At 32.5% G+C, this 52,874-nt stretch carries 56 protein-coding genes, 8 tRNA genes and 1 pseudogene; 41 read left to right on the top strand and 24 right to left on the bottom strand.

The window, feature by feature from the left end; all coding sequences use genetic code 11:
* Positions 1-12 precede the first annotated feature (12 nt).
* Complete coding sequence (locus tag AS157_RS09715) at positions 13-186, top strand: PD-(D/E)XK nuclease domain-containing protein (RefSeq protein ID WP_352039422.1); 174 nt, start codon at positions 13-15, stop codon at positions 184-186.
* 597 nt (positions 187-783) lie between these two features.
* Here AS157_RS09715 and AS157_RS04190 read toward each other — a convergent pair.
* Positions 784-1,050: a hypothetical protein gene (locus AS157_RS04190; RefSeq protein WP_077289149.1), complete on the bottom strand. Its 267-nt coding sequence runs from the start codon at positions 1,048-1,050 to the stop codon at positions 784-786.
* A 694-nt stretch (positions 1,051-1,744) separates the two neighbouring features.
* Between AS157_RS04190 and AS157_RS04185 the strand changes: the two are divergent.
* The 17 genes and pseudogenes from AS157_RS04185 to AS157_RS04105 form a co-directional block, all read left to right on the top strand.
* Positions 1,745-1,927: pseudogene (locus AS157_RS04185) on the top strand (acyltransferase); the annotation flags it as partial.
* A gap of 116 nt (positions 1,928-2,043) precedes the next feature.
* A complete protein-coding gene (locus AS157_RS09590; protein ID WP_197023183.1) occupies positions 2,044-4,203 on the top strand; it encodes a glycosyltransferase in 2,160 nt (719 codons plus the stop codon).
* A 301-nt stretch (positions 4,204-4,504) separates the two neighbouring features.
* Positions 4,505-6,034 carry a hypothetical protein gene (locus tag AS157_RS04175; RefSeq protein WP_077289146.1) on the top strand — a complete coding sequence of 510 codons (1,530 nt, stop codon included), beginning with the start codon at positions 4,505-4,507 and terminating at the stop codon, positions 6,032-6,034.
* 17 nt (positions 6,035-6,051) lie between these two features.
* Positions 6,052-8,808, top strand: coding sequence for a hypothetical protein (locus AS157_RS04170; protein ID WP_077289145.1), 2,757 nt, complete (start codon positions 6,052-6,054; stop codon positions 8,806-8,808).
* Positions 8,809-8,822: 14 nt separating this feature from the next.
* A complete protein-coding gene (locus AS157_RS04165; RefSeq protein WP_077289144.1) occupies positions 8,823-9,413 on the top strand; it encodes a hypothetical protein in 591 nt (196 codons plus the stop codon).
* Positions 9,414-9,658: 245 nt separating this feature from the next.
* Positions 9,659-9,802: a hypothetical protein gene (locus AS157_RS04160; RefSeq protein ID WP_172799329.1), complete on the top strand. Its 144-nt coding sequence runs from the start codon at positions 9,659-9,661 to the stop codon at positions 9,800-9,802.
* Positions 9,783-10,493: an ATP-binding cassette domain-containing protein gene (locus AS157_RS04155; RefSeq protein WP_231450307.1), complete on the top strand. Its 711-nt coding sequence runs from the start codon at positions 9,783-9,785 to the stop codon at positions 10,491-10,493. Before AS157_RS04160 ends, AS157_RS04155 begins: the two co-directional genes overlap by 20 nt.
* 5 nt (positions 10,494-10,498) lie before the next feature.
* The gene (locus tag AS157_RS04150; RefSeq protein WP_077289142.1) at positions 10,499-11,452 is read left to right on the top strand and encodes a 1-phosphofructokinase family hexose kinase; all 954 of its coding nucleotides are present in this window, start codon (positions 10,499-10,501) and stop codon (positions 11,450-11,452) included.
* A gap of 1 nt (position 11,453) precedes the next feature.
* The gene (locus AS157_RS04145) at positions 11,454-11,897 is read left to right on the top strand and encodes a CBS domain-containing protein (protein ID WP_075665729.1); all 444 of its coding nucleotides are present in this window, start codon (positions 11,454-11,456) and stop codon (positions 11,895-11,897) included.
* 1 nt (position 11,898) lies between these two features.
* A complete protein-coding gene (gene mtaB, locus AS157_RS04140) occupies positions 11,899-13,188 on the top strand; it encodes a tRNA (N(6)-L-threonylcarbamoyladenosine(37)-C(2))-methylthiotransferase MtaB (RefSeq protein ID WP_077289141.1) in 1,290 nt (429 codons plus the stop codon).
* Positions 13,163-13,906: an aminotransferase class IV gene (locus AS157_RS04135; protein ID WP_077289140.1), complete on the top strand. Its 744-nt coding sequence runs from the start codon at positions 13,163-13,165 to the stop codon at positions 13,904-13,906. Before mtaB ends, AS157_RS04135 begins: the two co-directional genes overlap by 26 nt.
* Entirely contained in the window at positions 13,881-14,168 is a 288-nt protein-coding gene (locus AS157_RS04130; RefSeq protein WP_077289139.1) for a DciA family protein, read from the top strand. The genes AS157_RS04135 and AS157_RS04130 overlap by 26 nt, the downstream gene beginning before the upstream one ends.
* Position 14,169: 1 nt before the next feature.
* Entirely contained in the window at positions 14,170-16,053 is a 1,884-nt protein-coding gene (gene gyrB / locus AS157_RS04125) for a DNA topoisomerase (ATP-hydrolyzing) subunit B (protein WP_214494972.1), read from the top strand.
* Between the two features lies 1 nt (position 16,054).
* Complete coding sequence (gene flgA, locus AS157_RS04120) at positions 16,055-16,987, top strand: flagellar basal body P-ring formation chaperone FlgA (RefSeq protein ID WP_077289137.1); 933 nt, start codon at positions 16,055-16,057, stop codon at positions 16,985-16,987.
* Positions 16,984-17,568: a flagellar basal body L-ring protein FlgH gene (locus tag AS157_RS04115; protein WP_077289136.1), complete on the top strand. Its 585-nt coding sequence runs from the start codon at positions 16,984-16,986 to the stop codon at positions 17,566-17,568. The genes flgA and AS157_RS04115 overlap by 4 nt, the downstream gene beginning before the upstream one ends.
* 10 nt (positions 17,569-17,578) lie before the next feature.
* Complete coding sequence (locus AS157_RS04110) at positions 17,579-18,568, top strand: flagellar basal body P-ring protein FlgI (protein WP_077289152.1); 990 nt, start codon at positions 17,579-17,581, stop codon at positions 18,566-18,568.
* Between the two features lie 9 nt (positions 18,569-18,577).
* Positions 18,578-18,844: a rod-binding protein gene (locus AS157_RS04105; protein ID WP_077198105.1), complete on the top strand. Its 267-nt coding sequence runs from the start codon at positions 18,578-18,580 to the stop codon at positions 18,842-18,844.
* A gap of 97 nt (positions 18,845-18,941) precedes the next feature.
* Here AS157_RS04105 and AS157_RS04100 read toward each other — a convergent pair whose 3' ends face one another.
* The 6 genes from AS157_RS04100 to AS157_RS04075 form a co-directional block, all read right to left on the bottom strand.
* On the bottom strand, positions 18,942-19,781 hold the full coding sequence (locus tag AS157_RS04100) for an MraY family glycosyltransferase (protein WP_077289135.1): 840 nt from the start codon (positions 19,779-19,781) through the stop codon (positions 18,942-18,944).
* A gap of 4 nt (positions 19,782-19,785) precedes the next feature.
* Complete coding sequence (mraY, locus tag AS157_RS04095; RefSeq protein ID WP_077289151.1) at positions 19,786-20,652, bottom strand: phospho-N-acetylmuramoyl-pentapeptide-transferase; 867 nt, start codon at positions 20,650-20,652, stop codon at positions 19,786-19,788.
* A gap of 5 nt (positions 20,653-20,657) precedes the next feature.
* Positions 20,658-21,005: a hypothetical protein gene (locus AS157_RS04090; RefSeq protein ID WP_075665719.1), complete on the bottom strand. Its 348-nt coding sequence runs from the start codon at positions 21,003-21,005 to the stop codon at positions 20,658-20,660.
* The gene (locus tag AS157_RS04085; RefSeq protein ID WP_077289134.1) at positions 21,002-22,477 is read right to left on the bottom strand and encodes a UDP-N-acetylmuramoyl-L-alanyl-D-glutamate--2,6-diaminopimelate ligase; all 1,476 of its coding nucleotides are present in this window, start codon (positions 22,475-22,477) and stop codon (positions 21,002-21,004) included. The genes AS157_RS04090 and AS157_RS04085 overlap by 4 nt, the downstream gene beginning before the upstream one ends.
* A gap of 66 nt (positions 22,478-22,543) precedes the next feature.
* Positions 22,544-23,347 carry a PHP domain-containing protein gene (locus tag AS157_RS04080; RefSeq protein WP_077289133.1) on the bottom strand — a complete coding sequence of 268 codons (804 nt, stop codon included), beginning with the start codon at positions 23,345-23,347 and terminating at the stop codon, positions 22,544-22,546.
* A gap of 3 nt (positions 23,348-23,350) precedes the next feature.
* Complete coding sequence (locus AS157_RS04075) at positions 23,351-24,223, bottom strand: DHH family phosphoesterase (RefSeq protein WP_143611755.1); 873 nt, start codon at positions 24,221-24,223, stop codon at positions 23,351-23,353.
* A gap of 75 nt (positions 24,224-24,298) precedes the next feature.
* Between AS157_RS04075 and AS157_RS04070 the strand changes: the two genes are divergently transcribed.
* From AS157_RS04070 to AS157_RS04030, 9 genes are all read left to right on the top strand, one after another.
* Positions 24,299-26,761 (top strand): polysaccharide biosynthesis/export family protein, encoded by a 2,463-nt coding sequence (locus tag AS157_RS04070; protein ID WP_077289131.1) that lies wholly within the window; start codon positions 24,299-24,301, stop codon positions 26,759-26,761.
* A gap of 13 nt (positions 26,762-26,774) precedes the next feature.
* On the top strand, positions 26,775-28,787 hold the full coding sequence (locus tag AS157_RS04065) for an exopolysaccharide transport family protein (protein WP_077289130.1): 2,013 nt from the start codon (positions 26,775-26,777) through the stop codon (positions 28,785-28,787).
* A 90-nt stretch (positions 28,788-28,877) separates the two neighbouring features.
* The gene (locus AS157_RS04060; protein ID WP_143611754.1) at positions 28,878-29,918 is read left to right on the top strand and encodes a mannose-1-phosphate guanylyltransferase; all 1,041 of its coding nucleotides are present in this window, start codon (positions 28,878-28,880) and stop codon (positions 29,916-29,918) included.
* 62 nt (positions 29,919-29,980) lie between these two features.
* Positions 29,981-30,862, top strand: a complete 882-nt coding sequence (locus AS157_RS04055; RefSeq protein WP_214494971.1) for an RnfABCDGE type electron transport complex subunit D — start codon at positions 29,981-29,983, stop codon at positions 30,860-30,862.
* The gene (locus AS157_RS04050) at positions 30,859-31,470 is read left to right on the top strand and encodes an FMN-binding protein (protein ID WP_077289127.1); all 612 of its coding nucleotides are present in this window, start codon (positions 30,859-30,861) and stop codon (positions 31,468-31,470) included. Before AS157_RS04055 ends, AS157_RS04050 begins: the two co-directional genes overlap by 4 nt.
* Positions 31,463-32,059: an NADH:ubiquinone reductase (Na(+)-transporting) subunit D gene (locus AS157_RS04045; RefSeq protein ID WP_077289126.1), complete on the top strand. Its 597-nt coding sequence runs from the start codon at positions 31,463-31,465 to the stop codon at positions 32,057-32,059. Before AS157_RS04050 ends, AS157_RS04045 begins: the two co-directional genes overlap by 8 nt.
* Positions 32,052-32,642 (top strand): Rnf-Nqr domain containing protein, encoded by a 591-nt coding sequence (locus AS157_RS04040; protein ID WP_214494970.1) that lies wholly within the window; start codon positions 32,052-32,054, stop codon positions 32,640-32,642. Before AS157_RS04045 ends, AS157_RS04040 begins: the two co-directional genes overlap by 8 nt.
* Positions 32,643-32,652: 10 nt before the next feature.
* A complete protein-coding gene (locus AS157_RS04035; RefSeq protein WP_077289124.1) occupies positions 32,653-33,750 on the top strand; it encodes an NADH:ubiquinone reductase (Na(+)-transporting) subunit F in 1,098 nt (365 codons plus the stop codon).
* A gap of 13 nt (positions 33,751-33,763) precedes the next feature.
* A complete protein-coding gene (locus AS157_RS04030; RefSeq protein ID WP_077289123.1) occupies positions 33,764-34,213 on the top strand; it encodes a hypothetical protein in 450 nt (149 codons plus the stop codon).
* On the opposite strand, the gene AS157_RS04025 is transcribed toward AS157_RS04030, so the two are convergent.
* Complete coding sequence (locus AS157_RS04025; protein ID WP_077289122.1) at positions 34,190-34,693, bottom strand: dihydrofolate reductase; 504 nt, start codon at positions 34,691-34,693, stop codon at positions 34,190-34,192. The two genes, AS157_RS04030 and AS157_RS04025, sit on opposite strands and share 24 nt — an antisense overlap.
* A gap of 52 nt (positions 34,694-34,745) precedes the next feature.
* Here AS157_RS04025 and AS157_RS04020 point away from each other — a divergent pair, with 52 nt between their 5' ends.
* The 5 genes from AS157_RS04020 (at position 34,746) to AS157_RS04000 (ending at position 36,601) form a co-directional block, all read left to right on the top strand.
* The gene (locus AS157_RS04020; protein ID WP_077289121.1) at positions 34,746-35,210 is read left to right on the top strand and encodes a GNAT family N-acetyltransferase; all 465 of its coding nucleotides are present in this window, start codon (positions 34,746-34,748) and stop codon (positions 35,208-35,210) included.
* Positions 35,211-35,222: 12 nt separating this feature from the next.
* A complete protein-coding gene (locus AS157_RS04015) occupies positions 35,223-36,272 on the top strand; it encodes a sensor domain-containing diguanylate cyclase (protein WP_077289120.1) in 1,050 nt (349 codons plus the stop codon).
* A gap of 77 nt (positions 36,273-36,349) precedes the next feature.
* Positions 36,350-36,425, top strand: a tRNA-Lys gene (locus AS157_RS04010).
* 5 nt (positions 36,426-36,430) lie between these two features.
* A tRNA-Leu gene (locus AS157_RS04005) sits at positions 36,431-36,516 on the top strand.
* Between the two features lie 10 nt (positions 36,517-36,526).
* Positions 36,527-36,601 (top strand) — tRNA-Gly (locus AS157_RS04000).
* A 166-nt stretch (positions 36,602-36,767) separates the two neighbouring features.
* Here the strand turns inward: AS157_RS04000 and rplA are convergent.
* The 13 genes from rplA to AS157_RS03935 all read right to left on the bottom strand — a co-directional run bounded on the left by rplA (position 36,768) and on the right by AS157_RS03935 (position 40,991).
* Positions 36,768-37,463: a 50S ribosomal protein L1 gene (gene rplA / locus AS157_RS03995; protein ID WP_077289119.1), complete on the bottom strand. Its 696-nt coding sequence runs from the start codon at positions 37,461-37,463 to the stop codon at positions 36,768-36,770.
* Positions 37,464-37,489: 26 nt separating this feature from the next.
* Positions 37,490-37,915 (bottom strand): 50S ribosomal protein L11, encoded by a 426-nt coding sequence (rplK, locus tag AS157_RS03990; protein ID WP_075665703.1) that lies wholly within the window; start codon positions 37,913-37,915, stop codon positions 37,490-37,492.
* Between the two features lie 46 nt (positions 37,916-37,961).
* Positions 37,962-39,032 (bottom strand): transcription termination/antitermination protein NusG, encoded by a 1,071-nt coding sequence (gene nusG, locus AS157_RS03985; RefSeq protein ID WP_214494969.1) that lies wholly within the window; start codon positions 39,030-39,032, stop codon positions 37,962-37,964.
* A gap of 17 nt (positions 39,033-39,049) precedes the next feature.
* Positions 39,050-39,238: a preprotein translocase subunit SecE gene (secE, locus tag AS157_RS03980; protein WP_075665701.1), complete on the bottom strand. Its 189-nt coding sequence runs from the start codon at positions 39,236-39,238 to the stop codon at positions 39,050-39,052.
* A 23-nt stretch (positions 39,239-39,261) separates the two neighbouring features.
* Positions 39,262-39,337, bottom strand: a tRNA-Trp gene (locus AS157_RS03975).
* A gap of 9 nt (positions 39,338-39,346) precedes the next feature.
* A complete protein-coding gene (gene rpmG / locus AS157_RS03970) occupies positions 39,347-39,496 on the bottom strand; it encodes a 50S ribosomal protein L33 (RefSeq protein WP_077289117.1) in 150 nt (49 codons plus the stop codon).
* A gap of 28 nt (positions 39,497-39,524) precedes the next feature.
* Positions 39,525-39,611: transfer RNA gene (locus AS157_RS03965), tRNA-Tyr, on the bottom strand.
* Between the two features lie 9 nt (positions 39,612-39,620).
* Positions 39,621-39,696, bottom strand: a tRNA-Thr gene (locus AS157_RS03960).
* A gap of 39 nt (positions 39,697-39,735) precedes the next feature.
* Positions 39,736-39,960 (bottom strand): 30S ribosomal protein S18, encoded by a 225-nt coding sequence (gene rpsR, locus AS157_RS03955; protein ID WP_077198092.1) that lies wholly within the window; start codon positions 39,958-39,960, stop codon positions 39,736-39,738.
* Between the two features lie 25 nt (positions 39,961-39,985).
* Positions 39,986-40,384 carry a single-stranded DNA-binding protein gene (locus AS157_RS03950; protein WP_077289116.1) on the bottom strand — a complete coding sequence of 133 codons (399 nt, stop codon included), beginning with the start codon at positions 40,382-40,384 and terminating at the stop codon, positions 39,986-39,988.
* On the bottom strand, positions 40,381-40,740 hold the full coding sequence (gene rpsF / locus AS157_RS03945) for a 30S ribosomal protein S6 (protein ID WP_077289115.1): 360 nt from the start codon (positions 40,738-40,740) through the stop codon (positions 40,381-40,383). The genes AS157_RS03950 and rpsF overlap by 4 nt, the downstream gene beginning before the upstream one ends.
* 89 nt (positions 40,741-40,829) lie before the next feature.
* Positions 40,830-40,905: transfer RNA gene (locus AS157_RS03940), tRNA-Met, on the bottom strand.
* Between the two features lie 9 nt (positions 40,906-40,914).
* Positions 40,915-40,991, bottom strand: a tRNA-Cys gene (locus AS157_RS03935).
* A 98-nt stretch (positions 40,992-41,089) separates the two neighbouring features.
* On the opposite strand from AS157_RS03935, the gene AS157_RS03930 reads away from it, so the two are divergent.
* The 8 genes from AS157_RS03930 to AS157_RS03895 are packed head-to-tail and all read left to right on the top strand — an operon-like array spanning position 41,090 to position 48,955.
* A complete protein-coding gene (locus AS157_RS03930) occupies positions 41,090-42,154 on the top strand; it encodes an FtsW/RodA/SpoVE family cell cycle protein (RefSeq protein WP_077289114.1) in 1,065 nt (354 codons plus the stop codon).
* On the top strand, positions 42,154-42,783 hold the full coding sequence (locus tag AS157_RS03925; RefSeq protein ID WP_077289113.1) for a hypothetical protein: 630 nt from the start codon (positions 42,154-42,156) through the stop codon (positions 42,781-42,783). Before AS157_RS03930 ends, AS157_RS03925 begins: the two co-directional genes overlap by 1 nt.
* A gap of 14 nt (positions 42,784-42,797) precedes the next feature.
* Positions 42,798-43,649: a glycine--tRNA ligase subunit alpha gene (locus AS157_RS03920; protein WP_077289112.1), complete on the top strand. Its 852-nt coding sequence runs from the start codon at positions 42,798-42,800 to the stop codon at positions 43,647-43,649.
* Positions 43,649-45,634, top strand: coding sequence for a glycine--tRNA ligase subunit beta (gene glyS, locus AS157_RS03915; protein ID WP_077289111.1), 1,986 nt, complete (start codon positions 43,649-43,651; stop codon positions 45,632-45,634). Before AS157_RS03920 ends, glyS begins: the two co-directional genes overlap by 1 nt.
* 26 nt (positions 45,635-45,660) lie before the next feature.
* Positions 45,661-46,167 carry a rubrerythrin family protein gene (locus tag AS157_RS03910; protein ID WP_075665692.1) on the top strand — a complete coding sequence of 169 codons (507 nt, stop codon included), beginning with the start codon at positions 45,661-45,663 and terminating at the stop codon, positions 46,165-46,167.
* Positions 46,168-46,209: 42 nt separating this feature from the next.
* Positions 46,210-47,139, top strand: coding sequence for an FtsH protease activity modulator HflK (hflK, locus tag AS157_RS03905; protein ID WP_077289110.1), 930 nt, complete (start codon positions 46,210-46,212; stop codon positions 47,137-47,139).
* Positions 47,136-47,987, top strand: coding sequence for a protease modulator HflC (hflC, locus tag AS157_RS03900; protein WP_075665690.1), 852 nt, complete (start codon positions 47,136-47,138; stop codon positions 47,985-47,987). Before hflK ends, hflC begins: the two co-directional genes overlap by 4 nt.
* A 44-nt stretch (positions 47,988-48,031) precedes the next feature.
* Positions 48,032-48,955, top strand: a complete 924-nt coding sequence (locus AS157_RS03895) for a CBS domain-containing protein (RefSeq protein WP_077289109.1) — start codon at positions 48,032-48,034, stop codon at positions 48,953-48,955.
* Here AS157_RS03895 and tsaD read toward each other — a convergent pair.
* The 3 genes from tsaD to AS157_RS03880 all read right to left on the bottom strand — a co-directional run bounded on the left by tsaD (position 48,945) and on the right by AS157_RS03880 (position 51,601).
* Positions 48,945-49,922 (bottom strand): tRNA (adenosine(37)-N6)-threonylcarbamoyltransferase complex transferase subunit TsaD, encoded by a 978-nt coding sequence (tsaD, locus tag AS157_RS03890; RefSeq protein WP_077289108.1) that lies wholly within the window; start codon positions 49,920-49,922, stop codon positions 48,945-48,947. The two genes, AS157_RS03895 and tsaD, sit on opposite strands and share 11 nt — an antisense overlap.
* Positions 49,923-51,146, bottom strand: coding sequence for an ATP-dependent Clp protease ATP-binding subunit ClpX (clpX, locus tag AS157_RS03885; RefSeq protein ID WP_077289107.1), 1,224 nt, complete (start codon positions 51,144-51,146; stop codon positions 49,923-49,925).
* Between the two features lie 98 nt (positions 51,147-51,244).
* Positions 51,245-51,601, bottom strand: a complete 357-nt coding sequence (locus AS157_RS03880) for a GIY-YIG nuclease family protein (protein ID WP_077198083.1) — start codon at positions 51,599-51,601, stop codon at positions 51,245-51,247.
* A 46-nt stretch (positions 51,602-51,647) separates the two neighbouring features.
* Between AS157_RS03880 and AS157_RS09455 the strand changes: the two genes are divergently transcribed.
* On the top strand, positions 51,648-52,769 hold the full coding sequence (locus tag AS157_RS09455) for an HAD-IA family hydrolase (protein WP_231450305.1): 1,122 nt from the start codon (positions 51,648-51,650) through the stop codon (positions 52,767-52,769).
* The last annotated feature ends 105 nt before the right edge of the window (positions 52,770-52,874 follow it).

Genomic DNA, 52,874 nt, shown 5'->3' with positions numbered 1-52,874 from the left:
TAAAAATGTTATATATTTGAATTTAAAGTAATAGAAGGGAAAGAGAAAAAGGGAGCACTAGAGCAGCTAAAAGAAAAAAGATATTATGAAAAGTACAAAGAAAGATGCAAAGAGATATACATAATAGGAGTGGAATTTGACAAGGAAGAAAGGAATATAGCATACTTTGAATGGGAAAGAGTATGATGGAGAGGGTTGGAGAGGTTAGTGTTTTTTTGTCATTCTGAGGAGCATAGCGACGTTTTTTTACTAACCTTCTAACCTATCCAACGCTATCTAATCTATCCAATCTCGCTAACACTATCCACCACTTGCTAATTAAGATCCTTCGACTCTGCTTACGCTTTGCTCAGGATGACATCCCCTTCGACTTCGTTCCTCAGAATGACATCCGCTTTGATTAAGCATGGGATAGCAGCAAGGCGTAAGTTTATTTTAAGAAGCAATGAGAAAAGAATATTGGTTTGAAAAAACTTCAAAACACAGCCTATTGTCGTAAAATGTGTTACTTTATTAGTGTCAAAAATAACCATGCAAGAAGACCAACTATATTCCTGTCTTTAAACGTTGTATTTTTGGTTATAATTATTCCCTTGCTAAAAACTTTGTTCATTCCTAGTCCGAATACCAATAGTAGGGCCCATTGTATAAGTTTAAACCGTTGGATACTATATTTGAATTGTTTAAATAGATGCTTGAGAACTATCATCTCTATATGTTGGAGAGGAGGTATTTTTTTACCACTTATATTTGAGATTATAGAAGTGATAATTTTTTAGGTTTCTAATATTTTTGTGAGGGATTTAATATATTTAGCAGCATTGCCAAATGTAAAGTCTCGGTATATATTTTTTGTAATTTTGCTAATTTTACCTTTTGAGCGTTTAAGAAGGTTCTAAACTTTAAAGGAAGATAAACTAAATCTTTGCTAACACCCTTTCTACCTGGTAACCTTTCATTTGAGATTTTTAAGTCATATAATCCTATTTTAATGAACTTTATTAGAAAGGTTGTTGAAAATAATATGTCTATTACTAAAGATTTCATCACTTTTTTTCATCAAGGATTCGTTAGAAAGAGTTCATCAAAATTCATTTTGTTACTTTCTTTTTAAAGTTTTTTTAGTAGTGTTATAACAAAAAATGTGCAATTTTGCCTAATCAACCAGACAAACTCGCACGCATTTTTCGGATAGATTGTATAAATTTGTTGTAAATTATATTTGGGTAAAGAAATTCACTTTTTAATTAGGTTGTTAAAATGATTGATGATGAAGTTGTTGAAGTTGTAGTGATAAATGATGTTGTAAATGAAAGAGTAATTGGGAAGATAGTATAATTTTTTGTTATTCAGAACACAAAGCACAGTTTTTCTCAAATTTGTTTATAAATTTTGATGAATTCATCAGGTGTGAATATTTTAATATTTTTGATGGTTTTAAAGTGTTTTGTGCTTCCTGTTATTGGGATATTTAGGTAATATACTACTTCAATAAACGGAGAATTTCCAGAATCTATTAATTTAATTTGGAGTGCAGGTTGTGATACAATCATGAATTGTATAAGAAATGAAGTCATTAACAAGATTTTCTGGAAAAGAAAATTTGTTCTTCTCTAACTTCCTTTATTATCTGATTAATTTCCACTTGAAAACAAATAACACAACTTTTTGTATTAGCTGTGCAAAAGTATATAATTAAGATGTAAGATGAAAAATTATAACGTTAACATAAGGAAAGATTGTCATAGGGACTAATGCAACAATACTCCCAGGTGTGATTGTCGAAGAAGATGCACTTGTAGCAGCTGGTTCTGTAGTTACAAAAAATGTTCCTGCAAAAAAGATAGTGGCAGGTGTTCCTGCAAAGGTTTTAAAAGATGTACCAGATGAGCAGCTGTTAATAAATCAAACATATTACAAAAAATGAAATGAGTCTGGAGAGAGCGGCGAGTGTTGTAGAGATTAGAGATAGTCATATGGTTCGATTTAAAGAAAAAATGTATGTTGTTATGTTGAATGTGCAATAACGTTGGGAGGGGTAGAGTGAATATTAAGAAATTTTTAGCAAACGGAGAATACAAAAAAATTATAGAACTTCTTGATGGAAAAGCGAAAACGCCTGATGAGTATAACGCACTTGGTCTTGCTTATTACAGTACAAGCAGAAAAAACAAAGCGATATTAAACTTTAAAAAAGCATTATCGCTTGACCCACAAAATTTGGATGCGCTTTTTAACCTTGCAGAAATGTTTCTGCAAATCGAGAAATACCCTAAGGCTAAAGAGTATGCGTTGAAACTTCTCGACGTTTCACCTAAGGAATGGATGGTGCATGATATACTGGCTGAAACTTACATGTTTGAGGGTTTTTTCGACAAGGCAGCAGAGCATATAAACGAAGCATTATCATACGCTCCAGCAGAAAATTTAGAGGCTTTGCATGTGAAACTGGAAAAATTAAAGATTCGGATAGAGAAAGCAAAGAAGCAAAAAAGACTTGCGATAATATGTTTAATGGGGCTTGATAACTTCATAGATGATATAATCAAAGGTTTGTCAGATGAATATTGGATCCAACGGTGGGCAGTGAGGAACGATAAGGAAATAAAGGCAAGTATAGACTGGGCTGATATAGTATGGTTTGAGTGGGCCAACGAAGCAGCAGTGATAGGAACAAATTATCCAGGAATTGTTGAAAAAAAAGTTCTCGTGAGATTACATAGTTACGAAGTGTTTACCAATTTTCCTTTAAAAATAAATTGGAATAACGTGAACAAAATAATTTTTGTGGCGCCGCATATGCGAGAAATTTTGAAAATGACATTTCCAAGTCTTGCAGGAAAAATAGATAGTAAAATAATTTACAATGGAATCGATTTAGAAAGGATACCTTTCATGGAAAGAAGTAAAGGATACAACATAGCGTGGGTAGCACATATAAGTTATAAGAAAAATCCTGCTATGATACTTCAGGTGATTAAAAAGCTAACAGAAATTGATAAACGTTACAAAATTCATATTGCAGGAGATTTTCAAGATAGCAGATACGAGTTGTACTTAAAATATATGGTTGAAGAAATGGGGTTAAAAAATAATGTAATCTTTTATGGGTGGGTAGACGATATGGAAGAATGGTGGAGAGATAAAAACTATGTACTTTCTACAAGTATTCATGAAGGACATCCCTATAATATTATGGAAGCAATGGCGAGAGGAATAAAACCTGTGATACACAATTTTTATGGAGCAAAAGAATTATATGAGGCAGAATGGTTGTTTTCTAGTATTGACGAAGCAGTAGATATAATTAAATCTGAAAACTACAATTCTATTTACTATAGGCAATATGTTATTAATAGAAAATGGACAGTTAAAGATCAAGTAAATGCGGTAAAAAAAGTTTTAAATGATATTTTAGTAGATAAGAATGATCCTAGGAAAAAAAAAATAATGTTTGACAAAAAACAAAGAATAAAAAAATTAGATATGTATAAAGACAAATCATCCACATATGAAGGTTTGGAAAAACTTGAACCATATCTTAAAGGAGAATATTTTGACAAGGGGCTAGTTATAAACTACAATGTTATACCTCAATACAAAGATTTAAAAAATTTTATAGAATCTCGATTGAAAGATAAAAGAGTTTTGCATATAGGATTTGCTGATCATAAGGATATAATTGGTATGAAAATTAAATCTAACCAGTGGATTCATAATTTCATACTCAAAGTAGCTAGAGAAGTTTGGGGGATTGATATTGATTGTGAAGCAGTGCGTTATTTGAAAGATGTGTATGGAATTCAAAATATAATTTGTGCTAATATTGAAAATTATTATGAATTACCAGATATTATAAAACAAACAGACTGGGACAGTATAGTTGTTTTTGATGTAATAGAACATCTTCAAAATCCGATAAAATTTCTAAAGGCTGTTAAGAAACTTAAAGCGACTCAACTTGTTGTATCTGCTCCGAATGCCTATAGATGGGAAAATATAATACAAGGGTTTAACAATATGGAAATTGTAAATACTGATCATAAATATTGGTTTTCAGGTTTTACTTTGATGAAAACCGTAACTTTGGCAGGTTTTAAGGTAAAGAATCTAGTATTTCTTGATAGGTATTTGAAAAACATACCAGAAAAATTTTCAAATTCAATTTTTAGAGATACAGTGCTTGTTATTGCAGAATTTTGAAACGGAATTGGAGTAAAACGTAAAAAAGCATGCAGATTAATGAAAGAAGTGATATTTTAAAACGTTTATTTTACCTATGAAATGTCTAAAAATTTCATTAAAATGATTTGTTAGTAAGTTGTTGGAAATGAAAAGCAACACAGGTTTTCCTTGTGTTGCTTTTTTATAGCAATAGTTTTAGTAACTAGAATGATTCTTGCTATGGCACTTTTGGGGAATGTTGAAGAACATTCATTTAAATTTTAGGGTAACAAAAAATATGTATAGAAAAATAATACGTGAGAGATATGGAGGTGGGAATTTGAAAAAAATAATAATTTTATTGTCCGTTTTACTTTTTATTGTTATGGCATGTACAACAAATGATGATAGTTTCAAATTAGAGATAATTGCACCTGATGTGGTGGAGGCTTCAAAAGAAGCGCAGATAGTCGTGAGTGGAGATTTGATCGGCGCAAAAGGTGGAACCTTGGAAATAGTTGATGAGTACAATAGAAAAATGATAAAAAATTTTGGAAAGGTTCCAGAAACGATAAATATTTCTTTTGATAAGCCTGGAAAATATTCACTAAAGGCAAGTGTTATATCTCTTTTGGATGGAAAAAAGTACGAGGATTATAAACCAAAACTTTATGTTTACGATCCATCACAGCCATTGATAAGAAATATCTCTGTTATTCCAAGTAAGATTTTTGTAGGTGATGATGTAATATTGTATTTAGACGTAAATTCCAAAAGTCCAGAGGTGAATATAGAAACAGAAGGTCTTTCAAAATATGGAAAAAAAGAAATTTCAACTATGCTAAAACCTGGAGAGCTCTTTTTGAATTTGGGAAAGTTCGATGAAAGTGGAAATAAAGAGTTTTTCATAAAAGTCGATAATTTAATAGGTGCTGAGGATTCCACAAAGATTTCTTTAAATATTTTACCTATTGATAATGAGGCGCCGCAAATTGTAATACATTCAAAATTCTCTTACCCCACAAATTCGAATATTTTAATAAATGTCGATATCTCAGATGATGTAAAGCTTTCAAGTTATGAGGTTTATTTGGATGGAGAGTTAAAATTACAAGATAGTGTGGATCAAAAAGAGTTAAAAAATATCCCAGTGCAACTAAACAAATTAGAAGCAGGAGATCACTCGTTAATAGTTAAGGCAACTGATTGGTTAGGTAAAAAATCTATGATAGGAAAAAGAATATTAATAGGGGATACTTATTTAAATTTTGAGATAACAGTTTCCAATGAATCAAATCTTATCCCGGGACATTCTACGATAATTTCTGTGGTGCCGGTTGAAAGTATAAATTTTAGAAAAATTATATACTTTATAGACGGTAAGAAATATTTTGAAACGGTAGATCAAACGTATGTTGAGTGGATAGTAGAAGAAGGTGGACACTATATAACGGTATATGCGGAAGATGAAAGTGGAAGAGCAGGTATAAATGAAATATTTGTATCTGTAAACGACACTAACGCACCTAAGTTAAAAGCTATGACCGTTAATGGGAAGGTTTTAGATAAAACGGATAATAATAGGATACCTATTGGTAGTAACACTATAAGCGTGTGTTTTGAAGATCCAGGAGGTATATCAAAGGCTTCTACGCCTATATTGTATATAAAGGAAGATCACTATTCTGATTTTTATGATATTTTAGAGATGAATTTAAGTGAGATTTCAAATGATGAAAAACAGGCAACTTTTACAGTTAACACGTCTATTGGGTATGGGTATTTTTACCTATTTGTTAAAGGAGTGAAGGATAAAGAAGGGAATGAATATACAGGAGAAGATGTATTTACCGTTATAACAGGATACTGATTTTGGAGGTGTGTAAGATGAAAAAATGGGTTTTTTTGTTTTCTATTATTTCGGTTTTTGCTTTTGCTATTAATATATCACCGCTTTGGGAAAATGATTATATCGAATTATCTCCTACGGGATATGTCCAAGGTGGAGGTGTTGCAGTAAAGCAGACGGGAGATATACATTTTTTAAGTAAAGATTCATACTACTACGTTATAAATAGATTGGGAAATATAACGGGAAATTATGGAACTCCAGATGGAGGGGTTGGCTGGAAACATATAAGTTATCCTATAATACTCAATAATAATTACATTGTGTATGTTACTTCAAATTACAATGGAAAAAGTTATGTTAACGTAAGGACAAATGCCACAAATAAAAAAGTAGAAATTAGCGGTAATGTATCAAGGGCAGCTGTAGCATTTGCAGATGGAAGTAATATTCACATATATGTGGGAATAGGTTTGGATGGAGGGCATGGAGTCTACCACTTGGTTTATGATATGGGGACTGATACATTTACAACTACAAATGATTTTTATGGAACCGATGGACCTGTAGAAATATCTCCAATTTTATCTCCAAAGAAAGATGCATTGTTTGTTTTAGATAAAAGTGGTAATTTTTACAAAATAGCGCTTGATAGTTCTTTTAACTTAACGGCAACCGTTAATAAGATTCAATTGGGTGGAGATTTTGAAACACCAATGGCGTATAGTGAAGGTTTTATTTACGCTGTAAGTCGTGGAGGTACATTGTATAGAATTCCACCTGAAGGGGTAAATTCAGATGTAGATTTTATAAAATTGGGAAATTCCAGTATGGCCGCTGGTGTTTTGGTTGACTCTAAAGGATATGTTTATATCTTTGATGACCTTGGAACAATTCATGTAATAAGAGTTTCTGATGACTTATTTAAAATTGCCTCACATTCCATTTATAACGATTTTGGATCTGGATATAGATTTGCCACCACACCTCTTTTATTTAAAAGATCCTCTGAAAATAAAATTTATATTTTTACATTACTTAATGCGGAAACAAAAGGATCTGGCAAGATAGTGGTTTATTCAATGAGCTATGATGATTATAGTTTTGCTAAAGAATGGGAAAAAGATGTAAGCGAAACATTTTCGATTATAAGCTCTCCTGCAATGGTCCCACTTTCTTCTGTAAACGAAGAAGTTTATATCATAGCATTTACAACAAGCCATGATAAAGTGTATGCATATACTGTAGATGCAAAGGGACCATATGGTTTTTGGGCAATGGAAGGTCAAAATTCGTATAGAACAGGTTTTGTTGATGCCGATGCACCAACATTTCAAACTAGCATCACTTTAAAGGCAAAAGATTGGTATTCTGGAATAGAACTTTCTAAGGAGAATTTAAATGATACAAATGGTAAATATGGAATATTGTTTGATGCGACAGTTGTTTCAATATCTGATAGTGGTGATATTTCATCGCATACAACGGTGCAATACACAACTAATCCAAATTTGAATAACACAGATCAATCGGTAAATGATCCAATACCATCTGGAAGAGCTGGTCTTGATAAATTACTAATAAAATTTGCAACAGAAACTACTACAACTTTGCTTTTTAACGATTCTTTTATAAGCAACGTAACAAACAACGTTATTAGTTCTCCAATTGTGGATGCAACGTTTGCATTTAGACAATTTGATTCTGGGATACCAGGATTGGATGTTCCTTATCTTGAAAGTAATCAAGCAACTATTTTATTTGGATATGATGATAAAGAAGCAGATATTTTAGCAGATTCTACGTATGCTATACTAATAAAGTACAACTTGCCGGATAGTGTTGCATCTGAAATGGTAAATTTTGGAAAGGGCGAAACGGTAAAGACGATAGATGCATACACACCATTTACCAGTATTACTATACCTTCTACTGCTTTTGCGTATAAGTGGAAGGTATATCAATGGGATTCAAATAGTTTGTGGGGATATAAATCTTTTGACTATAAATCTATTGATACTTTAAACTTAGGAGTTGATGATACCAAGCGTGCGCCTACTTATATTGAAATTTACTACACGGAACTTACAGGTACTGTAACCTTTGTTGTGCCAATGTACGCGGAAAGTAAAGCAAGGGCGTTTATATTAATAGATGCTGCAAAAGGAGCTTTGTCAAGTACATTGTATGCAACACTCACAAGTCCTGAAATTTCCATGTCTCTTTCTACAATAACTTCTATTGATGTAAATCCATCGTTTGTGGAAAATACGGATTTAAGTGTTACAAGAGATGATTATTTAAAGCTTGTTTTTGAAGAAATTTCAAGGAGTGGAGTTTCACAAGATACAAGGGTTGCTACTATAAGTTTGTGGTTGGATTTTGCAACTAATACTTATCTTTATTTTAATAATCAAGCAAGGTATTTTGATTTATTTAACATAGAACTTTATACACAACTAAAAAACAACCCTGTTGAAAGAGGACTAGTTTCAAAGAATAAATTTATTGCAAATAAGTATTTAACACTACCTGGAGATTTTAATTTAGACGGAGTTGTGGATATAGATGATTATTTGATATTTAGGAATGCCTTGTATAATTATCAAAGAAATGGTGTATATGATCCCACATATGATATAGGACCGCGTGTTGATTTTATGCCACCAAATAGGGGATATATTCCTGGATTTTCTGAAAAAGATGGAGTAATAGATGAAATGGATTTAAACGTATTCTTGGTTATGTATGGATATACACCGCCTTCTACTAATATAGAGTATTCTGGAAATTAAGGGAGGGAAAATTTATGAAGAAAATAATATATACTTTAGGTATAGCGTTGCTAGTTATTTTAAGTAGTTGTGGTATTTTTTATAGAGGTGTGAGTAATTCCACAGATAAGGTAGTAAATATTCAAACATTAGTTGAAATAAAAGACCCATATGGAAAGAATGTATACGTTAGTGGAAAGATAAATGGCTTTGATATTGTATTGGCTAATAGGCAAGTTGGGGTAGAAAAAAAGCTTTCAAAGATAAATAGTGTGGTACTTAATACGAATATGTTTGATTATACATACACATTTGATGGAAAAAAGGTAACTATTAACCTCAAAATAAAAAAGGATTTACCGGAAAACTTTGCCGAAATTCAAAAAAACCTAAAAGGTCAAATTGTACTTTATACATATAAACTCAATGCAGCAAAATTTAACGTTTGGCTGGATAATATGCTTGATAAAGAGTGGATAGACAATAAAGACATTTTATCAAGTGATGAAAATATAATAGCGGGGAATTATTTGATATCTGTGTTAAGTAAAAGTATAGTTGGAACAAAACGGATTGAAACAGGGGCTTTGGGCGATGTTAAGGTAAAAAGGATTCAAATTAAGTAAGTAAAATGGGCACGTAACGTGCCCATTTATTTTAAAATTTGTAAGTATAAATAAATATTAAAGTATTAATCTTGGATAAATATTCTATTTTAAAGATGTAGTATTTGTGATTGTTTTTGTTTTGGTAGAGAAAAAATTCACACTCAACCGTAACTTTCTTTGAAAAAATGTAAAAACACTTAAAAGTAAAATTAATAAAAAAGGTGTAAAATAGAGGTGAGATGTTGTAGCGGAGGTGGTGTAGTATGGCAAAGAACGTTAAGATATTATCACAGATCGAGCTTATAAAATTAACCTCCTCAGGTAATAAGGAAGCGAAAAAGGAGTTGGAAAAAAGATTGAAAGATATGGTGAGTAGTGGTGGAAAAAATGGAAAAGAAAAATCTTGAAGTAATTGATTTTTCTGCCTATTCAAATAATATCCCGCTTTTTGAAAACATTAATTTCTCTTTAAATACAGGCGAAATCATGGTACTTTATGGGCCTCGTGGTTCTTCTAAATCTGCTCTTTTGCGCTCTTTTGCACGATTAAATGAAGAAGTGTATAATGATATAAGGTATGTGGGAAGTGTAAATATATGTGGAAAGGACCTTTTCGGGTATGATGTAAAGGATTTGAGGAGTAAGGTTTTATACATTGACACGAACTTCTTTGAGGCGTTAGATTATTTAACTTTTGGTGAATTTTTGGAACTGGCTACAGATGAGGAGTTGCTTTCTTTTGATAATTATCTTTCAATATTGGATGATTTTGGTATCTTAAAATCACTTCCCAACGGTTTTGAGACGCGCCTGTCGTCGTTTTATGTTTTGGAGAAGATATTAACTCTTCTTTTTGTCTCATACCTGAAAAATTCTCAGATAGTTATACTAGATTGCATATTAGACCACTTAGATGATGATCACTTGCAGGTTGTTTCTAAAATTTTAAAGCAAAACGTAGTTTCAAACGAAAAATCGTTAATAATTGCTACACGCTTTTTTAAGCGCTTCCTTCCTTTATCGGATTTGTTAATTTCAATGAAAAATGGTAAAATTGAATTTGAGGGAAAGCCAAAAGATTATACAATTGTGAGGTGATTTTTTTGTCAGTCCTTGCCGTTTGTTTGAATCCTGCATTAGACAGGGAGTTTTATATTAACAATTTTACAGTAAATAAACTCCATAGATTAGAACCTGAATTTTCAAGAATGTCACCTGGTGGAAAATCCATAAATGTTGCGATTGATTTATCGTCATTTGGCGTAAAATCTATTGTTACAGGTTTTATTGGAGGCTATGTAGGAGACATAGTTTTATCCGAACTACGGAACATTTCAAATTTAATAACAACGAATTTTGTACATATTGAAAATGAAACAAGGGAAAACATAGTAATTGTGGATGAGGAAAATCACACGCTTACTGAGTTAAATTCCGCAGGCCCGAGGATACCTATTGAGGATATAAATCATTTTTTAAGAAGGTATACCTTGATAGTACCTTCCTCTGATGCAGTTGTTATTTCTGGGAGTATCCCTCAGGGAGTACCAGTACAATTCTATGGTGATTTGACAAAGATAGCAAAAAAACACGGAAAAAGAGTTTTTTGGGAAACAAGGGATGAAATCTCAAGGGAATCGATAAAGATAGATGCTCCTTGTATAATTAGGCCAGATTTCAGGAAAGATAAAGTGCTCTTTGGTAAAGAATTGGAAAGTGAGCAGGATTATATTGATGGCGGAAAAGAATTAATAAGGTACGGTGTAAAGATGGCAGTTCTTTCGTACAAGATAGATTACGATATTATTGTGACATCTGATGGAGTTTGGTTTATAAAACCACTTGTTGAAATAGACCATGCCCATTTATTGGGAACTGGGGATACCTATATGGCTGCTATGGTGTATAAATGTTTTGAGACAGAAGATCTTATCGAAATTGCAAAATTTGGATATGCAGCTGCACTTGCAAAGACATGGTATAAAGCGAAAGTTCCACCAAAATTTGAAGACATAGAAAAGGCATCAACAATGTTTAAGATTGAGAGGGTGGAGTAGAATGAAGGTAAGAGAATTTTACATAAGAGATATAACTGCGGTTTTAGAAGATGAGTCGGTATCAAGGGTTTTAAAAATACTTTCAAGACAAGAAATAACGGGTGTACCTGTGGTTAATGAAGATTACAAAGTTGTTGGGTTTATAAGTGAAAACGATATAATAAGGGCATCATTACCTAGTTATTTTTCGTTGTTACAGACCGCGTCTTTTATACCGGATTTAAACCAGTTTGTGAGGAGTTTAAAGAAAATTTCCAATAAATCTGTATCGGAAGTTATGACAAAACCTGCTATTGTAATAAAAGAAGATACACCACTTTTACATGCAGCTGATTTAATGATAAGGCATAGTTTGAAAATCCTTCCTGTGGTGGATGATTCCGACAAATTAGTTGGTATTATTACTAGAATGAGGATTTTGGACGCAGTTAGTAGGGAGGATTAAGATGAGAGTTAGTATAATTACGTATGGTTGTAAGTTAAATCAATATGAATCTGAACTTATGACCGAGAAACTTGAAAATGAAGGTTATGTAGTAGTGAGTGGAGAAGTGGAATCTGATGTGTTTGTTATAAATAGCTGTGTTGTGACAAATGAGGCTACAAGGAAGATAAAACAACAAATAAGGCGTATAAAGAAAAAATTTCCAGGTTCAAGAATTGTTGTTGCAGGTTGCTATCCTCAAATTGCGGCAGATGAACTGGCAAATGAAGATGTAGATTTGATTGTGGGAAATAAGGAAAAGAAAAACATAGAAAGTTTAATAGGAAATGTTGGTGTTTTTGTTGATAAAACCTATTGGAAAGCAGATGATCTTGAAGAAGAATATGTGTTTTCTTCACTTTCTGAAAGGACACGTGCTTTCATAAAAGTGCAAGATGGATGTACAAATGTTTGTAGTTATTGTGCAATTAGATATGCGCGAGGTACGAAGATAAGGAGTAAACCCATAGAACTTGTGGTAAGTGAGATATTGAGAATGGTAAATAAAGAATATAAAGAGATTGTGATCACGGGATTAAATCTTGGAAAGTATGGAAAAGATAAAGATACCACACTTTTAAAACTTCTAACGAACGTTGTAAAAATAAAGGGAGATTTTAGAATAAGGTTAAGCTCTATAAATCCAGAAGATATAGACGAGGAATTGATAAAATTCATTGTGAATGAAGAAAAAATTTGTAATCATTTACACATTCCTCTTCAAAGTGGAAGTAATAACGTTTTAGAAAGGATGAGAAGGAACTATACCAGAGAGTATTATTTAAATCTTGTTGAAAAATTAAGAAAAGAGGATAAGAGTTTTTCAATAACTACGGATATAATGGTGGGATTTCCCGGTGAAACACAAAAAGACTTTGAAGATACACTGAATGTGGTTAATTTTTCAATGTTTTCCAAAGTTCATGCGTTTAGATATTCTGATAGGCCACATACGCTGGCGTCCAAGATGGATAATAAGGTACCTGGGAATATAAAGAAAGAAAGAGTTATTGAGCTTGAAAAAGTAAGTAAGAAAGTGGCGAAAGAATATAGAAAAAGACTGATAGGAAAACAAGCAAGGGTTTTGATAGAAAGCTATAAAAATAAAATATTTACTGGGTATGATGAGTACTATGTATTACATGAAACATCGAAGGGAACTTTTGGAAATTTTGAAGAGGTAACTGTTATGACGGTTACAGATGGAGGAGTGATTTCCAAAATATATGACCGAAAGCTTTCTAGTCAATAAAGTTTTAAATGGGATAGTTGTGTATGAGACTTTGAAGGTGCATAATGGAAAGCCATTTGCAGTTAAAGAGCATTACGAAAGGTTTTTAGGCTCTTTAAGTTATTTGGGGGAAAAGATTTCATACAAGCAATTTTTATGTGAAGTGGAGAATAAATTAGAATTTGATAGAATTAAGATATATGGAATTGTAAACAATGGAGTTACTTTATATTCTATCGGTGAGTATTTTGAAAAAAAGAAAATTTTGGATGTAAAAGTAGATATTTCAAAAATTAGGCATGCGGATCCTATATCGATTCCCCCAAATTTTAAATCTTTGGGGAGAGCAGATTTACATCTTGCAAGAAAGCGCAAAGGCGAAAACTATGATGTTATTTTATTAAATGGTCAAGGTTTTGTTTGTGAGGGAAGTTTTTCAAACATTTTTCTTGTAAAAGATGGTATAGTCTATACGCCTTCTATCGAAAGTGGAGTATTAGAGGGGATTACAAGAAAATATGTAATAGAAATGTTAAAAGAGATGGGGTATTTGGTAAGAGAAACAAAGATAGAGTTAAAAGAGCTTTTTTTTGCAGATGAGCTTTTTTTAACTCATACAAGTGGTGGGATTGTGCCTGTAAATTACTTAGGAAAATATAAGTTTGAGACATCTCTTTCCAAGGAACTTTCCAAGTCTTTTGAGGAGTATATTAATGGAAAAATTAGCGGAAGTTTTTAAAGAGCTTTCCAAAAAAAGTCCTCTTTTTAGAAAATTGTATATTTCGTCTATTTCAAGGGATCATTTTAAAGAAGTGATTGGTGTACCTTTTAATGAGCATTGTAAGGTAACTTACTTTAACAGAGGAAATCTTTATATAGAATGTGATGAGATGTATGCTATTGAATTGCAATTTTTTAGGGAAAAAATACGTGAAAATATGAATAAAAGGTTAGGAGAAGATTATGTGAAAAAGGTAATAATAAAAAAGAGGAGGCATTAAAATGGATTATAATGCGCAGAATATAAAAGTGTTAAAAGGTCTTGAACCTGTAAGGCAAAGACCTGGAATGTATATAGGTTCAACAGGAAAGGCAGGTCTTCATCATTTGGTATATGAAATAGTGGATAACAGTATAGATGAAGCCTTACAAGGATATTGTGATACAATTTATGTAACTATCTTTGAAGATGGTAGCGTTGAAATAGAAGATAACGGTAGGGGAATTCCTGTAGATATCCATCCTGAAACGGGTAAAAGTGCGCTAGAAGTGGTAATGACCACATTACATGCTGGTGGAAAATTTTCGAAAGATTCCTACAAGGTAAGTGGTGGATTACACGGTGTTGGCGCTTCCGTTGTAAATGCATTATCAGAGTGGCTGGAAGTAGAAGTGCATAGAGAAGGTAAAATATACTATCAAAAGTATCAAAGAGGGGTACCACTAACTGAAGTAAAAATAATTGGTAATACCGAAAAAAGAGGAACAATTGTGAGGTTCAAACCAGATTCGGAAATTTTTTCCACTGTAGAATTTGATTCTGATACGATTTTAATAAGGTTAAGGGAACTTGCGTTTTTAAATCCACAAGTTACAATAGTCTTTAAAGATAAAAGGGAAAATATAGAAAAGACATTCCACTTTACAGGTGGTTTAAAAGAATTTGTAAATTATTTAAGTAAAGGTGCAAAGAGTTTGCACGAACCTATTTTGGTTTCTGGGGAATACAATGGTATAAAGGTTGATGTATGTTTCCAGTATACTGCATCAGATTTTGAAAAGATTTATTCATTTGTAAATAACATAAGAACGGTTGATGGTGGTACACATGTTACGGGTTTTAAGACCGCATTTACACGTGTTGTGAATGAATTGGGAAAGAAAACGGGTCAGTTGAAAAAAGATACTTTAAGAGGGGAAGATGTGCGTGAAGGTATTGTTGCTATTGTTAGTGTATTGATGTCTAAAACTCCAGAATTTGAAGGACAGACTAAATCAAAACTTGGAAATGAAGAGGTACAAGAAGCGGTTGCAAAGGTTGTTAGGGAAAAACTTTTGGAATATTTTGATAATTCGGAAAGTACTTTAAAGATAATAATCCAAAAGGCTTTGGAAGCAAAAAAAGCTAGAGAAGCGGCAAAGCATGCAAGAGAAATGATAAAAAGAAAAAGTGTTTTTGGAAGTTCTTCGTTACCGGGAAAGTTGGCAGATTGTATAACAAAGAAAATGGAAGAGTCCGAGTTGTTTATAGTTGAGGGTGATTCTGCTGGAGGATCCGCAAAACAGGCAAGGGATAGAAATTTTCAAGCTATTTTGCCGTTAAGGGGAAAAATTTTGAACGTTGAGAAAAGTGGTTGGCTTAAGTTATTAAAAAATGAACAGATTAGGGATATAATAACAGCACTTGGAACGGGAATAGGAGATGATTTTGATACTTCAAAGCTTAGGTATGGAAAGATAATTATAATGACCGATGCAGATGTTGATGGTGCGCATATAAGAACTTTGCTTTTAACCCTTTTTTACAGGTATATGAGAAAGTTAATTGATGAGGGTAAAATTTACATAGCACAACCACCTCTTTATAGAGTTAATATGGGAAGAAAATCGTACTATTTTTACAGTGATGAAGAATTAGAAGATTTTAAAGAAAGTATAAAAGATAAAAAAATTGAGATACAAAGGTACAAAGGTCTTGGTGAAATGAACCCGCAGCAACTTTGGGAGACTACAATGGATCCAGAAAATAGAAAGCTCTTGAAAGTGCAGATTGAGGATGCAGAGGAAGCAGATGAACTTTTTGAAATGCTTATGGGTAGTGACACTGAGAGTAGAAAAGAATTTATCTTTAGACACGCACTTCAAGTAAAGGAGATAGATATTTAAAATGAAACGTGTGATATTTCTTTTTTTGCTTTTACCTTTCTTTTCGTTTTCTATGTTTATACAGTTTTTAGATTTTTCAACGGTAACCACTAATTCTATTACTGTATACGATGTAGCTGCAACTTTTACTGGTATTGATGCAACATCGTTAAAAAATATTACCCTTGCGTATATCCCAGAAGATACGACATTAGATGTAAATGTAAAGTATGTTTTGCAAAGATTGTCTCGAGTAGCCACTCAAATTGAGGCTACTCCTACTTTTGGTTATATAAAAGTATATTTTCCGCCTGTTTTAACAAATGAAAGTACAACTGCAACGTTGACAGAGGATTTTGCAAAAGAACTTTCAAAAAAATTGGTACTTTCAAGGCTTCCAGATGGTGCAACTGTAAAAATTGTATCAACATATGGTTCAATTGTACAACACGATAACTTTGATTACGATGTTATTGAATCAATTGGTGGTAGTTTTCTTGTACGTTTTTCTTTAAAGGAAAAAGGTAGAACGAGGGGATATTTTAACGTTAATTTGATAGCCGAATATATTAGGAAAATACCTGTTGCTGCGAGAAATATTAATTATGGAGAGCAAATAAAGAAAGGGGATATTGTATACAGCGATATAAATATTTTATCGTTACATGGTACACCGGTTGATATATCTAAACTTCCCATGATTTCTAAGAAGTATTTTAAAATAGGTGAACCTATTTACGAAGAGTATTTAGAAGAAATTCCGGATGTGGTTGTAGGACAGTTAGTATTTGGATACGTAGAGCTTCCAGGTGTAAAGGTGCATGCATTGCTTAGGGCTATGGAAAGTGGAAACGTGGGAGATGTAATTAAGGCGAGAAATGTGGATACTGGAAAAATAGTCTACGGATTGGTTGTTAAAGGACCTATGTTAAAGGTCGTGGAGGTGTCAAAATGAAAAGGGTTTTAATGGTATTTTTGATTATTTCAATTTTTGTCTTTTCTAATTCTATATATAATCCAAATAGTAAATTTGGAAATATAATAGCCAGCAAGAGGGCTTCTAAAGTGGGAGATGTGGTAAATATACTGGTATATGAGACACCGAGGTTTTCTACAAGTTCAGAGGTGGATTCTTTTAAAAATACGATATTAGGTGCAATAAATAGTGGGGCAAAGATTTTGGGAACGGATTTATCTAAATTTTTGCCAATTAAGGATTCCGATAAGGTGAAAAGCTCAAATAAGAGCCAAACAAGTGTTATACTCCAAATAACGGCAATTGTGAAAAAAGTAGATGAATATGGGAATTTATACGTTGAAGGTAGGAAAAATATAAAGGTTGGAAATGATTTAAGAGAGATTATAATAACAGGGTGGGTAAATCCTGAAGTTATATCCCCTAAAAATACAGTTGATTCCACCGATTTGATGGATGCACAGATATGGGAAAACGGAAAGATAATTTTTGAAGATGATCCAAATGAGGGAAGTTGGTTGGGTTTAGTTCTTTCATCAATTGCAGATTTATTTAGATGAGGTGGAAGGTATGAAAAAAAGTATAATTTTTACGTTTTTGATAGTATCTTTAATTTCATTTTCGGCGGTTGTAAGGATAAAAGATATTGCAAAATTTAGGGGAGCCAGAGATAACCAACTTTTTGGAGTAGGTATTGTCGTAGGTCTTAACGGTACTGGTGATGGGGGATCTCTAAATTCTCCACTTCTTGCAAATATGTTTAAAAATTTTGGAATTCCCATCTCAGAAAGTGATATAAAATCTAACAATACCGCGCTTGTTATGGTTGTAGCTGATATTCCACCTTTTTACAAAGAAGGAATGAGATTAGATGTAGTTGTAGCGTCTCTTGGAAGTGCAAAAAGTTTGGAAAATGGGGTTTTAATACAAACACCTCTTTATGGCGCGGATGGTAATGTCTACGCAGTTGCCCAAGGTCCAGTGTCAACAGGTGGTGTGGAAGTAAAATCATCTGTTAATTTGCAAAGCAGATTTAAGGTTACAGGTTATATACCAAATGGTGCTTTGATAGAAAAGGAAATCCCTTCAAATATTGTTTCTGAAAACAGTATAACTATTCTTTTACAAAATCCAGATATTACAACATCTGCGAGAGTTGCAGCCGCTATAAATCAGAAGTTTGATTTAAAGCTTGCAAAGGCAAATGATCCCGCATCTATTAAGGTACAAATACCAGATGCTTTCTTGGATGATTTGATAACGTTTTTGTCTATAATTGAAGAACTTGAAGTAGTTCCAGATCAAGCTGCAAAGGTGATTATCAACGAGCGAACGGGAACCGTTATTTTTGGAGGGGATATTAAAATTTCGGATTTTACATTAAGTTATGGAAATTTTGTGGTAAATATTCAAAATGGTGAAATAGAGGGACAAGAAGCTACTATTTCTAATTTGATATCTGCCCTTAAAGCATTGGGAGCTACGCCTCAAGATATAATAGGGATAATTCAGGGATTACACAAAGCAGGTGCGATATTTGCAGAAGTTAAAGTAATGTGAGGTGATAGTATGAGAGTTGAATCTGTTAATCAAGTAAAAGTTGATAAATTGAAAAAGGTTTCAGAAGAATTTGTTGCAAATTTTTTCTTTCAAATTTTTAGGAAGATGTATGATACTATCCCAAAATCATCTTTGGTTCCAGAAAGTTTTGGGGAAAAGTGGTTTAGAGAAAACCTACTTTATGAGTACTCAAAAAACGCTGCAAAGACCGATTTAAAAGGTTTAACAGAAAGTGTGTATAAATATCTTGGTGGGAAAGTGTATCAAAAAAAGTAATTTTATGGACAAAATTACATATAAAGTTTTTGTAAAGATAAAAACAATCCCTTTGGGGATTGTTTTTTTAATTTAATAGGTAAAACAGAGGAGTTGATTATTTTTCTTTTGTTAATTTAAAATGTATAAAGAAGATGAATAAAGATATAGAGATATAATAAATAACACTTATATAATTTCTTGGAAAAAGTGTAAATGTGTAGGCAAGTAAATAAGAAATCCCTAAAAAGGCACTACCCATTTTTTCATGTAGGATATGATGAAGGTGTTTTCTATCTGCAATAAAGGGGTTTCCTTTAGATAAAATTCGCCTTGTAAAACTTGCGACAACTTCGTAGAAGGGATATCCAAAGAATATAGTCAAAAATACCATTTCATTTTCCATTTTCAATATAGAAGAAAGAAGTAAATACCCTGTAATTAGTACACCGCTTTCTCCCATAAAGAGTTTTCCATAGAAGTTAAAAATGAATATAGGTAAATACATTAAAGATATATCAAATTTTCCAATTGTTGAAAAGTATATAATGGAGACTCCTGTTGAAAGTCCATTGAATCCGTCTATCATGTTGATTCCATTAAAAAACGCAACGATCCAGACAATTGCAAATATGTCAGTGAATATATTTTGATACCCAAATAAGGTTAATTTATGTTTCCATACAAAGTACGCAGCTATTAAAAATTCAAATACAAATTTTTGTTTATAGGATAATTTTATCATATCGTCTAATATTCCAAAAAGAAGGAGCAATAAAAGAATAAATATTGAATTTTTGGAATATATCACAAGTAGAATAAACAAAATTATTCCGCCAATTTGTGGAGTGGGAAGTGTATGATTTTTTCTTTGAGTTGGATAGTCCATAAAAAGGTTGAACTTTTTGGATATTATTAATACAAGTATTGTTACAAGAAAGTATATGATTATATTCAACTTTTCACCAGCCTAATATTGTAAGCGCTATTATTAGATTTATTGCGGAAAATACCCCTACTATCTTTTCTTCTTTCCATCCCAGCAATTCAAAATGGTGGTGTATAGGTGACATCTTAAAAATTCTTTTTTTGAAAATTTTAAAAGATGTTACCTGGAGGATAACACTTATAGTTTCTATTATGAATATACTTGATGAAAATATAAGTTCTTTTTCCAAACCGTGTAACATGGCAAATGTTGCAATAAATGCACCAAGTGAAAGAGAACCTGTATCACCCATGAAAATTTTTGCTGGTCTGGTATTGAATAACAAGAATGCTAATACTGTGGAAATCAAAAAAACAGTTGAAAAATCTTTTGCATATATTGAAAGTGGTATGATGGAAGTAATCCAAACCCATCCAGCAAGTCCATCAATTCCATCGGTTAAATTTACGGCGTTTGAAGCACCGGTGATTGTAAATATCCAAAATGCGTAATACGTCATTTTTGAAACGTTTAAGCCAAATATTGTAGAATTTGTTGAATATGAAATGATTAATATGGAGAACATTATTTGTAAAAATAATTTTTGATAAGCTCTAAGTCCCAATGCCTGTTTTTTTAAGATACTAGATATATCATCTAGAAATCCAATAAATCCAAATAATATTAAAGAGAGTATAAGCGGGAAGGTGATATTGTATATAATTCCAAATATTACAGCAATACTTACAAAAATTATTCCACCAGCTGTTGGGGTACCTGTTTTGTAATTGTGAAGATCTGGGCCTTCTTCTCTTATATATTGTCCTAATTTTACTTTTCTCATAAATTTGATGTATAGATAAGTCGAGAATGCAGATATAGAAAAAGATAAAATATGCAGTACAATCACTCCTCTATGAGTTTTTCTATAAAAAATATGGATAGCATAAAGTGGAGTAACTCTTCTGTATTAAGGCATTTTTTGAATATAAAGATGCCTTTTTCCCCATTTAGATTTAATAAATATCTGTGAAAATCTTTTGAAGATTTGTAATCTATAACAAAATAATCGCCATCTGTGATGGATATCTTGTATTCTTTATCTAGTTTAATTTTTATAATCTTTCCGTCTTTTTCTATAGTACAATCCACGGGAATGTTGATAAATGATTTATTGTCTTTCTTTACAATTTCTACATCTATTCCCAAAAAGTTTTTTAAAAGTGATATATTTACGTTTTTTAAGCAAATCATTTGAATGTCTTTTCCCCTTTGTTGATCTTTTTATAGATAATATCTATTGTAACATCCCTGTCTTTAAACGGTACTTTGTAATTTTCGTTGAACACTTGGTATGGTTCGTGCCCACGCCCTGCAATTAAAATTACATCTCCCCTATTTGCGAGTGTAATTGCCGTATCAATTGCTTCTTTTCTATCGATTATTGATAGGCTTAAACTTCCAGGAACAATTCCCATTTCAATGTCTTTTATAATTTCTTCTGGATCTTCTCCACGTGGATCATCTGTGGTGATTATGGAAATATCTGAATATTTTGAGACTATCTTTCCCATAATAGGTCTTTTTCCAATATCGGATTGTCCACCTGCGCCAAATACCGTTATAATTCTTCCTTTGGTAATTTTTCTAAGTGATAATATGACTTTTTCCAAGGCATCAGGGGTATGTGCAAAATCTATTACAATTTCTATTCCCAATTTTTTTGCTTCTGAGATTACTTCAAGACGTCCGTCTACACCTCTAAATGTGGAAATGGAGGATATTACTTCATCTATGTCATAACCTATTTCAGATAGAGCTGCAATCACAAGTGTTATGTTAAATGCGTTAAAATCTCCTAAGAGTTGTGAGGCTACCTTTTTTTCCCCATACGGTGTTTCTAATCTAAAGTAAATCCCAGACCAGTTTGAATTTATTTCGTGAATTACATAATCTGAGTCGTTATCGATGCCAAAAGTGATAATTTTAATGTTTTTATTTGGTATATCTTTTAATAATTCATGGTTTATAACCGCAACACCATTTGGTTTTAAAAGGTTTAATATATGTAGTTTTGCCTTTTTGTAATTTTCAAATGTTTGGTGAAAATCAAGATGATCTCTTGTTATATTTGTAATTCCCACTATATCATACTTTATACTTTCTACTCTATATTGTGAAAGAGCATGAGAGGAAACCTCCATTGCATAGTACTTTCCGTTTTCACGGACGGTTTTGTACATATTCTTTGTTATTTCGATAGCCCCTGGTGTGGTGTTATGATGGTAAAATTTGTCTCCCATAATATCGTTCATAACGGTACCACTTATACTTCCTTTTATACCAAGTTCATGCATTATGTGGTGAAATAGATGTACAGTTGTTGTTTTACCATTAGTGCCGGTCACTCCAAAAGTTATTAATTTTTCATATGGCTTGTTGAAAAAAATATCTGAGATTATCGATTCTGCTATTCTTGAATCAACAACCAAAATATAAGGATAGTCTTTGATCTCTTCTTCAACAACAAAAACTTTTGCCCCTTTTTCTGAGATGTCATCTACTAATTTGTGAGAATCAAAGTTAAATCCTTTTCTACAAATAAAGAGTGAGTTTTCTTTAATATCTTTTGAATTTGAAGAAATATAATCAAATTCCATATCCTCATCACAATTTACCTTTAAGACAACAGAATTGAGTGCTTTTAAAATCTCCTTTATTTTCAAAAAAAATCACTCCCTTGATAAGGGTTCTTGTAAAAATTATATAACATATTTTTAAAAATTTCAATATTAAAAAACACGACTGATAAATGTTTCTATGTCTTTTAATTTTACGTCTATACCAGGTTGAATGTCTGGAGTGTTTTTTCCGTGAAAATCTGATCCAGCAGTTTTTACAAGGCCATATTTTTGAGAGAGTTTTTCGTATGTTTGGATCATGATGTTTGTGTGTTTTGAATAGTATACTTCTAATCCATCTAGTCCTAAAGAAACGAGTTTTTTAATTAAAGATTCTAATTTTTCATTGTCTGTTGTAGTTTGATATGGGTGTGCAAGTATTGCTATTCCATTTGCTTCTTTTATTATTTTGATAGCTTCATCCATATTTAAGCGTTTTTTATTTTCGTAGAGAGGTTTACCTTTTTTTAGATATTTTTCAAAAGCTTCTTTTAGACTGTTGACATATCCTTTTTTTACCATAAGGCTTGCAAAGTGTGGTCTTCCAATAAGAGTTCCATTTGCTTCTTTTAACGCTTCTTCAAAGGTTATATTAAAACCCATTTTTTGCATTTTTTCAATTATAATTTTATTCCTATCTAATCGATACTTTTTTAACATTTCAAGGGTATCGATTAATTTTTTGTTATTCAAATCTATTCCATATCCTAAAATATGAAGGGTGGATTGGTATTCTACACTTATTTCCAAACCTGGAACAAAATTTTCTTTGGAGATTTTTTTAATACCGTCAATGGTGTCGTGATCTGTTATGGAAAAATATTCTATGTTTCTTTCTTCTACAATTTTGACTAGAGATTCTGGAGAAAATGTACCATCAGATGCAGTGGTATGCATGTGAAAATCTACTAACAAAATTTACCCTCCCTTGTAGTTATCTAGTGCGTTTAAAAGTAAGTTATAATCGTAAAAATTCAACCAGATTCCTTGATATCTTCTTATATTATACTCCTTTTGAATGGGTACGAAAAGGGCATGGTATATCTTTTGTACGTGTTTCTTTTTTAGATGGATTCTTAATCCTTCTGGAAGAATTGCCAGTAATACGTCAAGATTTAAAACATTAAAAAGTCCATCTATAAATGCGTAAAATTCATCGTGGGTTTCAAATTGTGTGATGCATATCTTTAAATTGTTTCTGTTTAAAAATTTTGCGTTTTTAATAGAAGATATAAAGTTTTCTTGTGAAATTTCTTTTTGATATATTATTTCGTATAAATCTTCAAATTTTTTGTTTCCCAAAAATTTTGAAAAGTACAAAAATTCGTTTTTTCTTGCTGTTCTAAACATTGCAGTGTCCGTATAAAGTGCAATTGCAAAGGAAAAGAGTATGGTTTCATCTAGTTCTATTCCAAGTTCTGTAGAAAGATTGTATAGATTTATAACATTTGCACTGGAGGTAATCGAATAACTAAAAAGTGCATTTTGAAAAAATTTACGGTCTCTTTTGTTATGATGATCAAATATGACATAAGGTTTTGAAAGATTTATATCTAAGTCTTCTCTTTTGTCTGTATCGTATACAAAAATATAATCAAAATTATCTAGTGTTTTGAAAGAAAGATTTAGATATTTTAACAGTCCATATGCACTACGCAATTCATATGGTGGGATGTAGTAGCTACCGCCAAATACTTTTAACCCCCAGTATACAGATGCAATTCCATCACAATCTGCCATTTTGTGTGTAGTGTGTAATATTTTTTTTGATTTAAAGTAAAGTAAATCCAAAGTATTCACCCCCCTTAAAAAATTATATCATCTATGATAAAATATAATTTGAAAAAATGTCTGGGAGGGAAATATATGAAAAAATTATTAATTTTAGCTATAGTTATAGCTAGTATCTTTGTTTTAGCCTATACTGTAAGACCAGGAGATGTTTTAAATATAGTTGTCTTTGAACATCCAGAATTTCCAATGCAGGTTACTGTTTCTGTTGATGGAACTATTTCATATCCATTTGTTGGACAGGTAAATGTTGTGGGAAAAACCACTAATGAAATAGCAGAGATTATAAAGGATTCCATAAAAAAAATTATAAAAAATCCAATAGTATCGGTATATATAGAAAAATATGCACCTATGTATGTTTACGTACAAGGTGCGTTAAACGTTGCATTTGATATTTCAATTGATCCTGAAATGACCCTTTCAAAACTTGTTTCATTTTTGAATTTATCTACAAATACCAGTGTTGATTTCTCAAATGTAAAGATAAAAAGGGGAAAAGAAATTTTTAATGTGGATCTTGAATCTTATTACAATGGTGCAAACTTTGATGTAGATGTATTACTAAAAGAAGGGGATATCATATATATCCCGAAACAAAAGAGTAAAGTGGCTTATATCGTTGGGCCTGTAAAAGAACCTGGAGAATTTTCTTTTTCAGATACAGAGGATATCACTTTGTCCCTTTTAATTGCAAAGGCGGGTGGAGTAATCGATGAAAAAAAGAAGTACATAAAAGAAGTTGAGGTTATTGAAGATGAAATTTCTAGAATTTATCCACCAGATATATTAGAAAAAGATTTATCCCTTAAAAGGGGTGCAGTTGTCAATATAAAGACATACTCAGAATTTTATGTTTATTCAGAAGGACAAAAGATTGAATTTTTACCAGATGAGCCAAAAACACTAAAGATGTTACTTGCAAAAAAGCCCACTAGAATAGATAGACAAGAATTGATAAACGATGGTTTTGCAATCATAAACGGGAAAATTAAGGTAAAGTTAAGTGATGATATAGATAAAATAAGTTTAAGCTGCGGAGATGTAGTAGATTTAATATATACCCCTTTTACGGTTAACGTTGTGGGGTATAAGGGAGGAGTAATTACTTTAACTTCTAAAGAACCAAGAACTTTATCTTATTTGGTAAAAAAATTGGGAATAGATAATATGGAAAGTATTTTAGACATTTACGTTGTTGGAGATAAAGAATACAAAATAGAGGATTTAATTTTAAATAAGATTGATAAGGTTTTAGAGAAAAACGATACAGTTGTTATAAAATCTTTGGCGGAGAATGCCGTTTATCTTGTAGGAGATGTTTCAAGATATGTTGTATTTCCGTATTCTGAAAAGATTACCCTCCACAAGGTTTTAGCAAAAGCAGGTGTTTCTAATTTAAAAAGAATTGAGAAAATAAAATTAAATGGGAAAATTTTGGATACTAGTAAAGATGAAGTAATAGAGAGCGGTGCAATATTAAACGTTATTTTGAAAAAACCAATATACGTCACAGCGATGGGGTATATAAGAAATAGAGGAACAGTTAAAATAGATTACACGGAATCTCCAGATTTAATTACCCTTTTTGGTAAATTAGGAGGTCTTTATTTAGGACCAAATTTATACTTTGTTTCTGATAAAGTTTATGTTGTTAGAAAAAGTAAAGTTTTTGCAGAGGTAGATGCAAGGGATGTATATGAAGGTAAAAAGAATATTGAGTTAGAAAACGGAGATTTTGTCTTTGTGACCGAAAAAGAAATAGGACATGTTTATGCGTTTGGATATGGTAAAAAAGATGGAATTGTAAAATTCAATAGTAGTGAGGAATTTGATTTAAAAACTTTGTTGGCAAAATTAGGAGGAATAGAAGAGGGAATTAGTAAGAAAATTACGATTTTATTTGATAATGAGGCAACTACTGTGAAATGGGATGAAAATGTGAAATTAAAAAGTGGTGCAACGGTTTTATTTGAAAAAGACACGGAAAATTATATTTACGTAATTGATGAGAATGGAAAACCAAACATGTTTTATGCTGTAAAACCTATTACTTTGTATGAATTAATTTCGAACTTTAATGTGAATAAAAACTTTAGATTGATAAAGATTTTAAATAAAGATGTTTCAATTGATGTAAACGATGTGGAAAAGGCATTGGGATACGTTGTAAAACCAGGAGATGTTGTGAAGATAGTTGATGCCCCACAAAATATTGCATACGTTTTGGGAGAAGTGAAAAATCCTGGGGTAATTTCCTTAAATGATGGAATGGATGTTTTAGAAGCCGTTATACGTGCGGGATACTTTACTGATAATGCTGCACCATCATCTGTGTTCTTGTACAAAGGAGGAGTAAACGGTACGGCAATAAAGGTAAACTTAAACGATGCAATAAAGAAAAATGGAAGTGTTCCAAAGGTTGAACCAGGAGATGTGGTTTATGTACCATCTGATCCGTTTAAAACAGCACTTGAATGGGTTCCTGTTATAAATAACCTTATAGGACTATACAACAACATTAAAACGATAAAATAAGGGAGGATAGAGCATGGAAAATCAAGTAGAAGAACTTACATTGTCCGATATTTTGCATATATTTGAAAAAAGACAATTTTGGTTTTGGACTATATTCATTTTAACCGTGATTGCAACAGGTGTTTATTTATTTTTTGCAACTCCAATTTATGAAGTTAGTGTGAAGATAAAAATTCCTGCAAAAAGTTCAGCTCCGTCCTTTTCATCGCTTAGTGGTGCTGCGGCTTTGATACTTGGTGGTGGTACAACGGCACCTGGGGTTTCAGATGAAATGGAATTGATAAAGAGTAGGAAAACACTTGAAAAGGTTATTAAAGAGTTAAATTTGATGGATTATTTTAAAAATAAGATTAAAGATGAAGATGAAAGAGAAAGGTTAACTTTAAATTCTGTTATCCACAAGTTACAAGAAGACATTGTTTCTGTGGAAATGGTAAAAGATACATCTTTTATTGAAATTAAAGTAAATCTTGATGATAAAGAGCTTGCATACAAACTTTCAAAGGCAATACTTGATGCGTATACTGAAGTTTCCAAAGAATTAAATAAAGACCAGGATGAATATATGGTAGAGTTTATTGAAAAACAGCTTCCAGAGACGGAAAAAGAACTAGAGGAAATAGAAAATAGATTAAAAGAATTTAAGAAACAAAAGTCCATATTACCATCCAAAGAAGCAGAACTTTTAATAGAGAGTTTTTCAGAGTTGGAAAGTAAATACTACTCTATGCAACTTGAGTACAAGTCCTTGAGTGTAAAACTGGAAAGTTTAAAGGGGGCTATTTCTCACTTTAAGGGACTTATAAGTAAACTTGATTATATTCCAAATAGTCCAGTAATATCGAGTTTGAGGGAAAAACTTGTTGAATATCAAGTTGAGTATCAAGGGATGCTCCAAAGATACTCACCAGATTCGGTTGAAATTAAGGAATTAGAAGCAAGAATAAAGGAAGTTGAAAAAAGGATAAGAGAAGAAATTTATAGTATAGTAAAAAGTAGTTTCAATGCAGATGATCCGGTACTTTCAAGTGTTTATACGCAATTAATCGAGACGCAATCTATGCTAGAAGTTTCAAAAGCAAGTTTAAAAGCACTTGAGAAATTGCGAGCAGATTTGGAGAATCGTTTAAAGGGTTTACCGGATATAGAAGTTGAGTATATAAACCTTCAAAGGGACTATCAATTAAAACAAAATGCATACGTACTCTTAAAGACAAAATTAGAAGAGTTGAAGCTGTCAACCGCGGGTTTTAATTTTAGTGCACCTGTGGTTGTGGATGAGCCGTTTATACCGGATAATCCTGTAAAACCAAATAAAAAGTTAACTTTAGCCATTGGTGGAGTTTTAGGAATTTTTCTAGGAATATTGTTCGTCTTTATCGTAGAATCTTCTGATAAGAAGGTAAGAGATTGGTTTGATGTGGAAAAATTAATAGGAAAAACTCCCGTTCTTTTAGAAAAACCAGATGTGAAACTTTCAGTCTTTAAAGCGCCTGGTTCTAGGTACACCAATGTGATTGAAAAAATTGGTATGAAACTAATTAGTGAGAGTAATCCTAAAGTTTTTGGGGTTACATCATCTGGAACTTTTGAGGAAAAAGATATATTCGTTGCAAATATTGCGGGATTTTTATCGAAAAATTCCAAAAAGACTTTAATTTTGGATTTTTCAAATACCATGTTCAAAGTGTTTGATATAAATAGTGGAAAGAGTTTAGTTGAATACATGAAAGCTCCGGAGAATATTCAAAGTGTAGAAAAAAATCTTTATTTGCTTATAAAGGGAAAAGAAAATGTAAATGATATTTTGTTATCAAAAGAGTTTGAAAGTTTAATTGAGAAATTTAAAGAAACCTTTGATTATATAGTTATAAATCTTCCAGAAGCAAGCTCTCCAAATATACCTTTATTAAAGAAACTTTGTGAGGAAACTTTGCTTATCTTAAAATCAAAAGTTAGTGAGAAAGAAAGGTTTTTGGAAGCGTTAAAAGAAATAAAGACGGAATATGTAATACTCAGTGAATAAAAATAAGCCCGATTTTCGGGCTTTTTTTGTGTGATAAAATAAATAATGCGAAAAATACAAATGATTGAAAAATTTTTCGGGGGTGAAATTTTGAATTGTGCGCTTATAATGGCTGGTGGAAAGGGAGAAAGATTTTGGCCTTATTCAACAGATGAAAGACCAAAACAATTTATAAACCTTTTTGGAAAAAGAACTATGATCCAACAGACTGTGGAAAGATTGGAAGGATTTATTCCAAATGAGCAAATTTTTATTGTTACGGGAGAAAGATATGTGAAACTTGTAAGAGAACAATTACCAAATATACCGGAAAGGAATATCATAATAGAACCTGAAGGGAGAAATACTGCGCCTTGTATAGCGTTGTCTGCTTTTTACATAAAAAAAATTTATGGGAATGTCAACCTTGCTGTTTTTCCCGCTGATCATTTGGTTAGAAGAGTGGATGATTTTAAAAAAACGTTATCCCATGCCTTTGAGTTTGTAGATTTAAACGAAGATGCTATAGTTACTTTAGGGATAAAACCAAATAGACCGGAAACGGGATATGGCTACATAAAATTTATAGGAAAAGAATTAAAGATTAATGAAACTATTTTAAAGGTAGATAGGTTTGTTGAAAAACCAGATAAAGAAACAGCAAAGAAATATATAGAAGAGGGCAATTATCTTTGGAATGCAGGGATTTTTATTTGGAAAATAGATACCATATTGAAAAATACAAAGGTATTTTTGCAGAATACGTATAATGTATTAAGTAAAGTTTTTGAAGATGAAAATTTTAAAGATAAACTAAGAAAACTCTATGGTAAAGTAGATAAGATTTCTGTTGATTTTGGTATTATGGAGAAAGCGGAGAATATTTATGTGATTCCATCAGAATTTGGATGGGACGATGTAGGAAGTTGGATTGCGGTTGAAAGATACAGTAAAAAAGATGAGAATGGAAATGTTGTGGGTGAAAATACATACTATTTTGGTTCGAAGGGAAATATAGTAAAGAGTAAAAAGAAAACCATATTAAACGATGTAGAAGATTTAGTTGTCATTGAAACAGATGAGTATATAATAGTTTCAAAAAAAGAAAGTGTTCAAAAGTTGAAAGAAATAAAAGGTTACCTACGTAAGTAGGTAACTTTTTTTTTAGATTAAGTTTATGTTAAAATAAAAATGAGAGAAAAAGGGGGGAGAAAATGTTTCAAAAACAACCTATGATGAGAAGGATGCTTTATGCTTTGATTCCCATATATGTGTATGCTTTTTTATTCTATGGTTTTCGTCTAATATTTTTAAGTGTTTTTGTATTTATTTTTGGGGTATTAACAGAATATCTTTTTGAAAAGAGAAAAGGCAAGAAGGTTACGGAAGCAGTTCTTGTAAGTTGTATGTTGTATACATTATCCCTTCCCCCAAATATATCGTGGTGGATGGCAGTTGTTGGAATAGTTTTTGGAGTTGCCATTGCAAAAGAGGTTTATGGAGGCTTTGGAAGGAATGTTTTTAATCCAGCTATAACGGGAAGGTTGTTTATATATATAACATTTCCATCGTATATGACAAGTGGATGGATGCTACCAAGATTTGGTTTTTTTGGTAGCGATGTAGTTGCTTCTGCAACACCTTTGGAGATATTGAGATCAGGTGGTGCAGTTAATTTAAAAGATTTATTTTTTGGATTTAGGGCAGGTTCATTTGGCGAAGGAGCCATATTTCTTATTATCTTAGGTGCTGTATATCTTGTTGTAACAAAGACTGCCAGTTTTAGGATAATGCTTTCAACATTTATGAGTGCATCGGCACTTATCCTCGTCTTTGATTTGTTTTTGGGAAAGATGGATTTTTTGCCTGCTATATTGTCTGGAAGTTTAGTATTTGTTTCTGTGTTTATTGCAACGGATCCAGTTACTGCTCCTAAAAATAAAAAGGCACAGCTAATATATGGAGTTATAATTGGTGCTTCTATAGCAGTTATAAGGTCTTTTTCGTTGTTTTCTGAGGGTACAAGTTTTGCCATTTTGCTGGGAAATACCTTTGCACCCCTTCTTGATTTTTTAACAAAGAAGGTGAAAAAATGAAAACGGAAAATAAATTTTACGTTATCTTGTTTACTTTTACTATAACTTTCGTTTTTGTGGTTATTCTTTCTTATATAAATTCCCTTACTTATGATAAAGTTTTGGAAAATCGTGAATATTTTAAGGTAAGAGCTATACTAAACGCCATGAGGATTGATTTTAGTGACAAAATGGATGCCATTGAAAAGTTTAAAAAGTATGTAAAAAAAATAAACATTGGGGGGAAAGATTTTTATGTTTCAAATGTAGACGAAAAGGTGTATGCTTATGTTTTTTCTGGAAATGGATTATGGGGGACAATTACAGGTGTTATTGCACTAAACAAAAATTTAGATAGAATTGTGGGTGTTGATATTATATCTCAAAATGAAACACCAGGTCTTGGTGGAAGAATAGAAGAGGATTGGTTCAAAGAGCAATTTAGAGGAGAAAAAGTAGATAAAGAGATAGGAATTAAAAAATCTGAGAAATTAGGAGATAGTAATAAGGAAAACTACTCTGTTGATGCAATTACAGGTGCAACCCTAACCTCGAAATTTTTCGTAAAGATTATAAATAACACGATTAGTGAAATGAGAAAAGTGCTAAGAGGTGATACGTATGAATAAGTATAAGGAAATATTCTTTAAAAATGTGTGGTATGAGAATCCTGTTTTTTTACTTGTTTTGGGGATATGTTCTACTCTTGCAGTAACTAATAATCTAAAAAATACATTGATTATGACGATTGGTGTTTTACTTGTTACGGGTTTTTCAAATTTAACAGTGTCATTGCTAAAATCTTTTATTCCTGGAAAAGTGAGGATGATAATTCAAGTTTTGATAATTTCTTTTTACGTTATAATAGTGGATATTGTTCTTAGGGCATATTTGCCAGATGTGAGTAAAGCCTTAGGCCCATATGTTGGATTAATTATAACTAATTGTATTATTATGGGAAGAGCGGAAGCTTTTGCACAATCGAATTCTCCCCTTTTATCGTTTTGGGACGGTGTTACAAGCGGCTTGGGATATATGTTGGTTTTAATGGTGATAGCGTTTTTTAGAGAACTTCTTGGCTTTGGTACAGTGTTTGGATATAGGATAATGCCAGAGGGATTTGTCAATTGGACGATTATGGTTATGCCGCCTAGTGCGTTTTTCATGTTGGCATTCTTTATTTGGATTGTAAAGGGAAGGGGGAATAATAATGCCTGATATTAACCCACTTGTATTATTTTTTGCTTCAATTTTTACAAGTAATATTCTTCTTTCAAATTTCCTTGGTATGTGTTCTTTTATATCTATCTCAAAGTCTTTAAAATCGTCAAATGGCCTTGGTATGGCAGTTACAATGGTTATGACTGTAACAACTGTTTTGAATTGGGTTGTTGAGAAATATATTATTGTACCATTTCAAATAGAGTATTTAAGGTATATTATATACATAATAGTAATAGCAGCGGTGGTGCAAATACTTGAAATGGTAATAGATAGGGTTTCACCGAATTTGTATATAAGTTTAGGTATATTTTTGCCACTAATTACGGTAAATTGCGCAATTTTGGGTGTTGCTCTGTTTATGCAACTTAGGAATTATTCTCTTATTCAATCTGTTTTCTTTGGTTTTGGTTCTGGGATAGGGTGGTGGATTGCCATTGTTTTACTCGCGGCGATTAGGGCAAAGGTGGATAAATCGCCTGTACCTGCCCCCTTAAAAGGTGTTGGAATTACTTTGATAACTATTGGAATAATGGCAATGGCTTTTATAGGTTTTGCCGGGATGATAAATGTTCAATAGAGGTGATAGTATGAATGTGTTGCTTGCTCCTTTGATAGTAGGCCTTATATCTGCTGTGCTTTCTGCGATGATAGTTGTAGTGGATTCAATTGTGAATAATTATGGAGAAGTTGAAATTAATATCAACAACGGTAAAAAAACATTAAAAGTTCAAGGCGGAAGACCTCTTTTATTTACACTTGCATCTGAAAATATCTTTATTCCTTCAGCATGTGGAGGACGAGGAAGTTGCGGGGCTTGTAAGGTTAAAGTATTAAGTGATGTCGGAGAATATCTTCCCACAGAACTTCCGTATATGTCAAAAGAGGAAATTGCGCAAAATATAAGGTTATCTTGTCAGATAAAAGTAAAGAAAAATTTAAAAATTGAACTTCCAGAAGAATTATTTAATGTGAAGAAATTTAAAGGGACGGTTATCTCACTTAAAAATGTAACACATGATATAAAGGAGGTTAAGTTAAAGCTTTCGGAAGAAATAAACTTTAAAGCAGGACAATATGTTCAATTGGTAATTCCACCGTATGATAAAATAAAACAACCTACACAAAGGGCATATTCAATTGCTTCAACTCCTAGTAAAAAAGATGAGATAGAGTTGTTAATTAGATTAGTACCAGGTGGTATCGCAACAACGTATGTTCATAATTATTTAAAGGAAGGAGATGTATTAGAGGTAATAGGTCCATTTGGGGAATTTTACATGAGGGATACAAAAAAGGATATGATATGTGTTGCAGGTGGTTCTGGTATGGCTCCAATAAAGTCTATTATTTTTGATATGTATGAGAAAAATATTTTAGACAGAAATGTGTGGTATTTCTTTGGAGCAAGGACAGAAAAAGATCTGTTTTATGTGGAGTTGTTTAGAAAACTTGAAAAGGTGTGGGATAAATTTCATTTTATTCCTGCACTTTCTGAACCACAAAAAGATTGGGATGGAGAAGTTGGTCTTATAACGGATGTTATGGTAAAGTATTTGGAAACTGTGGTTGATAAGGAAACGGAAAAAGAAGGGTATTTATGTGGAAGCCCCGGTATGATAAATGCATGTGAGACTTTATTGAAAAAACATGGGATTAACGAGGTATATTACGATAAATTTGCATAAGGGGTTGAAAGTTATGAAAATGTCACCTGAAATGATTAGAGCCCAAGAGAACATGAAACCGGGCGTAATTACAGCTGATGGCTTTTTAGGAAATGATGATAGAAATATAGTGGATATTATAGCCGAAGATGAAAGGGAATTTGCAGAATTGGGAATGGATTTTGACAAGATTTCGAATATGATGAGTGAATTTTTAAATATTGGAGAAAAGGGATTGGGTGAACCTATCAAATACAAGAATTTTGAGATATTTGTATATGAAGCTAGAGGATTTATTCCTTGCCCATTTGAGGATGGAATTTTTAGGAAGAAGGTAGCTACTGTAAAAAATTTGAAAAATGGTGAAAAAATAATGTATAGTGAATTATCCATTCACCTTTTGGAAAAGCATCACTTTTTACAGGGAAAGGGTTCAAAATTTCGTTTGGAACCGAAAATTCTAAAGAAAGTCTTTTTGGGATAGTTTGTTGTATTCAAGTACTATTGTACCTTTTGAATTTAACACGTTGGTAGCGACTAACTTAAATGATGTTTTTGGAAAATTCAATTTTTGTGCATTTTCAAGTACAATGGGTTCGATTGTTATATATAGTTTATCTACAAATGGAAAAAAATCTTCAAACACCTTTTTTCCGCCTATAATCGCTGCAGAATGGATTTTTTGATTTTCTAAAAATTTTATAATTTTTTCTGGGGAGCCTTTAGTAAATATTATATTTTCTTTGTTTTCTTTTTTCTGAGTGGTAAGTATTATATTTAATCTATCTTTGAGAGGATGTCCTATACTTTCAAATGTTTTTCTTCCCATTATAACTGTTCCAATTTCTGTTGTAATCTTTCGAAAATGTTTTTTGTCTTCTTTTGAACCCCAATTTATTGGATCATAGTCTTTTGTGGAAAATCCACCAAAAATGTCTGTTACAACTATCATTGAAAGATGCATGTTTTCACCTCCAGTATTATATTATGGTATAATACAAAAAAGGGGAAATACCATGGGAGACTTACTTGTTAAATTATACAACTTAAACTTTGAAATTCAAATACCAAATGGAATATTGTTAAAAAGACCTATTGGTCCTGAGAAGATTTTTCTGGTTAATTGGATTGAGAAAAATTTTGGAAGATTATGGGCAAGTGAAGTAGATGTATCTTTTTCAAAAACACCTATTTCAATGTTTGTTGCCTATGAAAATAAAACTAACAAGGTTGTAGGTTTCTCTTGCTATGATACGACTTGTAGAGGTTTTTTGGGACCTATAGGTGTTTTAGAGGAGTACAGAGGAAAAGGTATAGGCAAAATATTACTTTTTAAAACTTTGGAAGATATGTATAGAGTGGGGTATGCATATGCAATAATTGGTGATGCAGGACCAGTGGATTATTACAAAAAAACTGTTGGAGCAATTGAAATTGAAGGTTCATCACCAGGAATATATAAAGATTTGCTGGGGATGTGAGGAGAGATATAATTGGTTTATATTGTTGTTGTTTCCTTATTTTTCGTATTTTTGATTTTTAAAGACTATTTTTATGTATGTTTTAAGCTATCTTGTTTTAACCTTAATTTAAAATTACAAATAAGAGATAGGTTTGTGTCAATACTTTACGAAATACTTCTAAAAGACATGAGAAATGAAAAAGAAAATTTGTACAACGTGTTTGAATATATAAAAAAGCTTCTTGGAGCAGATTCGTGGTCTTTTCTTTTTACACCGGAAAATAAGGAATGGAGGTTCTTGCTTTGGTCATCTACTTTGGATGAAAAACCTCTTGAAGTACTTGGAGAGTATTTCCAAAAACAATCACCGAATAACTTAAAAAAGATAATGCTTTCAAAAGAATACTTTTATATTGAGGATGTAATAGGGAAGAGTTATTGGGTAGAAGTGAAAGAAATTTCCGTAAAGTCATGGGTGGGAATACCTTTAGTCTATAACGGAAAGGTTTACGGTATCTTGAATATTGATTGGTATAAGTTAAGAAAAAAGAAAAGTACAGATGATATTATATTTAAATCGATTACGGAAAATTTGTCATTTATTTTGTACAATTATTTAAAATTACACGAAAAAGTAAACGATGTAAATAGGGATATTTTAACAAACTTGTACAGTAGAAAAGTACTTGATGATGTTTCGATTGAAAACTACACGCATATTTTGTTTATAGATTTAAATAAATTCAAAAATATAAACGATGCGTATGGTCATTTAATGGGGGATGAAGTGTTAAGGATAATTTCAGAAAGAATGAAAAGGACGATAAAAAATGGTGATTTGCTTATAAGATATGGAGGAGATGAGTTTGTTTTACTTATTAATTCTTCTGAAGAAGGTGTAAAGGTATTGGTTAAAAGATTAAAAGAACATATTTCAAAAAGGATAAACATTGGAAATAAAGATATATGTATAGGTGTGTCAATAGGAATTCAAAAAGTTGTAAGTGGAAAGTCATTGGATGAATTAATAAAACTTGCAGATGAGAAGATGTATGAAGATAAAAACAAAAAATTAAATTAGATTTTACTTTTGTATTCTCATAGAAACTTGACATAACTAAAATGATATGATATTATTTTAATCGGTTCGCAGCGATTGACCTGGTAGCTCAGCCGGTAGAGCACCTGACTTTTAATCAGGGGGCCGCGGGTTCGAATCCCGCCCGGGTCACCAGAGGGGCGAGAGTGGCGGAATTGGCAGACGCGCTGGACTTAGAATCCAGTGGGCTCGGCCCGTGTGGGTTCAAGTCCCACCTCTCGCACCAAAGAAAGTGTGCGGGTGTAGCTCAGTGGTAGAGCGCCTGCTTGCCAAGCAGGAGGTCGCGGGTTCAAATCCCGTCGCCCGCTCCAAAAAGTGAAGCGATAAAGTAAGAGGCTCCGTTTGGAGCTTTATTTTTTTGTTTTTTATCAAAAAATTAAATACCTATTATTTTTTGCATAAAAAAGAAAAACACCCCTTCATTGGTTTTATTTTGCCAATTCAGGGGTGTTTTTTTGTGTTTGACGTAAAAATTTTTTATTGCAATGTTGCAGGATCTACCTTTATACCAGGTCCCATTGTTGTTGAAAGTACTACTTTTTTTATAAAGGTACCTTTTACAGCAGCGGGCTTTAAGTTTAACACTTGTTCGTATGCAGATTTTATGTTTTCCGTTAATTTTGCACTATCAAATGATGCCTTTCCCACTGGTATATGTAAATTTCCAGTTTTATCTGTTCTAATTTCCATTCTACCCTTTTTAAATTCCTTTACAGCGGAAGCTACATCATTTGTTACAGTTCCTGCTTTTGGATTTGGCATTAATCCTCTTGGACCAAGAATTTTACCCAATTTTCCTATTACCCTCATCATATCAGGAGTAGCTATTGCAACATCGAAATCTAAAAATCCTTCCTTTTGAATCTTTTCTACTAAATCTTCTGCACCAACGTAGTCTGCACCGGCTTCTTTTGCTTCTTCTGCTTTGTCACCTTTAGCAAATACAAGTACTTTTACTTCTTTTCCTGTACCGTGTGGTAGCGAAATGGTGCTTCTAATTTGTTGATCTGACTTTCTGTAGTCTATGTTTGTTTTAATGTGAAGTTCTACTGTTTCATCGAATTTTGCTGTAGCAACCTTTTTAGCAAGTTCTACTGCTTCATTTAAATCGTACTCTTTTGACCTATCAACTAACTTTTTGATTTCATTATACCTCTTGGAGTGCTTCGGCATTTTGCCTCCTCCTTCCTAAATATTTATTAGTCTACTACCTCAATTCCCATACTTTTTGCCGTTCCTTCAATTATTTTCATAGCCGCTTCAATGTCATTTGCGTTTAAATCTTCCTTCTTAATTTCGGCTATTTCTCTAATTTGATCCCTTGTAACTTTTCCGACAATCTTTCTCTTTGGTTCTTGGGAACCAGAATTTAACTTTGCTGCTTTCTTAAGCAAGAAAGAAGCTGGTGGTGTTTTTGTTATAAATGTAAATGATCTGTCTTCGTATACTGTAATAATAACCGGAATGATCATTCCCGCTTTGTCAGCTGTAGCTGCATTGAATTTTTTACAAAATTCCATCAAGTTAACACCACGCTGACCAAGTGCAGGTCCTACTGGGGGTGCCGGAGTAGCTTTTCCAGCTTCAAGTTGCAACCTAACTTGCGCAACTACTTTTTTTGCCATAATACAACCTCCTTTTTGTGGTTATAGGGTAAACCCTCCCACTGACTTAAACAACTTTCTCTACTTCGCTAGTATGAACAGTTACAGGGGTTTCTCTTCCAAATATGGTAACTGTAACTTTTAATTCATTGTGTTCTGGGTTAATTTCCTTTACAGTTCCTACAAAACCTTCAAATGGACCTGAGATAATTTTAACGGAATCACCAATTTCAAAATCAAACTCGATTTTTACTTCTTTTGCCTTTTCTTCTTTCGATGTTTCTTCTATACCGGCGATTCTTAGTAATATTTGAGCTTCTTTATCACTTAAAGGAAGAGGTCTTCCACCAGAAGAAACAAAATCAATTATTCCAGGGACCGTTCTAACAAAATCCCAAAATTCATCGTTCATAATCATTTCTACAAAGATATAACCTGGAAACAATTTTTTGACCTTTACCTTTTGAACTCTAATTTCCTTTTTTGTTGGATAATCTGTTATCTCAATTCTTCCGGAGCTCTTTGCCAGAACCTTTTTTGGTTCTGCTATTATTTGTCCTGCTTTTATATGAACCCCTTTTTTTATAACATCGGAATTAAAAGTGTCTATGGGAACAACATAAATATCTAGTTCACTTACGGAATTCCTAACAACAATTCTTTTCATATTTTCAGTCTGAATAATTTTTCCATCGATGTCACATATTATTTCTCCATCAGAGGAAAGGGGCATTCCTTGTCTTACCATACCACCGACTTTTAATCCAGTAATAGGTTTATTCTTTTGAGGAATGACATATGTTTTAGTGAATTTTTTGTCCAAGGTTTCAATAACTACCTTTTTTGCATTTCTTACATCAGATACAATTCCATCTCTTCTTGCTCTAACAGAAGGTTCTTCTGCAAGCACATCTCCTTTTTTTACAAGATCACCATTTGATACAAAAATTTTCGCATTTAAAGATATAATATGCCTTTCGACTGATTTAGCCGAGGCATCGATAACTATTTCTTCGGGTAAAAGCACACAAGAAACAACATGCTCAAGCCCTTGAGCCTTTACCTTTGCCTCCAAATTTTCTTTGGCAGATGTTTCATATCCTGCCAAGGTTTGTAAAATATACCATCTTTTTTTCATTTATACCACCTCAAAATTTAGAAAAGCTTAAAGAGGGCACTTAATGCACCTGAGAATATCAAATCAAGTGCAAAGAAATAGACACCGGTCACTAAAAGAATAATTAAAACAACGCCTGTTGCTCCCCATAACTCTTTTTTATTTGGCCAATGTGTCTTTTTTATTTCTGCTTTAACTTCTCTAAAAAATTTTCTAAGTTTTTCCATGCTATCTCCCCCATAAAAAAAATTGGCAGGGGCGGCAGGACTTGAACCCGCAACACCCGATTTTGGAGACCGGTGCTCTGCCAGTTGAGCTACGCCCCTGCGTGTGGATTAAGCTTTTGTCTCAATATGTTGGGTGTGTTTGTTACATTTTGGGCAATATTTTCTAAGAGAGAGTTTTTCTTTTTTGTTTTTTTCGCGAGTCGTGTAATAATTTTTATTTCCACATTCTTTACATTTCAAAGCAACTTGTATTCTCATTTTTCCTTTCCCTCCTACTAAAAAAATCTGGTGGTGAGGGAAGGATTCGAACCTTCGAAGGCATTCTGCCAGCGGATTTACAGTCCGCCCCCTTTGGCCACTCGGGCACCTCACCACCCATATTTGGAGCCAGCGGAGGGACTTGAACCCTCAACCTATTGATTACAAATCAATCGCTCTACCGGTTGAGCTACGCTGGCTCGCCGCGAGTAATATTATATCTTATTTCAAAGAACTTGTCAATACTTTACGTATGGTAGGAGTGCCATATGTCTTGCCCTTTTAATTGCTGTTTTAACCATCCTTTGGTGTTTCGCGCAATTTCCCGTAAGTCTTCTTGGAACTATCTTTTCTTTTTCCGTTAAAAATTCCCTTAAAAGTTTTGTGTCTTTGTAATCAACGTATTCAACTTTTGCCTGACAAAGCTTACATACTTTTACTCTCTTTTTCCTTCTATATTTCATACGTATTACCTCCTTTTTTCAAAGATCAAAACGGTGGTTCGTCATTATCGTTTTCATCGAATAATTCATCGTATTCTACTACGCTTTCATCTGTGCTTTCGTTGATAACGTCACTTTTCTTTTCCATAAAAACGACTTGATCAGCCCAAATTTCAGGTGTGTTTCTATTTTGTCCATCACTTGTTTGCCATCTATTTATTCTTAACTTCCCTTCGACAAGTACTAATCTCCCTTTTGTTAAATAATTTTGTACAAACTCTGCCAACCTATTAAATGCAACGATTCTTATAAAGTCTACGTTATCATTTCTATTCCCTCTATTTACCGCAAGTGTGAAGTTAACAACCAAGGTACCATTTGTCGTTTGTCTTGCTTCAGGATCCTTAGTTAGCCGCCCAACAAGGACGACCTTGTTATAATTCACTCTTCCACCTTCTCGGGATTCTCAGACACCTCTACTTTCCTTGATTGCTTTCTTTCCTTTTTTTCAAGGTCTATTCTTCTGAATGTTTGCCATCTTAAAAATTCAGGTCTTACCTTGAAATAAGCTTCAAGACTTGTAAGTTCTAATCCTTCTCCTCTGAAATAAACCACAGTATAATCTGCTTCGTTATACTTTTTAAGTGGATATGCCGTTTTCTTTATACCCCATCTGTCTACGTTGTCGACTTGTGCACCAAGCTTTTCCTTTAAAAATTCTACAACACCGTTTGCAATATTTTCTCGTTCTTCCTCGGCAATATCTGGTTTTACAATAAACATTGTTTCGTAAATCCTCATTCCTACACCTCCTCCCTCGGACTATTAAGGTCCCGCAAATTCCTTGCGGAACGGGACTTCAGAAATAAAGGGAGCTAAAGCTCCCTTTCTGGTGGGCTCGGGAGGAATCGAACCCCCGACCATCCGGTTATGAGCCGGACGCTCTGCCAACTGAGCTACGAGCCCACTTCCTTTTGGAGGCGACGGTGGGATTTGAACCCACGAATAGGGATTTTGCAGACCCCCGCCTTAGACCGCTTGGCCACGTCGCCTCGCAAGTCACATTTTAACATAATATGTTCTTGATGTCAATAACTTTTTTTAACTAATTAGTTTAAATTTTGTGATATAATTTTTTGGGTGATGTGTGGTGAAAGAGAATAAAAATTTTGATTTAGTAGTGTTTTTTTTCATGGTAATTTTAATGATTTTTGGTCTTTTAAACCTGTATAGTGTTTCAAAGACACTTTTTTTAAAACAGCTGATTTGGGATTTTTTAGCTGTATTTGGTGCTATATCTATATATTTTTTAAAAGAGAATTTTTTACGTAAAATGATATTTTTGCTTTATTTTTTATCAACTATTTTACTTTTAGCTGTGTTATTTTTTGGAACAAGAATATATGGTTCAATTAGATGGTTTAGAATTTTTGGAATTTCTTTTCAACCATCTGAACTTTCAAAACTTACTTTGATACTTTTATTAAGTTATATCTTTTTAAAAAGAGATGTAAAAAGTATATTTATTTCCATAGTAGCTACGTTAATTCCCGTTTTTCTTATTTTAAAAGAACCTGATTTGGGAATGACGATTTTGCACTTGTTTATTTGGTTTATATTGTTGTATTTTTCAGGAGTATCTTTAAAGATAATATTACCACTTATAGGAACGGGTTTTACTATGATACCTATTGTATACTTTTTTTTCTTGAAAGATTATCAGAGAAACAGGATTTTATCATTTTTAAATCCTGAAAAATACGCAAAAGGTGCGGCATATAACGTTATAATGTCAAGGAGTGCGATAGGGTCTGGTGGATTATTTGGAAATGGATATCTAATTTCACCAGCTGTTAAAGGATATTATGTGCCAAAAATGGAAACGGATTTTATATTTTCCGCAATAGGAGAGCAGTTTGGTTTTTTGGGAAGTATAATATTATTGAGTGTGTATATTTTAATAGTCTTAAGGGTTTTTTCAAAAATGAAATACTATAAAGATGATTATTGGAAATTAGTTTCTGTTGGAATTCTCGCTGTTTTTGTTTTTCACGTATTTGAAAATATCGGTATGAACATAGGTGTAATGCCAGTTACCGGTATCCCTTTACCTTTTATAAGTTATGGTGGGACATCTACGTTTATTTTTGGATTAATGGTGGGTTTTTTGCTAAAGGCACTGGCGCTTGTAGATAGGAGCAGGAAGGTGGTTTAATGAGGAGAAAAAGAGAATCAATTTGGCCTTTTTTGATTGTGCTATCTATTGTTTTGATTTTTGTAATAACTGTGTTTTTTGCATTTGGTAATTTTTTTAGATACAGGAAAATATTAAATGACTATAATGCGCTGAAAAATTACGTAAACAAAAAACTTGAAAGTTATGAAGTAAAAATAAAGGATTTGGAGTCAAAATTAGGCCCCAATTCCATAGTTGATAAATACATTCTTTCGGTTAATTACTTAAGAAATTTTGGCGCAGACCTAGAGCAAGTTTTAAACAATATTTACGATGAACCGGGAACAGGTTACTTTATGGTCTTTGTGGTTGGTCAGGAATCTAGTTGGTTTACCGTTAAAAGAGGCAAAAAGACGTATTTTTCAAGAGAACTTTTACCAGGTCTTTCAAAATACAAATTTTATTATTTTAAAGAACCTAGAATAAAGACAGATTACGATATTGTAGTAACACCTGATGTGGATATAGTTGTGGGAAAAGCGGGAAAGGTATACCTTTTATTCTATGGAGTAGGATCTTCTTACCATCCTACAAAAGTGGTGCACATTACCGGTATGACTGTTAGTAATTTAAAAAAGACGTATAATCTATACGTTCCAGGTAGATAAGGGAGGATGAAAAGGTGTATTTGCAGGATATAATAAAGAGATTAGATGAATTTTGGGCTAATCAAGGTTGTTTTATAGACCTTCCGTACGATATGGAAATGGGTGCGGGTACGTTCCACCCTTCAACTTTTTTTGGAGTTTTGAGAAAAAGAGACTGGAAGGTGGCATTTGTTCAGCCAAGTAGAAGACCTACGGATGGAAGGTATGGAGAAAATCCCAATAGGATGCAAAGATTTTTGCAATACCAAGTTATATTAAAACCCAACCCCAAAGATTCACAGGAGATATATTTAAAATCCCTTGAAAGTATTGGAATAAATCCCAAAGACCACGATATAAGATTTGTAGAAGACAATTGGGAATCTCCTACACTTGGAGCGTGGGGAATAGGTTGGGAAGTTTGGTTAGATGGTATGGAAATTACCCAATTTACCTATTTTCAACAAGTGGGCGGAATTTCTTTGAAAAAGATTCCACTTGAGATAACGTATGGGGTTGAAAGAATCGCCATGTATCTACAAAGTGTGAATAATGTTTATGATGTTATGTGGAATAAAGATGTAAAATATGGTGAGCTATTCTTGGAAAATGAAAGGCAATTTTCCGTGTACAATTTTGAGAAAGCAGATGTAGAGAAATTGTTCAAGTTATATGAAATATACAGAAAAGAATTCAAAGCTTTAATAGAAGATAACCTCTTCTTACCTGCTTATGAACAATTGATCAAGTGTTCGCATACTTTTAATTTACTTGATGCTAGAAATGTAATTAGTGTTGCACAGAGGCAGAATTACATAAGGGATATTAGAAATATGGCGACGTTATGTGCAAAAAGATTTACAGAGTACGAGGAAGGTGAGGAGTAATGTATATATTTGAAATAGGTGTCGAGGAACTTCCAACAACAGAGGTAAATAACATTTTGATACAACTTTATCAAAAACTCAAGGATTTTTTTGAAAGCGAAGAGCTAAATTACGAAGGTTTAACAGTTTTTTATGCCCCAAGAAGATTTGGTTTTTTTGTCTTAAAAGTGGACGAAAAACAAAAGGATAAGATAATTGAAAAAAGAGGGCCTTCAAAAAATATAGCTTTTGACGAAAACAACAATCCTACAAAGGCGTTAAATGGTTTTTTGAAATCAAATAATGCAAGTATTGAGGATATAAAGATTAAAGATAACTACGTATTTATATCAAAGAAAATTGAAGGAAAAAGCGCAAGAGAATTGTTAAAGGAAAAAATCCCTGGAATTATTTACAGCCTTAGTTTTAAAAAGCCGATGAGATGGGGGGACGGAAGATTTTCCTTTGTTAGAGTTCCGCATTGGGTTTTATCCGTTTACAATGGAGATGTTTTGGAATTTGAATTGTTTGGAATAAAAGCATCCAACAAAACATATGGACATAGGTTCGTAGAAAATAACATTGTGGAAATAAAAGGAGTGGAAGATTATCTTGAAAAGTTAAGGGAATTAAAAGTAATAGCATTGCATACGGAACGAAAGGAGAAAGTTTTAGTGGGTTTGAAGAAGTACAAATCAAGCCTAGATGATGATTTAATAAATGAAGTAGTAACTTTAACGGAATATCCCATTTTACTTGAGGGAAGATTTTTGGAGAAATATCTTTCACTTCCTGAAGAGCTAATCACAACTACAATAAAGCATCATCAAAGATCGTTTACTGTATATGAGAATGACAAAATTACAAATAAGTTCCTTTCTTTTATTGATTCACCAAATGGTAAAATAGAGTTAATAAGAAAAGGGTATGAAAAGGTTGTTAATGCAAGATTGGAAGATGCAAGGTATTATTACCAAAAAGATTTAAAAATACCCCTTGAGAAGTTTAATGAGAATTTGAAAGATATAGTTTTTCAAAAATCACTTGGAACTCTAATGGATAAAGTTGAAAGAATTCAAAAAATTTCGGAGAAATTATCAGATGATTTAAAGATAGATTTTTCAGATAAAAAAAGGGTTTTAAGAACAGCTTATTTATGTAAAGCAGATATTGCATCTAATGTAGTATACGAATTTCCTGAATTGCAAGGTGTAATGGGAAGGATATATGCGCTAAAAGATGGAGAAGATTACAATGTAGCATTGGGAATAGAAGAACATTACAAAGATGTTCCAAAAAATGTTTCAGGCGCAATAGTTGCCATAGCGGATAGGTTAGATACAATTGTGGGAAATTTCATAGTGGGTAATATTCCCTCTGGATCAAAGGATCCTTTTGGATTGAGAAAAAAGGTGGATACGATATTCGATATTGCTGTACATTTTTCTTGGGATATAGATTTAGAAGAACTTACAAAGTTTTCATCTTTGCTATTTGAAAAAGAAGTTCCAAAAGAGTTATTTGATTTTCTTGAGACAAGGTACGAATTATTTAACACATCCGCAAGGTATGATATTGCAAGAGTTGTAAAAAAATTCTGGAAAAGACCGCTTAGGGGAAGATTAATTGCTGATGCGTTAATGAATATTGTGGATAAAGAAGAATTTAAAACACTTCTTACGGGGTTTGAGAGAGTTCACAATATATCCAAAAAACACGATTCATTTGATTTTGATAGTACAAAGTTTCTCGATAAAGCGGAAAAGGATTTATTTAACAAATATATCGAAGTAAAGCCAAAAGTTTTAGAATCATTGGAAAAATTAGATTTCAAAGCGGCGCTTTCTTATTTAATAGAATTTAGAACATATATAGACAATTATTTTGATAACGTCTTTGTAATGACTAAACAGGATGATATACGTATGAACAGATTAGCATTTTTAAAAAATCTTGATAAACTGTTCTTAAAACTTGGTGATTTGAATTTAATTGAGAAAAAATGATATAATGAATTGTGGGAGGTGAAATAATGAGAGATATGACAAAACAATTTTTAGAAGCTGCTTTTGCGGGTGAATCCATGGCACATATGAAATACTTGATTTTTTCAGAAGAGGCGGAAAAGAAGGGGTTAATAAAGCTTTCGAAACTTTTTAAAGCTATTGCATATGCTGAGTATGTTCATGCCAAAAATCACTTTAAGGTATTGAAAAAACTCTCCGATGATATGAAGGAAAACGTACAAAGCTGTATTGATGGAGAGACTTTTGAAATCGAGGAGATGTATCCCGTATACAAAAATGCAGCGGAATTTCAAGAGGAAAAGGAAGCGGTAAGAAGCACAAATTATGCACTTGAAGCGGAAAAAATACACGCAGAGATGTACAAGAAAGCCAAAGAGTTAGTGGAAAAAGGGGAAGATTATCCTGCAGAAAAGATTTATATATGTCCAATCTGTGGGTATACAGTAGAAGATGAAGCACCTGAAAAGTGTCCTGTATGTGGTGCTCCTAAAGATAAATTTGTGGAATTTTAAGAATAAGGGGGGAATCCCCCTTATTATTTTGGAGGTGGTTAAATGTGGAAGAAAATAACCGTATGGATAGTTTTAATTGTTATTATCTTAATCTTTTTGGGAACAGGAGTATATCAAGTAGGGCCTTCTGAAGTTGCTTTGATAAAGACATTTGGTAAATATACACATTCAACGGGACCAGGTATGCATTATCATTTACCTTATCCAATACAATCTCATGTTATTGTTGATGTAGAGACAATAAGAAAGGAAGAAATAGGTTTTAGAACTATTGAATCGCGCAGTGGTGTAAGTTATAGAACAATTCCCGAAGAGTCTTTGATGTTGACAGGTGATGGAAATATTATCAGTGTAGAAGTTGCGGTGCAGTATAAGATAAAAGACCCGGTAAAATTTGCGTTTAACATAATTAATGGAAAGAATATAGTGCGGTTCACCACTGAGTCTGTTTTAAGGGAAAGGGTTGCAGTAAGGAATATTGACGATGTTTTAACCGTTGAAAGGGATAAAATTGCCATAGAAACTGCAGAAGAAGTACAAAAAATTCTAGATGAATACGATGCGGGGATTTTGATTAACAAAGTGTATTTACAGGAAGTTGCTCCTCCTGATCAAGTAGTAGAGGCATTTGATGATGTTAACAATGCCAAACAGGATAAAGAGAGGTTTATAAACGAAGCAAATAGATATGCAAACGATATAGTGCCCAAAGCAGAAGGTGAAGCAGAACAGATACTAAGAAAGGCCGAAGCCTATGCAAAGGAAAAAATATTAGAAGCAGAAGGTGAAACAAATAGGTTTTTGAGCGTTTTGAAAGAATACGAAATAGCACCAGATATTACAATGAAAAGATTGTTAATTGAAAAATTAGAAGAGGTATTTTCAAATACAAAGAATGTATTTGTGTTAGATGACAGTGGAACGTTGAAGTTGTTAGATGTCAACGAGTTGATTGGTGGTGGTACAAAATGAAAAAGTCAATTACGTTTATTTCAATATTAGTGATTGCTTTGATCTTTTTATCCCTCTCCATGTTTGTTGTAGATCAAACACAACAGGCAGTAGTGTTGAGGTTTGGACAGATTCTAAAGGTTTATCCAACACCTGGTGTTCATTTTAAAATGCCGTTTGTGGATAATGTGGTAAAGTTTGAAAAGAGGATATTGTTGTACGATATAGAGCCTGAAAAGATAATAACGCTGGATAAAAAAACGCTTATTGTGGATACGTATGCCTTGTGGAAAATAAATGATGCAAAAAAATTTATTGAGACTATGAAAACAATTTTTCTGGCAGAATCAAGGATAGATGATATAGTATATTCTCACATAAGAAATGTCTTTGCAAAGCACACTTTCGATGAGATTATTTCCGATAAGAGGGCAAATTTTTTGAAAGAAGTTACGTTGCTTTCAAGAGAAGATTTAAAGGATTTTGGAATAGAAGTTGTTGATGTTAGGGTGAAGCATGCGGATCTTCCAACTGAGAATGTTAGGTCGGTGTATGAAAGGATGAAAGCAGAAAGGTATAGTATAGCTGCGCAAATCAGAGCAGAGGGGCAAAAAGAGGCACAAAAGATACGTGCAGAAGCGGATAAAAAGGTTACCGTTATTTTAGCCCAAGCAAAGAGTCAAGCAGAAATCATTAAAGGTACAGGTGAAGCCAGTGCAACGAAAATATATGCGTTGGCATTCAAGAAAAATCCGAAATTTTTTGATTTATGGAGAAGCTTGAGTGCATATGATGAAATTTTTAAAGATGGAACGATAATATTCGGAAAGAATTTGGAGATATTTAAGTACATTTTTGGTGTAAAATAATAGGGGAGGTTTCCCCTATTATTCTTTTAAAGAGGTGTAAAAGTATGGATATATTGGAAAAGGTGCAGTCGATATTTTCACATATGAAAGTCGTTGAATTTATGAATAGTGATGTTATTTATGTTTTACCCAATAGGACAATTGTACAAGTTAAGGAAATATTGAGATTAAAAAGGATATCAGGGGTACCAGTTGTAAACAATCAAAAAGAGGTTATAGGAATTATTAGTATTGAGGATATAATAAGGAGTATTGAAAGAAATCAGCTTGAAAGTCTTGTTGAAGAACAAATGACCAAAAGAGTTGTTACTGTCAATTTGGATGATACTTTAAGAGATGTTATAGAATTATTTGAAAAATACGGATATGGTAGATTTCCTGTTGTAGACAAATTTGGAAAATTAGTGGGAATTGTGACGAAAAATGATATTTTGAAGGCGGTTGCATTAAAATTGGGTATTTTGTATTTACACGATGAAAGAAGAAAAAAAGCCCTCGATGAAGATGTGGAAAAATCACTAATTACAGGAGTTAATATAAATAAAAATGACAGTGATTTTTATTTTAAAATAGATTATTATGACATTAATTCCATTGGAATAGGTGCAGCGCAATTGAAAAAATTTCTTCTTTCAAAAGGAATAGAAGAAAAACTTGTAAGGCGTATTGCAATAAGTGTGTATGAAGCAGAGGCAAATGTTGTGATTCATAGTGGAAGTACAGGTGAAATTTATTGTTTTATTAAAGATGATAGTATTGTTGTAAGGATAGAAGATAAGGGAAAAGGTATAGAAAATTTAGAACTTGCAATGAAAGAGGGATTTTCAACGGCACCTGATCACGTAAGAGAGTTGGGATTTGGTGCTGGTATGGGACTTCCAAATATAAAAAGATATTCGGATAAAATGGTAGTTTTGTCCGAAAAGGATAAAGGTGTAATTGTTGAAATTATCTTTTTTAGAGCTTGAGATTTGGAATAGCATCTATGTGAATATTCGATTTTCCATCAAACAATTTATATCCTGCCATAGCTATCATTGCGGCATTATCAGTGCAAAAGTCAAGTGGTGGTATAAGTATATTTATCCCCAATTTTTGTGCCTTTTCTTGTGCTTTTTTTCTAAGGTATTTGTTTGCCGCAACTCCACCTGCAAGCACTACCGTATGGATATCTTTTTCTTGTGCGGCTTTGAAAGTTTTGTGCAAAAGTATTTCCGTTACAACCTTTTGAAAAGAGGCGGCAATATCGGCAACTGGAATGTTATCTAATTTCCTTACAGTGTATAGTACTGAGGTTTTAAGTCCTGAAAAACTGAAATTGTAATCTTTGGAATTGTATAAAGGTTTTGGGAAATTGAATTTGTTTTCATTTCCAAATTTTGCTATCTTTTCGATTTCAGGTCCGCCGGGATATCCTAATCCCAATATTCTTGCGACTTTATCAAATGCCTCACCTGCTGCGTCATCCAAGGTTTTCCCTAAAACTTCTATTTTATCTTTTGTTACTTTCAAAATTTCGGTATGACCACCCGATACCATTAACACTATAAAGGGTGGGGTAAGCTCTGGATATGTAATATAATTTGCATACACATGTCCAATAACATGGTTAATACCAAATATAGGTTTATTTAATTTTAATGCAAGGCCCTTTGCAAAGGATATTCCAACGAGTAATGCACCAATTAGTCCGGGACCTTGTGTTACTGCAATCAAGTCTATATCTTTTAGTGAAATATTTGCTTTTTTTATTGCCGTTTTAAAGATGATTGGTAAATTTGAAAGGTGGTGTCGTGCCGCAACTTCGGGTACAACACCACCAAATTTTTTGTGTATTTCAACTTGCGAGGATACTATGTTGCTTAGGATCTTTCCATTTTTTAATATGGCAACTGATGTTTCATCACAAGACGTTTCTATTCCCAAAACAACCATTTATGCGGACTCCTTAATTATAAGTTTTGGTTTTTCCTTTTTTGTAACGCATGCTTCATTTACTATAATCTTTTCTATGTTTTTGAGATCAGGTAGTTCAAACATTACGTCTATCATTACCTCTTCAAATACACTCTTTAAGGCACGTGCTCCTGTTCCCCTATTTGTTGCTCTTTTTGCAATAGCATAGAGTGCTTCTTCGGTAACTTCTAACTCAACGTTGTCGATTAAGAATAATTTTTTATATTGTTTTAAAATGGCATTTTTGGGTTCGGTAAGTATCTTTACCATTTCCTTTTCTGAAAGATCTTCAAGTGTGCCTATAACGGGGAATCTTCCTACAAATTCTGGAATTAATCCGTATTGTACTAAATCTTCTGGGGTTATATGTGATAGTATTTCACCAAGTTTCATTTCTTTTTTACTTTTTATTGGTGCGTTAAAGCCTAGAGCACTGCTTTGTATTCGCCTTTTTATGATTTCTTCAATTCCGTCAAATGCCCCACCTACTATGAATAGTATATTTGATGTGTCTACTTTTAAAAATTCTTGATACGGATGTTTTCTACCACCTTGTGGTGGAACGTTGGCTATAGTGCCTTCCACGATCTTTAATAGTGCCTGCTGTACTCCTTCTCCCGACACATCCCTTGTTATGGATGGATTTGGAGATTTTCTTGCAATTTTGTCTATTTCGTCTATGTATATAATACCGTATTGTGCGCGTTCTATATCGAAATTTGTAACTTCAAGTAATCTTAGAATAACATTCTCCACATCTTCACCAACATATCCTGCTTCGGTAAGTGGGGTAGCATCTGCTATTGCAAAAGGTACATCTAGTATCTTTGCAAGTGTTCTTGCAATTAAGGTTTTTCCACTTCCCGTGGGGCCTATCAATATTACGTTTGATTTTTCTATTTCAACATCGTCAAAATCTAAGTTTGAAAAAACTCTCTTATAATGGTTGTATACGGCAACAGAGAGTATTTTTTTAACCCTTTCTTGACCAATGACGTATTTATCAAGTTCCGCTTTTATTTGTGATGGTTTTGGAAGTTCTTCTCTTTCCCTCTTTTGAGGAATCGCCTGTTTTTCTTCATAAAGTATGTCGTGGAAGATTTCCACACAATCGTTGCATATGTATACATTTCCGGGCCCGGCTATTAGCTTTTCTACCTTGTCTGCAGATCTCCCACAAAAGGAACAAAATTTTTGTGCCATATTTTTTCCTCCTTAAAATAATTCATCATAATTCTATCATAAAAAATTGATAGTGTGTTTCTAAGGTGTATCTTATTTTTTTCAAGATAATAAACACCCTATATAATTTTAAAGAGGTGTGAATTACACGCATTATCATCAGTTGCACCAAATTTCTTTATATGTGGAAATTTTTGAGAAAGTTTGCATGCAATATTAGGCTCAAGTGATTTTGGACCATTTATAAGTATTGCACCGATAATTTCTACATAGGGGTGTGAAGTGATATAATCTATATGCCAAAAGAGTTTTTTCTCTTTTAAAGTATGTCTTTTTATCCTTTGTTCTAGATTATTCTGAGCAGAACCTACATAAACGTATAGTCCCTTTTTTATTTTAATTTCTCCAAGAGATCCAACTTTTACTTTAATGTCTTTTTTAACTGTTATAAAGAGTAAATATATCCCTTTTTTCATTAATATCACCACTAATAATTATAATATAAATGAGGAGGAGAAAAACATGTACATTTTTGTAGATTACGATGGAACTTTAATAAAAAACGATGAAAAGGAGTTTATGAAAGAATATTTTAAGTTACTCTCAGATTTTTCCAATATAGATTCAAAAAAGTTGATGGTTTTGGTAATGGAAAGTATAAATGAAATTTTGTCCAATTTAAATACTTCCAAAAATTTATTTGAAAGGTTTTTGGATGAGATTTCTAATAAAAGTAATCGGTCAAGAAAATATTGGAAAGATTTATTTTTTGAGTTTTACGATGAAAAATTTTTGAATTTGAAAAAAATAATAAGAAAAAATCATTTTTTGGTAGATTTAATAAAGAACACAAATAACAAAGTTATTTTTGCTTCAAATCCGCTTTTTCCAAAAGTTGCAGTGGAAAAAAGAATTGAATTTGTAGATTTAAACCCAGGTGATTTTTTCTATATAACTTCCATGGAAAATGCGCACTATGCAAAACCAGATCCTAGATTTTTTGAAGAGATAATACAAACTTTATCTATCAGCCCAAAAGATTGCGTTATGATAGGTGATTCTGAAAATGACAGGGTGTGTGAAAAAGTAGGTATAAAATTTATCCATGTTGATGAAAAAGAAAAGATAAAAAAGGCATTTTTGAATGTTGATTATTCTAAAGTTATAGGAAAAATAAGAAAGAATGAAGAGCAAAAATTGGCCGTTATGTGTTATGCAGAATACAACGACAAAGTATTATTTATTACTAGGAACAAAGAACCATTTGCAAACTTTTTAGTGCCACCTGGTGGAAAGGTTGAGAATGGGGAAGAAATTGAAGCAGCAATGATAAGGGAATTTTTTGAGGAAACAGGGTTGAAGTTACATAATTTGAGGTTGAGAATGGTGACTACCGAAATTGGTCCTAAAAATTACAATTGGATCTTATTTGTCTTTAGAGGAGATGTATTTTCAGATGATGTAAAAGAGAGTGATGAAGGAAATTTGCTTTGGATCGAAAAAGAAGATATTTTAAATGCAAACCTTACAGATATAGATAAATACTTAATACCGGATATTTTTTCAGATGAAGATGTAAAAGTTGTCGAAATTGTATACGATGAAGATAAAAATTGGAAAATTTTGTCTAAAAAAGATTTATGAGTCTGTTTCAAAAATAGTAAGAGACTAATCCGAAATCAAAAAATAGATACAAAAATATAATAAAATACTTTTGAATTACCTTTGAATAACCTTTTCTAACAATAA

The organism is Thermosipho sp. 1244 (assembly GCF_018588215.1).
Classification (GTDB): Bacteria; Thermotogota; Thermotogae; order Thermotogales; family Fervidobacteriaceae; genus Thermosipho; species Thermosipho affectus.
The sequence above is the reverse complement of the archived record's forward strand: the minus strand, read 5'-3'. Positions and strand labels throughout refer to the sequence as shown.

Coding starts and splice junctions, on each gene's coding strand:
- gyrB (WP_214494972.1), top strand. CDS start 14,170: ATGGATTATAATGCGCAGAATATAAAAGTGTTAAAAGGTCTTGAACCT.
- AS157_RS04160 (WP_172799329.1), top strand. CDS start 9,659: ATGGCAAAGAACGTTAAGATATTATCACAGATCGAGCTTATAAAATTA.
- AS157_RS04135 (WP_077289140.1), top strand. CDS start 13,163: ATGACCGAAAGCTTTCTAGTCAATAAAGTTTTAAATGGGATAGTTGTG.
- mtaB (WP_077289141.1), top strand. CDS start 11,899: ATGAGAGTTAGTATAATTACGTATGGTTGTAAGTTAAATCAATATGAA.
- hflC (WP_075665690.1), top strand. CDS start 47,136: ATGAAAAAGTCAATTACGTTTATTTCAATATTAGTGATTGCTTTGATC.
- glyS (WP_077289111.1), top strand. CDS start 43,649: ATGTATATATTTGAAATAGGTGTCGAGGAACTTCCAACAACAGAGGTA.
- secE (WP_075665701.1), bottom strand. CDS start 39,238: ATGGAAAAACTTAGAAAATTTTTTAGAGAAGTTAAAGCAGAAATAAAA.
- AS157_RS04145 (WP_075665729.1), top strand. CDS start 11,454: ATGAAGGTAAGAGAATTTTACATAAGAGATATAACTGCGGTTTTAGAA.
- rpsF (WP_077289115.1), bottom strand. CDS start 40,740: ATGAGGATTTACGAAACAATGTTTATTGTAAAACCAGATATTGCCGAG.
- AS157_RS04170 (WP_077289145.1), top strand. CDS start 6,052: ATGAAAAAATGGGTTTTTTTGTTTTCTATTATTTCGGTTTTTGCTTTT.
- AS157_RS04070 (WP_077289131.1), top strand. CDS start 24,299: ATGAAAAAATTATTAATTTTAGCTATAGTTATAGCTAGTATCTTTGTT.
- AS157_RS04055 (WP_214494971.1), top strand. CDS start 29,981: ATGTTTCAAAAACAACCTATGATGAGAAGGATGCTTTATGCTTTGATT.
- AS157_RS04090 (WP_075665719.1), bottom strand. CDS start 21,005: ATGATTTGCTTAAAAAACGTAAATATATCACTTTTAAAAAACTTTTTG.
- AS157_RS04105 (WP_077198105.1), top strand. CDS start 18,578: ATGAGAGTTGAATCTGTTAATCAAGTAAAAGTTGATAAATTGAAAAAG.
- rpsR (WP_077198092.1), bottom strand. CDS start 39,960: ATGAAATATAGAAGGAAAAAGAGAGTAAAAGTATGTAAGCTTTGTCAG.
- clpX (WP_077289107.1), bottom strand. CDS start 51,146: ATGGCACAAAAATTTTGTTCCTTTTGTGGGAGATCTGCAGACAAGGTA.
- AS157_RS09455 (WP_231450305.1), top strand. CDS start 51,648: ATGTACATTTTTGTAGATTACGATGGAACTTTAATAAAAAACGATGAA.
- nusG (WP_214494969.1), bottom strand. CDS start 39,032: ATGAAAAAAAGATGGTATATTTTACAAACCTTGGCAGGATATGAAACA.
- AS157_RS04165 (WP_077289144.1), top strand. CDS start 8,823: ATGAAGAAAATAATATATACTTTAGGTATAGCGTTGCTAGTTATTTTA.
- AS157_RS04155 (WP_231450307.1), top strand. CDS start 9,783: ATGGAAAAGAAAAATCTTGAAGTAATTGATTTTTCTGCCTATTCAAAT.
- AS157_RS03895 (WP_077289109.1), top strand. CDS start 48,032: ATGGATATATTGGAAAAGGTGCAGTCGATATTTTCACATATGAAAGTC.
- tsaD (WP_077289108.1), bottom strand. CDS start 49,922: ATGGTTGTTTTGGGAATAGAAACGTCTTGTGATGAAACATCAGTTGCC.
- rplK (WP_075665703.1), bottom strand. CDS start 37,915: ATGGCAAAAAAAGTAGTTGCGCAAGTTAGGTTGCAACTTGAAGCTGGA.
- AS157_RS04030 (WP_077289123.1), top strand. CDS start 33,764: ATGAAAATGTCACCTGAAATGATTAGAGCCCAAGAGAACATGAAACCG.
- AS157_RS04050 (WP_077289127.1), top strand. CDS start 30,859: ATGAAAACGGAAAATAAATTTTACGTTATCTTGTTTACTTTTACTATA.
- hflK (WP_077289110.1), top strand. CDS start 46,210: ATGTGGAAGAAAATAACCGTATGGATAGTTTTAATTGTTATTATCTTA.
- AS157_RS04130 (WP_077289139.1), top strand. CDS start 13,881: ATGGAAAAATTAGCGGAAGTTTTTAAAGAGCTTTCCAAAAAAAGTCCT.
- AS157_RS04115 (WP_077289136.1), top strand. CDS start 16,984: ATGAAAAGGGTTTTAATGGTATTTTTGATTATTTCAATTTTTGTCTTT.
- AS157_RS03910 (WP_075665692.1), top strand. CDS start 45,661: ATGAGAGATATGACAAAACAATTTTTAGAAGCTGCTTTTGCGGGTGAA.
- rpmG (WP_077289117.1), bottom strand. CDS start 39,496: ATGAGAATACAAGTTGCTTTGAAATGTAAAGAATGTGGAAATAAAAAT.
- flgA (WP_077289137.1), top strand. CDS start 16,055: ATGAAACGTGTGATATTTCTTTTTTTGCTTTTACCTTTCTTTTCGTTT.
- AS157_RS04020 (WP_077289121.1), top strand. CDS start 34,746: ATGGGAGACTTACTTGTTAAATTATACAACTTAAACTTTGAAATTCAA.
- AS157_RS04065 (WP_077289130.1), top strand. CDS start 26,775: ATGGAAAATCAAGTAGAAGAACTTACATTGTCCGATATTTTGCATATA.
- AS157_RS04045 (WP_077289126.1), top strand. CDS start 31,463: ATGAATAAGTATAAGGAAATATTCTTTAAAAATGTGTGGTATGAGAAT.
- AS157_RS04035 (WP_077289124.1), top strand. CDS start 32,653: ATGAATGTGTTGCTTGCTCCTTTGATAGTAGGCCTTATATCTGCTGTG.
- AS157_RS03880 (WP_077198083.1), bottom strand. CDS start 51,601: ATGAAAAAAGGGATATATTTACTCTTTATAACAGTTAAAAAAGACATT.
- AS157_RS04040 (WP_214494970.1), top strand. CDS start 32,052: ATGCCTGATATTAACCCACTTGTATTATTTTTTGCTTCAATTTTTACA.
- AS157_RS04110 (WP_077289152.1), top strand. CDS start 17,579: ATGAAAAAAAGTATAATTTTTACGTTTTTGATAGTATCTTTAATTTCA.
- rplA (WP_077289119.1), bottom strand. CDS start 37,463: ATGCCGAAGCACTCCAAGAGGTATAATGAAATCAAAAAGTTAGTTGAT.
- AS157_RS03925 (WP_077289113.1), top strand. CDS start 42,154: ATGAGGAGAAAAAGAGAATCAATTTGGCCTTTTTTGATTGTGCTATCT.
- AS157_RS04025 (WP_077289122.1), bottom strand. CDS start 34,693: ATGCATCTTTCAATGATAGTTGTAACAGACATTTTTGGTGGATTTTCC.